Here is a 57,671-nt window from a genome sequence, read left to right on the forward strand (position 1 = left end):
GGAATAGCGGATTCCTTCCGTGAGCTTGACACATTCCGTATTCTGTGTTGTCATGTCAATCAAAATGTAAGCCGGTATTCCGTTTTTCTGGTTAGTTAACCACTTTATCGGGCTTGCATAGGTCAGCGGCGTCACACGGACCGGCTTTCCCTGATAGTTAATCTGCGCGTAGTCGCCGGATACCTCAAACTGGGAAACCATATCCACCATACTTCCCATTTTCCTGTTGCCAAGCAATGATGCGGAATCTTTATCAAGCAATGGGATTGTCTTATAGTCAACCTGTTTAATATCATCCGTAAATGCTCTTTCTTCTATGGAAAGCAGTCTTTGATATTTCGCCGCATTGAAAAAAGGCGAGGATAAAAGCGCACCCACAAAATACACAACGCCAAGTAAAACCAAAAGTCCTCCTAATACTTTAACCATCAGGCTGCTTTCTTTTAATTGAAAGCGAAATAAATTCTCGCCCTCTACGCCGATTTGTTTATCCTTCTTAAGCTGCTTTAAAATACAAACCGCCAGCAAAAGCAATACCAGCAAAAACAATGCGCCCCATGTTCCTGATGAATGAATATTAATTGCAGGTATGGTCACATAATAATAAATAAACAGCCCTGTAAATCCTATCAAAGCAATCACTATTTTGCTCACTATCTTCTTTTCTTTCATAATTATCCCCCTGCATATCACAAGCTATGTCTGTGATACTGACGCCAGCATTCTTCCATTGGATAGATTATACAATTTCTTAACCCAAAATACAATAGGATACTGTATACCCCCATATACAGCACCCTATCATACGAATTCTTCGATTTTAATAACCCGCAAATTTGACATCAAGTCAAATTTGCCGATTGAAAAATCTATGCCGCAGTCTCTGATTTTTCAATCTACCTTCCTCTAAAAAGAGCTTTCGTCATTTTTATTTTAATCATCCGACCCTTCTGCAATCTTAGCAGCTCTTGCAGCAACCTCCTTCTCCTGTACATCTGAAGGCGCCTGCTCATAGCGTGAGAACTCATATTCATACTCGCCCCGGCCGCCGGTCATAGAGCGAAGATCCGTACAATACCCAAACAGTCCCATCATAGGAACATCTGCCTCAATTACCTGTTTTCCGCCGACCGTAGGATTCATGCCAAGCACACGTCCCCTTCTCTTATTCAAATCCCCCATAACATCACCTGTATAAGAATCCGGCACTGTTACCTTCAAGGATACAATAGGTTCAAGCAAAACAGGATGCGCCTCCATGAAGCCTTTCTTGAAAGCCTGAATGGTTGCCATCTTAAACGCCATTTCAGAGGAATCTACCGGATGGTAGGAACCATCGTAGAGAATCGCTTTCACGCCTACAACAGGATAAGCCGCCATTGGTCCTTTCTGCACAGATTCCTGAATTCCCTTTTCAACTGCCGGGAAGTAGTTCTTCGGGACTGCACCGCCCACTACAATCTGCTCAAAAACATACGCTTCCTCTAAATTGCCTGAAGGCTCAAATTTCATCTTTACATGACCGTACTGCCCATGGCCGCCTGATTGTTTCTTATATTTGTATTCCACATCGGATGTCTTACGAATGGTCTCTCTAAAGGCAACCTTAGGCACTGATAATTCAATTTCCACCTTATATTCGTTTAACAGCTTACTGGAAATCACCTCAAGGTGCAAATCTCCCATTCCGTAAAGAAGCATCTGTCTGTTCTCGGAATCATTCACATACTTCATGGTCTGATCTTCATGTGAAATCTTCTGGAGGGCCTGTGAAATCTTATCCACATCCCCTTTGTTCTTAGGAACATAACGCATATATGTATAAGGCTTGGGCATCTCCCACTTACCGAACTTAATCGTGGTTGCCTTAGTAGATAAGCTGTCGCCTGTCCTTGCAGCAGTCAGCTTGGCAAGAGCGCCGATATCGCCCGCATGCAGCTCTTTTACTTCAATCGGTTTATTCCCCTGCAGAACATACAGCTTGCCTATTTTTTCTTCAATATCTTTATCTACATTATACAAAACATCATCCGATTTCAGTACACCCGAATTTACCTTGATCAAAGAATACTTGCCCATGAAAGGATCTACGATTGTCTTCCAGATGTAAGCTGATTTAGCCTTTGCAAAATCATAATCCGCATGGTAGATATCATTTGTCTTCATGTTGATACCTGCCACTACCCTGTTTTCAGGGCTGGGGAAGTATTTGATGATGTCGTCTAACAGCGTGTACATCCCCTGGCAAAGCACATTAGATCCCATACACATAGGCACAATGCTTCCATCACATACGTTTGTCCGAAGGGCTGCTCTTATTTCCGCCTCGGAGAAGGTTTCTCCGCCAAAGTAACGCTCCATCATTTCTTCACTGGTCTCTGCAACTGACTCCATCAGGGTGTCACGGCACAGCTGCAGATTTGCTTTGTTGTACTCGGGAACCTCACATTCCACAACATCCTTGCCCTGCCACCTGTTACCTGTCTCAGTGATAACATTTACATATCCTACAAATTTTTCCTTTTCACGAATTGGCAAGTGGAAAGGCGCCATCTTCTTGCCAAACATCTGGGTCATGTCCTCCACTACTTGTCTGAAAGAAGCGTTGTCCACATCCATGTTGCTGACATAAATCATACGGGGCAGCTTATATTTCTCACACAATTCCCACGCCTTCTGGGTTCCAACCTCCACACCTGATTTACCATTTACAACGATAATAGCAGCGCCTGCTGCGCTGATTGCTTCCTCAACTTCACCTGCAAAATCAAAAAAACCTGGGGTATCTAATATATTAATCTTATAGCCTTCCCATTCTACCGGAATCACGGAAGTACTGATAGATATCTTTCTCTTTTGTTCTTCCTTGCCAAAATCACTAACGGTATTGCCATCTGTCACTTTCCCCAGTCTGGATGTAATACCTGATAAATATGCCATAGCTTCCGCCAGACTGGTCTTACCACATCCGCCATGGCCAAGCAAAGCTACGTTTCGAATCTTGTCCGTTGTGTAAATATTCATATAAGTCCTCCATTCTCGCCTGCCAGCAAATTCGTTATGCTTAAAGCATAATAACAGGCACAAATTTTTTGTGTGAATAATTTATTTTTCACACTATTTTCTCAGATTTTCCTGATTTCAAATTTCCCATATGGATATTTTACTAAATTTTTGTCTTTTACACAAGTAAAATCATGCGATTTTACACAATTATATCAATCTTAATGAAATAGTTCGAATCGTTGGACAGATACGTGCCAAAAAACGTTCAAAAAACTTTATACGGTTAATTCATATTGACTTTCACACGTTGAAGTGTTATATTGTGTGGGCAGAAAGCGATTACAGACCATTGCTTAGAGAGGAGAAAAACAAAATGATTGTTGTAATGAAACCAAGGGCAGCCCAGCAGAGCATTCAGGCTGTCACCAAATATATTGAAGATCATGGGCTTCAAGTTCATCTTTCTCAGGGCGAGGAGGTTACCATTATTGGTATTGTGGGCGATAAGTCCAGAATTTCCACTGAAAACCTGACTATTTTTAAGGATGTAGACCATATTCTTCCTGTAACAGAAAGCTATAAACTTGCCAATAAAAAATTCCATCCGGAGCCTACCACTGTCAAGGTGGGGAATACCACCATTGGCCCCGGTAATTTTACCATTATGGCAGGCCCCTGTGCCGTGGAAACAAAGGAGCAGCTTTTTACCATCGCCAAGGCAGTAAAAGCAGCTGGCGCTACCATTCTGCGAGGAGGCGCTTATAAGCCCCGTACCTCCCCCTACTCTTTTCAGGGACTTGAGGAGGAAGGCCTTAAATATATGCAGGAAGCCAAGGCGGCAACAGGTCTTTCTACGATATGTGAGGTTGTGAGCTTAGATGCCATTGAGGCCGCTGTTAAATATGTGGATATGATTCAGATAGGCGCCCGGAATATGCAGAATTTTATCCTTTTAAAGGAAGCAGGACAATCCGGCCTTCCCGTGCTTTTAAAAAGAGGTCTGTGCGCTACCATTGATGAGTGGTTAAACGCAGCCGAATATATCATTGCCGAGGGTAATCCTAATGTTGTGCTTTGTGAGCGGGGTATTCGTACCTTTGAGACCTCCACACGCAACACACTTGACTTAAGCGCCGTTCCTGTGCTTCAGCAAAGGACACACCTTCCTATTATTGTGGATCCGTCCCACTCCACCGGTTCCTACAAATATGTAGCGCCCATGGCAAAGGCTGCAACTGCCTGCAACGCGGACGGCCTTATGATCGAAGTGCATAATGACCCTGCCCACGCCTTATCAGACGGCCCTCAGTCCCTTACCTTTGCAAAATTTGCTGCTCTTGCCAGCGAGCTTTCTCCTTACTGCCAGCTGGTAAACAGAGAATTTCATATTCAGGGAGGCTCCCATGAAAACTGATTTTACCTGCGGCTTTGTTGGATTGGGACTTATTGGCGGCTCTATTGCCAGGGCAATCCGCGATTTTTATCCGGACAGCTATATTCTCGCATATGATATCAATCAGGAAGCCCTTAAGGCCGCCCTTGCGGATGGCGTTATCAATCTGTCCCTTTCCTCCATTGGCAAAGAATTTTCAGGCTGTGATTACATTTTTTTATGTGCTCCCGTATCGGAAAATGATAATTATTTAAGCCAAATAAAAAAATATATGTCTCCCACCTGCCTGCTCACGGATGTAGGCAGTGTAAAAACGGATATTCACAGGCATATTGAACAAGCCGGCCTTTCATCACAATTTATCGGCGGACATCCTATGGCAGGCAGCGAACGGACCGGTTACATCAACTCAAAAACCCTGCTTCTTCAAAATGCTTATTATATTTTGACGCCCTGTGAGGGTATATCTCAAGAAACGATCCGCGAATTCAAAGAATTGATTGCTTCTTTAGGCGCTATTCCCTTACTTCTTTCCTATACGGAGCACGATTATGTTACCGCTGCAATCAGCCATCTTCCCCATGTGGCAGCCGCATCTCTTGTCAATTTAATCAGACAGTCTGATTCTCCTAACGGTATCATGAAGCTGATTGCCGCTGGCGGTTTTAAGGATATCACAAGAATTGCCTCCTCCTCGCCGGTGATGTGGCAGCAGATCTGTCTAACAAATGGTGAAAATATTTCCCGTCTGCTGGATGACTATATTCATTCCCTGATACAGATTAAAAAGGAAATTGATCGGTCAGGAGCCGAATCACTGTACCAGTTTTTTGATCAGGCGCGGATTTACAGGGATTCATTTATTGACGCTTCCAGCGGCCCCATCAAAAAATCCTTCACCGTCCGCATTGACATTGCAGATGAGCCAGGCGCCTTAGCCGCCATTGCCACTATACTAGCCTTGTATCAAATCAGTATCAAAAACATTGGCATTACCCATAACCGGGAGCAGGCGGACGGCGTATTGCAGGTAGAATTTTACGAAGAATCCAGTATCAAAAAAGCGGCAGAAATTCTGGCTTCCAAAGGGTATACCATTTATCCAAAATAAATATCCATACGCTTCCATGCTGCTTTGATGGACCAATCCCTTGCCCGTTTACAGGACAGGCCAAATAAGCCAAACGCTGTTTCATTTCATAAGCCAATTTATATGTAAAAGAGCTCTCCGGTAGTGGTACAGGATTTACCCTGACCAATTACTTTGGGCTCTTTCCATTTTTCCCATTGTATTTCTTTTCACTTTCTTCTTACTTTTCTTCCTGATTTTATCAAATATAATCATCAGCAAAATTCCCACTGCACCGCCTGCAGTATCGATTACAACATCTTTTATAGATGCCCATCTTCCAGGCACAAAATATTGGTGAAGTTCATCTAACCCGGCAGAAATCAAAAGCTGCAAAAATACAAGAATACGTCCTTTCCACAAGGGCTTATACCACAAAACCACAACACTATATGACAAAAACCCCATGCACATATATTCTGTAAAATGAGCAGTTTTTCTGATCACGTTCTCCAACGCGTAATCCCATATTTCCACAGCTCCACTGTCTCCTGCACCGCCCCGTGTACTTCCAATTAACCGGTAATAAACCTGCAAAATTATTTCCGTTACTTTTCTACTGAGATTAGACGATTCTTCCGCATCCTGGGCAGAAAAGCGAAATATGGCAATATATAAGCCGATCAGCAATATCATTACTACTACCGTGTAAATCTTTTTAACCTTCAAACTATTTTTAACTCCCTAAAAATCCAGTTTTCCAAAATCCGAGGCTGCATAACCTAAAGAAATCATCAGAATATACAATCCCAAAATGGATTATTGGTATAAAAAACACTAGGTACAGAATTGTCCTTCTTATACCTAGTGCTTTTTGCTATCTCAATTACAATTTATGCCCGTGGTATCAATAGTTCACAATCTTGCCAAAGTCAGCCTTCAAAGAAGCGCCGCCAACCAAACCACCGTCAATGTCAGGCTGTGCAAATAATTCCGCCGCATTGCCGGCATTTACGGAACCACCGTACTGAATGCGAACCGCATCTGCCGTAGCCGCATCATAAATCTCCGCTACACAGTCACGGACTGCCTTACAAACTTCCTGCGCCTGCTCGGTGGTAGCTGTCTTGCCTGTTCCGATTGCCCAGATAGGCTCATAAGCGATAACCATAGATGCAACCTGATCTGCGCTGATGCCAACAAGGTCAGATTTGATCTGCATACGGATCCAGTCAAGGGTAATCCCCATCTCTCTCTGTTCTAAGGTCTCGCCGCAGCAAAGGATTGGCGTAAGGCCAGCTTCAAATGCTTTCTTTACTTTCTTGTTTAATAAAGCATCATCCTCTTTAAAGTAATCACGTCTCTCGGAATGCCCGATAATCACATACTTTGCGCCTGCATCCTTGATCATAGCTGCCGAAATCTCGCCTGTGTATGCGCCTTTTTCTTCAAAGTACATATTTTCAGCGCCAACCTCAACGTTGGTTCCCTTAACAGCTTCCACAACGGGTACAATATCAATTGCCGGAACGCAGTAAACCACATCTACATCATCAGATTTAACCAAATCCTTTAATTCACCACATAATTTTACTGCCTCACTGGGAGTCATATTCATCTTCCAGTTGCCGGCTACAATTTTTCTTCTTGCCATTTTCTTATTTCCTTCCTTTTCAAATTCATAATATATCCTGACACAAACAGGATAAATGCTATTACACCTAAAATCAGCATGTATTTTTTCAAAAAACCTACCACAAAGCAAGAGCCGATTCCCATTCCCAGGCAATAAGTAACAGGGACTTTGGTATTTACAGCGTAATCTGCATTCGCAAATGCCGAAACCCACATATAAACAGCGCCATCCCATTCATAATAGTATTCGACCGCCACACATTCATCATCAGAACATACAACATTTCCCATTGTCACCGCTACTATTCCGGCAACCGTCATTGTTTTTTCTCCTGATGCCTCTACTTTTAAAGCCGCCCATTTTACAATGGTCACATAAAACAAATACATAAGGCACAGAAGGCCTAAACCAATACCGGCAGACATCAAACACAGATATGCTTTAAAAGGTTTTAAAGTTTGCGGGATTTTATTTATCATCCGCTGCAGCTACGCCGGGAAGCTCCTTACCTTCTAAGAACTCAAGAGAAGCGCCGCCGCCTGTGGAAATGTGACTCATCTTGTCAGCAAAGCCTAACTGGTTAACTGCCGCTGCGGAATCGCCGCCACCAATGATCGTTGTTGCGTCTGTCTCTGCAAGGGATTTTGCAACTGCAATGGTGCCTTTCGCAAGAACAGGGTTCTCAAATACACCCATAGGTCCATTCCAGACAACGGTTTTAGCAGACTTAACGGCATCTGCATATAATTCCGCTGTCTTAGGTCCAATATCAAGTCCTTCCATATCAGCAGGAATCTTGTCAGCGTCAACAACGGACACTTCAATTTCAGCGTCAATCGGGTTCGGGAAAGAAGCTGCAATTGTGGTATCTACAGGAAGCAGCAATTTCTTTCCAAGCTTCTGCGCCTTATCCATCATTTCCTTACAGTAATCAAGCTTCTCATCATCTACCAGAGATTTTCCAATCTCATAGCCCTGTGCTTTTAAGAAGGTGAAAGCCATACCGCCGCCAATAATCAGGGTATCGCATTTTTCGAGCAGGTTGTTGATAACGTTAAGCTTATCCGCCACTTTAGCTCCGCCAAGGATTGCAACGAAAGGCCTTACAGGATTTTCCACTGCATTTCCAAGGAAATCAATTTCCTTCTGCATCAAATATCCAACTGCACACTCGCCGCCCTTTGCACGAATGCACTCTGTTACGCCTGCAACAGATGCATGTGCCCTATGGGAAGAACCAAAAGCATCGCAAACATAGACATCAGCTAAGTCAGCTAACTCTTTGCTGAATTCTTCGCCGTTCTTTGTCTCTTCTTTGCCACGGAAACGTGTATTCTGAAGCAGAACCACATCTCCTTCCTTCATAGCAGCAACCGCTGCCGTAGCAGCCTCGCCAGTTACATTATAATCTGCAACGAAATTAACGTCCTTGCCAAGTTTTTCGGAAAGCCTCTTAGCAACAGACGCCAATGATTCGCCTTCGTTAGGGCCGTTTTTCACTTTGCCAAGATGAGAGCAGAGAATTACTTTTCCGCCGTCTTTTAATAACTTGTTGATTGTAGGAAGGGCTGCAACGATACGTGTTTCGTCTGTAATCTCACCGTTTTTAAGAGGTACGTTGAAATCGCATCTTACAAGTACGCGCTTTCCTGCTACGTTGATATCATCAACTGATTTCTTATTTAATCCCATGATTCATTCCTCCACAATTCATTTTATAAATCAAACTCTGTCCCGTTTCCCAGAACAGCTTTCTATCAACAACAGCTGCCAGGATCCGCCAAACATCTTTCATATGAAACAGGCACTACCTTGCTTCGCCCGATGGCTTATTGTAATAAAGGTCCGGTCCATAAGACCGGACCCTTAAGGTCTTTGCCAAGCATCACTGCATGTGAGCTTTATATTATGCTAACTCAGAGAAGTATTTGATTGTTCTTACCATCTGGCTTGTGTAAGAATTCTCATTGTCATACCAGGAAACAACCTGTACCTGAGTATTTCCATCTTCCATAGGAGCTACCATTGTCTGTGTAGCATCAAAGATAGAACCGAATGTGCTTCCGATAACATCAGAAGAAACGATTTCGTCTGTGTTATAACCGAAGGACTCTGTGGATGCTGCTTTCATAGCATCGTTGATCTGCTCTTTGGTAACTGCGCCCTTAACAACTGCAACTAAGATGGTTGTAGAACCTGTAGGGGTAGGAACACGCTGAGCGGAACCAATCAGTTTGCCGTTCAATTCAGGGATAACAAGGCCGATTGCCTTAGCAGCACCTGTTGAGTTAGGAACGATATTCTGAGCGCCTGCACGGCTTCTTCTCTTGTCGCCTTTTCTCTGAGGGCCGTCAAGAATCATCTGATCGCCTGTGTAAGCATGAACGGTTGTCATGATACCACTCATGATAGGGCATAAATCATTTAATGCCTTAGCCATAGGAGCCAGGCAGTTTGTTGTACAGGATGCAGCGGAAATGACTGTATCTTCTGCCTTTAATGTTGTATGGTTTACATTGTAAACGATAGTAGGAAGATCATTTCCTGCAGGTGCGGAAATAACTACCTTACGTGCGCCAGCTTCGATATGTGCGCTTGCTTTTGCTTTGGATGTATAGAAACCTGTACATTCCAGAACAACGTCAACTTTTAATTCTCCCCAAGGAAGGTTCTTAGCATCAGCTTCTTTGTAGATTGTGATGGTCTTTCCATTCACTGTGATGGAATCCTCTCCGTAGGATACGCTGTCTGCGTATTTGTATTTACCCTGTGCGGTGTCATACTTTAATAAATGAGCAAGCATCTCAGGACTTGTCAAGTCGTTGATTGCTACTACTTCATAACCTTCTGCATCAAACATCTGTCTGAATGCAAGACGACCAATACGGCCAAAACCATTAATCGCTACTCTTACTGCCATTTTTAGTTCCCTCCTGAATTTGATTAATTATTCCTCTTTTATTTTGCAATCTGTTTCGATTGTCAAAATTTTATCAGCAGGATTATTTTACCTAATTTGTCCAAAAAGTTCAAGATGTAAATGAAAAATAATTGTCATTTCCTAATATTTTTAATATAATTTTTATAAATTTGAAGAACAATATCCACCCATATTCATTTTTTATATTTTTCATTTAAGGAGAATCATATTATGGCTATTAAAGCGGATTTACATTTGCACACCTCTTTTTCCGGTGATTCCACCGCCCCCATGGAAGAAACGATTTTAAAAGGCATTGCCCTTGGACTTAAGACCATGTGTATTACGGAGCACATGGATCCGGATTATGTATACGAAAATCCTGAAGAAGAAGGTATGTTTGAATTAAACACCGATTCCTATCTGTACGAACTGATTCGGTGCAAAGAAAAATATGCCGGGAAAATCAGGCTGCTTTTTGGTGTGGAATTAGGTGTCCAGCCCCATATCCGCCGGACATTGGCCTTATATGCCAAAAGCTACGATTTCGATTTCATCATAGCCTCCTCCCACCTGTGCAACCGAAGGGACCCTTATTTCCCGGATTTTTATAAAGGGCGCAGCCAGGAAGAAGCCTACAGAGAATACTTTACTTCTATTTTGGATAATTTGAAGGCTTTTGATAATTTTGATGTTTACGGCCATTTGGATTATGTGGTCCGTTATGGGAAAACCAAGGATGAAAACTATAGTTACGATAAATATAAAGATATCTTTGACAGGATTCTGGAAACCTTAATCGAAAAGGGGAAGGGGCTCGAAGTCAACACAGGAGCCATAGGCTACCAGCTGAAAGAGTTAAATCCCTGCACAAGCGTTTTAAAACGCTATAAAGAGCTTGGCGGCGAAATCATCACAATAGGCTCCGATGCCCATGCGCCTAAGGACATTGCCAGAGGCTTTGACCGCGCCGCCGAAATTCTTACCCAGTGCGGTTTTAAATATTACACTGTTTTTGAAAAAAGAATGCCGGAATTTCACCGTTTTTAATATATATCTGCTGTTATTTTAAATCGGACGGCTTTTGGGTCATGATAAATCTTGTATTTTAAAACCGGTTTTTCATCGATAACATACGTTTTCAAAAACAGTGTCCGTATTGTCATGCATTAGCTCATTCTGTATACTGTTTTGTGGAGCAAATGTGGTGGTTCCTTCTTGCAAAGCCTACATTCAAAAAGGCATATTTTGACATCTTAGAGCTTTTCTCCACGCCAGAGCTATTCTCTCTTAGTCTGTAAAATTGTTCCGCCTCCCATCACATATTCTCCATCATAAAAAACCACAGCCTGTCCCGGTGTAACAGCCCGGACAGGCTGTTCAAAGGACACATATATTTCATCCTCCTTCATTTGGCGGGCCGTGCACCACTGGCCCTGATGGGCATACCGCACCTTTGCCCACAGTCTGCGGGGTTTTTCCAAATTTTCCATTCCCATAAAGTTGATTTGATTACAGGTAAGTTCTGTGGCGAAAACATCCCTGTCACTAATTACCACTTCGTTGGTATCTGGACGTAGTTCAGATACGAAAACCGGATGCCCCATGGAAAGACCCAGGCCTTTGCGCTGCCCCACTGTGTAGTGGATCACGCCTTTATGAGTTCCCAGTATGGCCCCTTCCTTTGATACGAAATTTCCCGGCCCCGGTATTTTATCCGGTACAACATCTGTGATAAAACCTGCATAATCACCGTCCGGCACAAAGCAGATATCTTGGCTGTCAGGTTTCCCCGCCACCGGCAATCCCTTTTCTTTCGCAAGGTTCCGTATTTCATCCTTTGTATAGTCTCCCACCGGCATTAAAGTATGTGACAGCTGAAATTGGTTTAAATTATAAAGCGCATAGGTCTGGTCCTTTTTGGCCGTGATGGAATTGCGCACCGCATACCTTCTGTTTGTCAACCTTTCCACTCTGGCATAATGTCCCGTAGCAATGTAATCCGCCCCTATTTCCATACTCCGTTTAAGAAGGGATTCCCACTTCACATACCGGTTGCAGGCAATGCAGGGGTTCGGCGTCCTTCCCAAAAGATACTCGGAGATGAAATAATTTACCACTTTGTTCTGAAATTCTCTTTTAAAGTTCATGACATAATGGGGTATGTTAAGGGCATCTGCAACCCGCCTTGCATCCTCCACAGCAGACAGTCCGCAGCAGCCCCCGTTTTCCTCTGCATGAGATGCATCCTCATTCCAAATCTGCATGGTGACCCCAATCACTTCGTATCCTTGTTCTTTTAATAGATAAGCTGCCACGGCAGAGTCAACTCCGCCGGACATGCCCACCACTACTTTTTCTTTCATATTCATATCATCCTATTTATGGGAGTCAATATTCTTCTTCCTCAAGTTTTTCCTCATGTTCTTCCTCGCTGATATCCTGCTTCGGTTCTTTTAGTCCTTCTATTACAATATTATTTTTCTTAGCATAATCCCAAAGCGCCGCATGGATCGCCTCCTCCGCAAGCAAAGAACAGTGTACCTTCACAGGCGGCAGACCGTCAAGGGCCTCCATAACCGCCTTGTTGGTTACGGTAAGGGCCTCCTCGATGGTTTTACCCTTCACCAGTTCTGTTGCCATGCTGCTGGTGGCAACTGCCGCCCCGCACCCGAAGGTCTTGAATTTACAATCCTGAATGACATGATTTTCGTCAATGTCCAAATAAATTCTCATAATATCCCCACATTTGGCGTTTCCAACAGTGCCCACTCCACTGGGGTTCTCAAGCTCCCCCATATTGCGGGGATTTGTAAAATGGTCCATTACCTTTTCACTATACATATTCTTTCCTCTCTTTCATTTTCCTAAAACATGTTTCAGAATTGCCCTTAGCATAGGCAAATAACGCCTTCCAATGCGATCATTTTCCAGGGTATCTTCTAATTCTTTATAAAGTCTTCATACAAAGGAGACATCTGCCGCAATTTGCCCACTGCCTCTTTAACAGCCACAACCGTCTCATCTATTTCTTCCATAGTATTATCTTCGCTCAAAGTAAGCCGCAATGATCCATGTGCGATTTCATGTGGCAGTCCGATTGCCAGAAGCACATGGGAAGGCTCCAGGGAACCGGACGTACATGCCGAACCGCTGGACGCACAAATTCCTTTCATATCCAGCATAATCAGCAAAGATTCACCCTCAATAAACCGGAAACTGAAATTGACATTGTTTGGAAGTCTCTTTTCTCTGTCTCCATTTAGCTGGCAGTATGGAATCTCTTTTTCAATCTGCTCAATTAGATAATCCCGAAGCTTCTGCACCTTCGCTGCACGCTGCTCTAGCTGGGAAAAGGCAAGCTTTGCCGCTACGCCAAGACCTACGATTCCCGGTACATTTTCCGTTCCGGCCCGCCTGCTTCTCTCCTGGGCACCGCCATGGATAAAGGAACGAATCTTTACTCCTTTCCTTATATATAAAAACCCAATTCCCTTAGGGCCGTTCAGTTTGTGGCCGCTGGCGCTTAAAAGGTCAATATTAAGCTCCTTTACGTCAATCGCCAGATGTCCATAGGCCTGCACCGCATCTGTGTGGAACAAGATACCATTTTCTTTTGCAAGCTCCCCGATTTCTTTGATGGGCTGAATGGTACCGATTTCATTGTTGGCAAACATCACGGAAATTAAAATCGTGTCCTTGCGAATCGCTTTCTTTAAGTCCGCCAGATTGATAATTCCCTTTTCATCCACATCAACATAAGTTACATCATATCCTCTTTTTTCCAGATATTCACAGGTGTGAAGCACCCCATGATGTTCAATCTTTGAAGTGATGATGTGCCCGCCCTTTGCCTCGCTTAATTCCGCTGCCGCTACTAAGGCCCAATTGTCAGACTCGGTTCCGCCTGCGGTAAAATAGATTTCGGCCGGATCCCCATTCAAGCTTTTGGCTATGATTTCCCGGGACTGCATAATCGCTCTTTTGCTTTCTGTCCCCAACCGGTAAATGCTGCTGGCATTTCCATAATTTTCAGAAAAAAAAGGAATCATAGCGTTTACTACTTCCGGCGCCGTTTTTGTGGTAGCTGCATTATCCAAATATATAAACTTATTAAATTTATCCATTGATAACCCCTTTCACTATTCCTATCGTTTTACTAGGTTTTTCTTTCCCATGATAACATTCAATGCCTGTTCTGTCAATGAAGGCAGCGGCATATATTTTTATCAACAACTAGATTGGCCGGCCTGAAAAGCTGCGCCTTTGGATGGTAATATATGTTCATCTCCCGAAAAAGCAATCCTCTGATAACAGGAACTCTTATTCTAACAATCACCGGCTTTGCCAGCCGTTTTATCGGCTTCTTCTACCGAATCTTTTTATCCCGGTTATTTGGTCCTGAAGGTATGGGCATTTATCAGCTGATTTCTCCGGTTCTTGCGCTCTCCTTTTCCCTGACCGTAGCGGGAATGCAGACAGCAATCTCGAAATATGTGGCCGGGGAAACCATCTCTAAGGATTACCGGTCGTCTGTTTTGCATTTATCCGCAGGATTTATCCTTTCCATGCTTCTTTCTTTTATGTGCACGGTTGGGATTTATTGTTATGCAGACGAAATCGCCCTTTATTTTTTAATGGAAAGCCGTACCGCGCCTTTGTTGCGGATTATCGCCTTATCTATCCCCATGGCCACTGTCCATTCCTGTATCAACGGCTATTTTTATGGCATAAGACAGACTGCCGTGCCCGCTCTATGCCAGCTTTCCGAGCAGGTAGTACGCGTAGGCAGCGTTTACGCTATCTATTATTTCTGCCTGAAACACAACCTGACGCCCACCATCAGCTTTGCCGTGGTAGGACTTGTAATCGGCGAAAGCGCTTCTATGCTGGTTTCCCTCATTGCTGTGCGGGCTCATTTTGCCAATGTGGTTCCTAAAAACTACGGACCTCTTTTTTCCCTTGACCTTCCCGCCTTCTTAACGGCATCTAAGGGACTTCTCATGCTTGCCATACCTCTGTCCTTAAACCGGGTCATCATCAACTTTTTACAAAGTGTAGAAGCCATTTTTATCCCCAACCGGCTAATCCATTACGGTTATGATAACGCCACCGCCTTAAGCATTTACGGTGTCCTTACCGGAATGGCTATGCCTCTGATCTTTTTTCCCGGGGCAATCACCAATTCTATCTGCGTATTACTATTGCCCATTGTCTCTGAAGCTGAGGCTTCCAACAATAGAAATACCATCAAAAAAGCCGTAAACAAATGTATACGTTATGGATTTCTTTTAGGTATTTTATGTACCTCCGTTTTCCTGTGCACAGGAAAATTCCTTGGAAATCTGCTCTATCAAAACACCCTTGCGGGAAGTTTTATCATTATCCTGAGCTTTCTGTGCCCTCTTATGTATATTGCCAGCACACTGAACAGCATTCTAAACGGCCTTGGCAAAACAGGCCTTACCTTTGTCTACAGTATGCTCAGTCTGCTGGTAAGGCTTGCTTTTGTCTTTTGGGGAATTCCCATTTTGGGCATTCACGGGTACCTTTGGGGGATTTTGGCCAGCCAGGCGGTCCAGACACTTTTGTGTATGTTTGCTGTGCGTAAATATCGTTAAGGCATCATATATGTGCCATTTATCTTTTACTAATTCCCCAAGGAACTGTTAGAGGATTAGCCTTTACAGTTCCTAAGTATAAATTTCATAAGCCGTATATTCATGGTCAAAATGATATCCCAGTTTTTCTGCCAGGGCTACCGACCACTTATTCTGTGCATCCCAGCTGGGGTACCAGTTCCGGGATAGGCATTCTAAAATCAACTTTGCTCCACAAATATAAGCAAGGCCTTTTCTCCGGTAATCTTCTCTGGTATCGATCTCAATTTCTATACCGCCCAAAAAACCGGAATAAGAGGCGGCGCCTGAAACAGGCTCTCCACCCTTTAATACCACGGCCCCCAATCCATACTTTTGATACATAGCATAATTTTCATAGTTTGATACCCAGTCCCTGCACCACTGTATTTTTCCGCAGCGGTGAAATAATTCCTCATCTATCATTTTCAGCTCATAACCCTCAGGCAGTCCATCCACCACCTTCTGCAGTTTATCTCTGTCAAAAATACCCGGCTCTTTCTTTATGGCGTACCGGGTTACTTTCTTTGCCTTTTCTCCGTAGTTTTCTTCTATCAAATCCGCCCAGGCTTTATTTTGCGGAACGATAATTCCCTCCATCCTGTTTTCTTCGCCCGTCACATGGCCCTTTGCACCGTCAACTGTGTTCGCCCACTGTCCGTACATTTTCGGTCCCTCTAAAATCAGCTCCTGACTGGGCTTTCCTGCCGGAAAACCAAAATCGCCCAGCAAAATCATAGCAGATACGGGATTTTCCTTTGCATCTCCATAAAGCTTTCCCATCACGTTTTGTAAACACGACCATATCACGCTTTCCTGCCAGCCTTCAAATAAAGGCGCCGCTGTTTGTGTTTGGTCTATTTCAAAAATCATCCTGCCCCTCCCCTCTTTCCCACATGCAAACTGTACATGCAGGAAACACATTCCCTATTTCAATTTACATCATCCTACTATATAAAGCCATTTCATTTATCTTAGTAAACGTGCAAAGATGTGTCAAGTTATTTGGCCGAAGGCTCCAGATTAAACTTATAAACTGTTATGCAAAGCAACACCATTTGGTGTTCGTTAAAAATATAAAGAAATACAGCATTTTTTCTATTTCATTCTCATAATCCAATGACAGTACATAACGAATCTTTTTCATGCTCAACTTATAGCTGCTTTTCACCAGCGACAGAATTGACAGAACTATCTTCTTCATAATCTGGCGTTTTTTTGCTCCTGTCTTTGCCATGCTTGTATTTTTGTCGTCCCGGAATGTGAAATCCAGCTGCCAGTGCAGCTTGTTCTCCACTCCCCAGTGCCTTCTGGCTGCCCTTTCAAATTCTTCTGCATTTTCTTCTATGCTGCATATGTAACAGCGTAACTCATCTTCCTGCGTCCCGTCACGTATCTTCTGCTTTTTACGTACCATTCCGAAACTCTTCAGCCCTTTCCACTTCTTCTTTTCGCTGAACCAGTCCGTGTCTTCTGTGATATAGTATTCCCTGACAGCAACTCCTCCGTGCTCCGCTTCCACAGTCTTTTTGTAACACCCTGGCTTCCCTTTCAGGGTTTCCCTGCAGTCCCCGTCAAAATAAGCCCGCACTTCTTCATGTAAAAGACCCTGGTTCCCCTTCAGGACAAGGACATAATCCCCCTTCCCTTCTATAATTACCTCCGCAGTCCCTTTCTGACAGTTCATGGCATCAGCGGTCACTATGGTTCCTTTCAGGTCCATAACTCCCAGCAGTTCCTAGGCTGCAGGTATCTCGTTGGTTTTTTCCTTTATAAATTTCTGGGCAAGGCACATGCCATAGTCGTCTGAATAAACGTTCAGGGGCTGCAGGGCCCTCACCTTTCCTTCCACCGTTTCTTTCCTGCCCGAGCCACAGCTTACTTTCCCGTCTATGGAAACCACGCTTTTTTCATATATATTATCCTGCTTCCCGGCCAGCTCGATAATTCCGTCAATGGTGCCCAGCAGAATTCCTGTGGTGACCTGGAAGAAATGGTCTGTGCAGATATTACTGAACACGACACGGTAAGTGTCGTCAGTAGGTACCCCGTTGGGAAGGTCCAGGTACTTTCTAAGCCACTTTCCTTCACCTTTGCAAATGCTTCGATCTCTGCGCCCATTCATCTGCATTCCCCAGCACCGCAAAGAAGACAATCATGATGATATCCCCCAGCCGATGCCGGACATAAGATGGATGGCGGTAATCCCGCACTTCATCTGCATGCTTTTTGATTTCCCTGATCAGACTGTCGTTTTGCATGACCGTTTCCGGAGATATTCCATTTTCTTGGAATGTGTTATGGAGTTCTTCCAGTCTCGTTGATTTCTTTACCATAAGCCCTCCTGATATAAGTATTATAAAACAAATATACCAATATGAGACAAAAAAGGGAACAGAAAGTTTTGATTTTATGTTCCGTAACATTTTTGTAACTTTAAAAGTTTATCCTGCCGAAGGCTCACGGAAATCACTTTTCAAGGACGCTGTGTGCCGGCAAAGTAAAACACCAGCTCAGACGGGGAAATATTACTTGAACTGACCTGATAAAAACGCCACCCGTTTATGTGTGTGTGCTCAGCAAGGTTCTGTACAAGCTTAGGAGCTTAGCTTCTATTGCGTATTGCGTTTTAATAGAGAGAAAACGTGTCGGTGATCGGTAAAATTACCATTTGAGCACGGCTTTATTCAATCTTGCATACAGCAGGCTTAAAAATTGATTTCTTTGGGTACAAAGCGTTATAGAAAACAGAAAATATGAATTCGGAGATATCAAAATGCTCCTCAAGGAGCTGAAAAAGGAAGATGTATCGTCAAAGAAAGAATCCTGACAGTCAGAAAAGGGGGCCTTTAAAGAGAGCTGATGGTATGTATTTTACAGACATAACTTCTCTTTTCCGTTTGTGTGAAAATGATTGTTTGGCAGCTTTATTTTACCAGGAACAGAGAGAACGTTTCTATAAAAAAGATAATAAAAATCAGTAAAATCAAACGGTTTGGCGGTTTAAGAAGTTTTCATAAACCAAGTTGCGGCAAATCTGCTACGAATTTGCCGCAACTATTAAACGAATAACAGACGGACAAAATTGAACGAACTATCATTCTACCTGATAACCGCGAGGAACAGGATATTCCCTACTAATAGCATGTTTTTTCAATCATTTTCAGGAAGGCCTCACATCCTTCCACAATATCCTCATAGGTTATATCAAAATTTCCGGTATACCATGGGTCTGCGATGTCTCTTGAGCTGCCTGCAAATTCAAGCAACTTGTATATTTTCCGGTCAGGATCGCCGCCTGTGATTTTCTGCATATTTTGAATGTTCCAATCATCCATCCCAATGAGATAATCGTACGCTTTGTAATCCTGCTTTTTCATGCGGATTGCGATTTTTCCGGCTGTACTGATGCCATAGGAAGCCAGCTTATTTCTGGTTCCATAATGAACCGGGTTGCCGATTTCCTCGGTGCTGGTGGCTGCAGAGGCAATGTGAAAATTGTCTGTAAGTCCTTTCTTATTTACCATATCCTTTAGTACAAACTCGGCCATGGGAGAGCGGCAAATATTGCCGTGGCAAACGAATAATATTTTTATCATGTTGCTAAAACCTCCGTAAATGCTTGATTTTGCTGTATTTTCAAGGATTTCAGTTATGTTTACGTTTTGCTTGTGGCAGATACATTTTTACTTATTTCGGTATAATTGGGTATAACTCGGCATAGATTGTCAATCGTTTGGTCTATAAATTGGTCTAAATTCAACATTTGTAGACCACGCTATCCTTCGCATACCTTTTCCATCTCTTCACCCAGATCTTCAAACTGCAAATGAGTATATGTATTGAGCGTTACACCGATATCTGAATGTCCCATAATGTACTGCAATTTTTTAGGATTAACACCCGACTTTGCCATATTACTACAAAACGTATGCCTTGCTACATGAGGGGTAATCACTGGAAGCTCTTTCTTGTAAATCTTATTATACTTCTCACGGATATGTTGAAAGTATTTCTCCCAATGTAAAGCAACCATAGGCATATTGTTTTTGTCCAGATACAGAAATTCGCACTTGCCATCAATCATAGGTTCAATCTTTGGTTTCTTGCGGTTCTCCAAAATACGTTTAAAACATTCCCTCACTTCATCAGACATAGGCACATATCTCACGCCTTTTTCTGTCTTAGGCGTTTCTATGACATATTCCATATCCCTTTTCCTCTGTAATTGATGATCGACTCTGATTTTATTATCCACAAAATCAATATCATCTTTTGTCAATCCACAAAATTCAGAGATACGAAGTCCAGTTTTGAATAAGATAAAGATGCCCTCATAATATTTGGAAAAGTGCTTATCAACTTTGACAAAGTTCAAAAATGCCCTTTCCTGTTCTCTGGTGATTGCTTCTCTCGTAACTGAATCATTCACCACTACTGTAGCAAGTTGAAACTCAAACGGATTCTTGCGGATCAAATCATCCTCTACTGCCATTTGAAAAGCTGGTCTGACTACTCCCCTTATGGTATGAATAGAACTATAACCTCTGCCATCTTCAGACTGTAGCTTGATTAGCCATTCCTTAGCATCTGATATTCTGACAGTATCAATTCGTTTCTTGCCGAAATCCTCTTTCTTTATGACGTTGATTACAAAGTTATAACCTGCCTTAGTATTATGCTTTACACCACGCTTCTGAGAAATATACTTTTCTACTAATTCAAGTACCGTAGTATTCCCACCATTCGGCATAATGTAATCATCTAAAGCCTTTTGAATCTGTTTTTCTTTTTCTCTCAGGGAAATATCTTTACGCCTACCTTTGGGTATTACGTCTGATTCAGTCAGTTTCCAACTATATACTGATTTTCTTTCACCTGACTTATCAATATATCTGTACTTATATCTCCCATCTTTTTCCTGACTCTCTCCTGCCCATAGTTTTCGACCTTTACTATCTCGTCTAATAACATCTGACAATGTTCACTCGCTCCTTTCATATAACAAGAGCCATCTGTATGATACTTCCCATAATACCACACATCCGGCTCAAAATCCATCATCCGTTTTTCTATTTCCATCCATCTAAGTATTAAATAGCGTCCATATGTTCATTAACATATTGTTCAAACATGACACGCTTAATTTGCGCCCTTGTTCCATTCCATAAAATGAACTTCTCATCCTTGTGTTCATCTACGAATTTTGCCAACTTCTTATATCCAATTCCGAAATACTCTGCTGATTCTGTAAGACTAAGCGTATATTTCTGCCACCAAGGAAGCTGTAATCTATTTTCTGTACTTATAACCGGTTCCTCCGTTTTGTCTTAAAATTCTACAATATAAAGAAGATGCTATATCATTTCAGCACCATAATATTCACTTTTCAAAATTCATCATACAATAAATATATAGGTAGGACACGATTAAGTAACCATGTCCTTACCTCGACTAATCAACAAGTTACTTTACAAATATTTACTTCTCCATAATTTCTATCTTGCGATAGTGTTTTAACACTTCTTCCAGTTTATATGAGGGGCTACTGTTTACATCAAACACTCGCTTGACATATACCACACTTCCCAACACACAAAATACTGAAAATAGATTTTCACCATCTTTGATTATTTCTTCTTTATTCAGTTCCATTACTTCACTACTTCCAAATTGTTATCTTTCTTTGGTCTTCCACGTTTAGCTTTTGGCTTCTCTTCAACATTTTCAGTCGGTGTATTCTGGTGAAATTCTTCTACAATCGCTTTTGCTACTTCTTTACTTCCCAATTCTTTCATTACAGGAAGAACATCAACCAGTTTATTGACAACATCCATATCAATATCACCTTTATCAGCAAAGGAATTTACTGCATTTGTAAGGGCAATCAGAAGTTCATTCAGATAATCAGGCTTTACGACAAACTCTCTTACCAACTGTAAAAGATCTGAAATTTCTTCCTTATAATCAGAAAAATGTGCTTTTCTAAACTCGATAGCTTCATCACAAGCCTTTGAAAGTTCATTAAACGCATCTTCTCCCATTGCTTTTGTTATAGTGTCAATAACTGTTTCTCTATTGCCTTTCATAAATGCGTCAATCATATCAAGACTAAAATCTTCGTCATTCTCAAATAAGACAATATCCGTAAAATATTTCACAAGACAGTAATTGAAAATTGCTTCCTTTAAGATATACGCATATCCAATAGTGCCTGATACAATCATTCCTGCTACTTCCATGACAAAATTTGCTTTCTGGCTCAAAGATAGTTCACTTTCATAGTTAAATTCTACTGTTTCACCATTAAAATTCTTGTATGTACCTTTATTCATTATTTCTGTTCCTCCATAGCTTTCTTAATTAGTTTTGACATCTCTGTATCTATATTCTTCTTTTTTTCTTTCATATCTACAGGCGTTATATCTGCTTTTGGTCTTTGTTCGTATCTTTCCTGGCTCTTAGCGTCTTCTTCTGCCTTGATTTCTGCAATCCTATCATTAGCATAGAATACAAAAGTCTTTTTCTTATGCTGATCTACTAAAGTCCTTTTCAACATATTCCCATATCCTTCAGATACAGCACGTTTTACTACTCGCAAATTTCTTGTAACAATCGTATCTGGTTTAGATTCTGCATTAACCACCAACTTTTCAAAATCTTCCCATGAATCATCAACCGTTCTGTCACATTTCATATTGTGATTGACAATAAATTCACTGACTATATCCATTACCTTCCTAGTTGCAAGAAAACAATATGACGGATACGGATTTGATTTTACACTTCTTAGATTTTTTAATTGATTACCTTCTACCAACTCCTTAAATAAACTTACTGATTCAAAATAAATCTTCTTCACTTCTTTATTCTGTTTTTCCACTTTGATTTTTCCTCCATTTTTTATTATTGTCTGTTTACTTTTGATAAATTTTGACTACCCATCCCTAATGTTCCTAATCAATAAAAATCCCATTGTTTACACCTCAAATTTAATTTTCTGAATTTTAAAAAATAGCAAATATTTTTTTATCAGAAAAATCTATGCTTGAAATTTTCAAACACACATTTTCCTAATAAACACGATAAGTACAAAACAAGTTACTTCAAGCACCACCAATCAATAGCTTATCTTGTACTTATCTGATACGATCCACAACGCATCTGTCTACTATCTATATGCTAAATGCAATTAGCATCTACACATCAGAAATTCCTACCACACTCTAATGTGAATATATTTATTTTCAAACGAATTTGTTTCTCCAAAAAACAATCGTTCATTCATTCCGTGTCAAATTATGCAAAAGCATAGAATGAATTTGCAGAATATAAATTAACATTCTGATAAAATCATTATGTGCAAGCTAGTCTTTAAACTTTGCCTTATTCATCTATTAACAAATGATAAATATAGATGAACGTGTACGGACTGTATATCAAAGCAACATACAATTACGCCTGTATACTGCTCAACCTTGTCAGTTCACTGAGGGTATTTCCAGCTATATATTTTAAGTCTATTACGCCTTTTATCTATTCTGTTTTTGGAAGTCAGCAATAGACAGTAATACAACTTCTGCACATCCAATAGCCATATTTTTATCGTATATACGACTTAGGAACTCCCCTGCGTTCAGCTATTCAAATATCCAACAGCTTACCTATAGACTGATACCATAATTTATCCATTGATCAAAATCTAGGCATTATCTATTACAAAATCAACGGCAGGCATTTAGGCTCTCACCATGTACCAAACAATACGTTTTTTCTGGGCTTTCCCCACACATTACGTCTACCGTTTCCAGTTCCGCTTTGGTGTATTGTTTTTAGTATCTTCCCCGCATATTCGGTTTTTATAATTTATTTCAATTAAAGGTTTCCGCTTATTTATAGTGGCTGCGCTCCCGTCCGTTAATCATATGGCATTATTATATGATCTTAGAGGGGTGGGTCTCACTAAATCGCCACTCTGTTTCGTTTTAAGATACATTACGAAACAAGTAATAACACTTGTTTACCAAAACCTGAAGATGTCTTATTATTAAATATCTGTCTTTCAGCTTCTCCAATCTGTAAAAAGCCATCCTTCACTTGCATTGTTCCATTTAATGCACTCTGGAAAAATGCGTCCATAGCTCTTTTACTATCAGATTTTCCTTTGAAGAAGTTGAATATATCAATCCCTTTTGTTACTGTCTTATATGTCAGGAATCCTTTTATTAGAGAACCCATGAAGTCATTGCCTGAAATATCTTTGATAATGCTCGCTAAACCTTTTATTCCATCTGTAATGATACCTATTGTTCCACTTATTAAATCATCCTGCTTGACAATATTCGCTAATACTTCCAGAAGATCAGTACCAGCACTGATTAAATCTTTAATCCAATCGGATGAAATCACTTCTGTTGCAAGCATCTGAAACTGATTGTCAAATTCATTTTTCAATCCCTGTATGCTCTGACGATAAATCTCATTTTCCCTTTCGGCTGCGCCAACACTGTCAATAGATTGTTCTACCGCTTTATCTACATCAGCCATTTGCTGAATAATCGCATTGAAAACATTAACTTGTCTTTTCCCCGAAGCTAATTCTGCAAAATACTGTTTCTGCTCACTTGTAAGTTCTGGGAATACTTTCGCATAGTCTGACATAATGGCATAAGTGCTTCTCAATTCTCCATTTGTATCTTCAATAGCCACACCTATTGAACCAAATGCTTCCTCTAATTCTGCACTGAATCCATCTATTTCTTCTCCATCCTCATCAACGGCTCTTAACCTTTGTGAGATGGTGATAAGTCCAGTAGATACCTTCTCCATATTCCGAAGTTGGGCAAAACCACCTGTAAGCAAACCGATTGTTTCATCTATGCTGTTTCCAGCCTGTGACATTGTTCCTGAAACACGTTCCAAACCATCAGCCAAATTATCAAATCCCACTGGTGACTGGTTCGATACACTGTTCATTTTGTCAACAATGCTCATAATATCTGCATCCGAAATATTGAATCCTTTTAGCACACTGATAAGCGTACCTGCTGCATCGCTTGTCTGGTTAATTCCATCTGCAACATTCGTCATTACCAACGCTGCATTGCCCATTTCCAAACTCTGCTCAAGATCATATCCGGCACGTTTAAATTCTGTAGCGGCTTCTATCATGTCTTTTCCAGTACGTCCAATTTTATCAGCCACTTCAAACGCTTTATCCGCAAATTCTTCTAATTGCTCTGTTGACAAATCAGCAACCTTGTTAAATTCTGTTAAAGTTGCATCCAATTCACAAACCGCTTTAGTCATTGATTTAATGGCTTGAATCGTTTTCTGAATAATCATATATGCCAACTGATATTTAAGCATTGTAGCAATGGAACTTTTCACTTGTGATTTTAAATTGCCGAAAAATCCTTGTGAAGCTGAATTTGTTGCTTGTGTCTGCACTTGAATCTGCTTGAATTGCTGTTGTAGCTTAGTTAAATCCGTCTTATTATTACAATTCTGCAAATCTATAATGATTTTCTTCAACTCTGCATCATACTGTGCGGCGGCATCTCTATTACCATTCATCCATGTAATAATTCTATTTGTTAATATGCCTGCACCTTGCATTGCCTGTTGGTCAGCATTAAGATTCTTCTGTTCCTGTGAAGTAATCTGATACTGCTTCTGTAAATTCTGTAAAGAAGATACCATTTCATTATATTTTGCAATCTTCTCATTTGGATCAGCAATACTATTGATTGCCTGTAAATCCGCTTTTAACTGTTCAATCTGTATGCTTACATTTTCCGGCATTTTGATAGAGTTAAAACGTGCTTCTAATAATGCAATATCATTAGGCATACTCTGTAATGCGTTCTTCATCGTTTCCAAAGAACTTGCATGAGTACCTTTAGAAATTTCAGCATTAAAAGTCTGATACTCTGTTCTCGCCAAGCGTAAATAACTCTCTAACTGTTTAATATCTTCTAATGTGGAAGCATTGACAGATAAATCTTTGAAAGCGTTTTGATTATCAGAATTAAGAGATAGACCAGCTTTTTCAGCTTGCGTATTTAATAACTTCATTTGTGCAATCAGTTCTTCTTTCTTGCGGATCACCTGATTGTCACTTTCAATTTGTCTCTGATTGGCTTTTACTGTAGCCTCGATATTTTGTGATAATGTTTTCTGACCTTCAGCCCATTTTACAATATGATGTTCAACACCATTTGAATCATACCACTTACCTACATTTTGTAATTTTAATGTGGCATTTGTAACCTCATTCAATTCATTTCTGTATGTAAGCAACGCTCTTGTAGCTTGTCCGTTGTCATCAACATTAATCTTGAATTTCACTAATTTACCTTGATTATTAGTGATTTCTGCAACAATTTTATTGATTTCCTGCTTTACAGCGTTTGCATCCGACAAATCAAATTTAAACGGAATCTTCACACCCGTTGCATTGATCCCAGAAGATAACTGCCTGTTAATAGCATCTGTCTGTTGCTTAATTGTAGTAGCGTCAATCTGCACCCCTACCTTCAAATTCTTTGCAATAATATTTAATTGCGACTGAATTTGTTTCTGTGACTGCTCTAAATTTAAACCGCCTGTCACTTGTACAGATTTGCCGTCAGATAATGCTTTGGCAATCTGTTTTAATTGTTTATCCATCTGCGCCTGTGTAGCAGATATGTCTAAACCTAATGTAAATAGATTATTAGATGTATCCATATTTAAGTAGTTCTCCTTTTAATAGTCGAAATAAATTTTAATATTGAAGTAGTTTTCCTGTTCAAAGCGTTCAACGGCTCTTTCCAGAAAATGACCACCTTCACGGTAGCCAAAATAGGGAATGTCTTTATGCCATCCGCTTTTAACCTGATACCCTTCATTCATTAAAAGAAGTGCGTTTACTTCACTATCTCCCCATAGGGATTTGTGCATGGCTGCATCTGTTTGTTTTATTTTTATTGTAAGTTGCATACCAGAAGTATCTATGTCAACAACATCTTCCGCATATATGGAATCCCTCATTGCATAAGTCCTTTGATACACTACGGATGAATATGACATATACCAATCGTCAATCTCTTCCTGTAAGATTTTCAGGAATCTTTTGGCTTCATATTTCATCTGTTGCTCAAAAGTCCGTCCATTCGGCAACCGCAACTTTCTAATATCAATCTTAATCAAACCATGCGTCACACTCCTTTCTCTGTATTTGTCAATTTTGTCTGATTTTTATTGATGATATTTGGTAATATTGCACATTGCTCTCATAGTTGTTTTTATGGTATTGTTATAAGGGTTTTTATACCATAAAATTAGAAAAACAATAAATACAAAGTATAACATCATCGAGATTTACCACTCAAAAAATCTTCAACTCTTTTTATCTGGATATTTGTTAGTGTATAATGTCCAGACAGCCATTGCGATAATTGAGTTGGATAAATACCAATCAAAGATGCAAGATACTTTTTCTTTATACCATTTTCGGCTAGATGTTCTTTTACCTTTGCTTGTAAATCCATCTCAAATACCTCCTTTTCTTAATGGTAAGTGGGGAAAATTGATTTTTCTAAAGATTTTACTTTATCTCTTTCCCTATATAAATTTTGTAAAAATAAAATACAAGCGTCTCAAACACCGCATTTATAGGCATTTCAGACGCTTTCCATAAATTTTAAAAATATTAAATTACCTTTTGCTCTTTTATCTCCGTTTTTCTATTCTTTTCATTTCTCTTCGCTACATTAAGACGTTGCAATAAGTCACTACATGCTTTTCCACAAGTTTTTTGATTGTTGGATGTTTTTATGAAATCCTTACCACACACTTTACATACACAAATATCTTTATTCTGTTGATATGCCTGTAAATAAATCAGGGGATTAAATATATTCCTTACTGTAAACAAGCATTGTTCCTCAACATTGGGAATATCAATTTTAAATTTATATTGCTCTTTTTCTTCATCTTCTATTATCTCTATTCCATTTGTATCTCTAAATCTATCAAAACTTCCTGCATAAGACTTTGCTCCAGCTATTTCCATAATCTTATTCATATTGAACTTGATTTTTCGCTTTTTCTTCTTTTTGCTTTTATCGTCATAGTTTGTAATATGCTTTCTCTTTGTTATTACAAAATATCCATCCTTCAACTTATTGCTTGCTTTTGCTTCTTTATACATACAAAACAGTACATATAATAGTTCCATATCATTACTATGTGGATTACCATTTTTATATAGTTCTAAAGAATTTGTAATAAATGATAAATCACTTTGAGTAATGTCAATATGCCGACACTCCATCTTTTCCGCAATTTTCTTGTCCAATATTGCATCGCCTTTTACAGCTTTTTTATATGCCTTGCGTGGTCTGAATTTGATAACAATATTTCCAGTGACATTTTTCTGTAAGTTATCAAGTATAATATGTCCAAAACATTTCCATAGAATATCTTTGCTGCTTGTGATAAATTCGTGTTGCATATATTCCATATCAATCAAATAATTTACTGCAAAATTTTCATTAAAAAATCCGTTTTTATCAGTGAAAATTTCTTTAATTTCTTGTATGCAATGATAATGAAATGTCTCAAAACGTCCCGCTCTTTCGGTAGCATCCATATTTTTCATATGCTCTTCTTTGTCAATAACACTACATATATATTTTTTAGACGCTTTTCTTCTTTTCAAAGTAAGATATAATCTCTGATACTGATTATCATATCTGTTTACTTCATATTTAGCGGTTTCATTCTCTTTTTTCTCATTATTCATAAGCATACGATAGTCAAATTCATTACGTTTAGAATCATCAAAGTAAGTATAATCAAGCCGCCCTGTACCTTCACCAATATATTTTTTTATCCGATCCATTACGCTTTTTGTTGGCTTCTCAACATTTTTACTCTTTTTTCCTTTTGCTTCTATAAAGAAGTTAGGATGCTTAATTTCAGATTTTACAAGTCTTTCTTTACCTTCTTTGGGTGGAACTAATTTATTATATAGTTCTTCATATTCCCCTAACGCAAGATTTTTTCCTGTCTTTGGATAATCAATAGCATAATTTGAATAGGCACAATATACATTGATTGCATCATCATAGAGTAACGGGTTATCCTCTGAAATATCTGGAGCGTTCCATAATTTTGTCATTGCATTACTGGAATCACCAATCACATTATTATTAAAACCCTTTACAAGTGTATCAAATATCGCCTCATTTGTAATCTGTTGTGGTTCTGCCTGTTGCATTACATAATATAATGGATACTCTGGTAAATCTTTTGCTAATTCCCATAATTCCGCATCATCACTTACAAGGATTTCATCACCATCCCAATCCATTTGCAGAGTTTTTGATAATAAATCGTGGCACGAAACAACGGTATCAGATTCCATGTATTTAAACCACTCTCTACATTCATCCGATTTGGTCAGATTCCTTTTTCCATATTCATATCTTGATAAGTGTGGGCTTCTCAAACAGATAAGATGCTCCACATTCCCTTTTTCGTCATAATACTTATTATAAATATGGTTCTTTGGTACAAGACCTTCTGGATTGCTTTCACCACAAAACAGGTATTCACAGAAAGCATACATATCTGGTGCTGCATAACTGTAATATCCGCTTAATGGAATTTTACCAGCACGATAACTTCTCCTTCTTGATTTTACCAACTGCCTGATTTTCTTTTCTATGTATGGATCATAAATAAGTTGCGGATATACATTTAATGCTTCAGCTATTATCGAATTACAGCTTTGCTTCTCTGTAGTTTCAATGCTATTTGTCTGTATATCATCTGTAACTGCTATTACATCATCTATACTTTCACTGTCTTCTATATCTTCATTATCAGTATCATCATTTATTTCTGTCTCACTATCATCTGCATATCCCATCTCACTTTTTACATACTCAATATCTGTGTGAAGTCTCTTTAAATCATTCTTTGCAGGCGTACATAGCCTTTTTATATCACATCCATATGGTAATGTCTGTAGATACTGGTATGCAAATGTAACAGTTTCTTTGGCAGGATTGGCATAACTATTAATTGAAATTTTTATCTTATTTTCACGAAATGCCTTTTTATATTCTTCCCATGATGAATACATTTTCCACATTTTCAACTGACTTGTAGTAAAAATGTATCTTATATCCTGTTCCTCAACGTCAATTTCATCTTCCCAAGCATCAGGAATTTTTGTATTATGTGCTACTTCATTTGCAAATAATCTAAAATCAAAAGGAAACATTGCACCTTTAAAAAATCCACTCCTAATCTGACAGCTTGACGGTAATTCTCCAGGAAGAAACATTCCGGCTCCGTCTGTGTGTTCAATAGGTATATCTTTCTCGATAAATCCGTCTGGAGTATCAGCCACATAATGTTGTCCGTTTTGATCTGGCTGAATATCAATATATTTAACCATTCCTCTTACGCTTGTTTCCAATCCTTTTACAAGCATACAACGGTCAATATCAATCTCTTTTTCTGGCAATACGCTTGATGATAATGGTAAAGCTGTATATGCTAGATATTTGCCAACATTCATGCCGCCTTGCTCATTAATATACTCTACCGATAATCCCACCATTAAAGCATCTTTATTGTTATCAAAAAAATCTTTTCTTAATAATGTTACTGTAGTATTCCTAACTTGTCCTGTGGTAGCAGAATACAGTATATATCTTTTGTCAGCTATCAAAATTCCATCTCTAATAATTTGCCACATTATATCATTGTGAAAAACCTCCATATAGACAATTTCATCCAATAACTGATAATCTGCTTTTGCTTCTTTTCGCTCTTTTAAGGCAAGTCTGACTATATCCCCTTCAAATACAGCTATTTGATACCGCTCATTTTCCTTTTCTTTACCCTCTTTATCTTTATAGTAAAGATATTTTCTATCAATACTTCTAATATCTTTATTTTTTGCTATTTCTTCTAGCAGATAGTCATTGCCCTTATCCTTATCATTACGAATATCATTTTCTTTTTTGGTAAGTGCCTTAAAGGAATTGAATTTATATATTCTTACTCTTCCTGCTTTTACGTTTCCTATTTTAATCGACCTCCACATTATAGATATTTATTGTTATTTTCACCGCTTATTGAAATACGCATTTCATAGCCATATAAGCGTGAAATATATGTGCCTCATCCTTATAGATAATAAAAATCATGCACAATATTCCACACTGTTCAAAAATTATTTCACAATCTGAATATGGCTCACCTTTTTAGGTTTCATAATATCACCTGTCTGATTATTTATCATGATCCCTGTTTCTTTATCCTCTGTATATGTAGGAATACCCAAATCATCAAGCCATGTTTCCGCTATGCCTTTACCAGTCTGCGCCCTATATAATGCACTCATGGCAGTAGTAAATTCAATATAAGCATGTCTCAACTCTTCATTGTCATAATCCCATAACAATTCTGATAGTTCATCTCTGCCTATTGGCTTGTCCCAATCCATCTTAGACAGAACATCCATTGTTGAAAAATAATCTTTACATTCCCACTTTGCACCATCGTAAGTTTTATCTATAGGAAATGTGATTACGAAATTTCTCAATGTCAGACATCCCAAAACACCAAATATACTGTCTATCATCTGAAAACGATACTGATTCTGCTTCAATGTCTTAGGTTCGTCTATGCCTAATTTAAAATTCTCTCTTGAAACATCACGGCATGAACAGATATATTTTATGCCAGCAAATCCGACTTTTGCCAGTTTGTCTTGTGGTAGTTTATATAAAGTTCCATACTCTTCTGTGTATCTCATGACCATATCAAAGAAATACCGTTCCCATATCTCATTTAACTTTGCAATTTTATTGATACGATCCATTTCTTGAAGTTTATCTTCATCCGTTGATTCAATCACTGTAAATTTATTGTTCATATAATTATTTCTCCATTTGAAAATTTAACATTTTGTAATTTCTGCCTAACAAGTTCTACTCGATTAAGAAATGTTAAGTTTTTGTGCTATTTCTCTCTCATATTTTTCAATCAAGCGTTCTTCAATATCTGGAATTTCTTCTTTCGCCATATCAACCGTATATTTACCTTTATAAGCAGATAAATCAATAGGAACATGAATCTTATCCAGTTGTTCCCTATATTTTTCTGCCATAATACGCATAAACGCCGTTTCCCTGATCGCTTTATGGTCTACATTCAATGATTCTTCTAAATTGATAGTAGGAAGATTATTTATTGCTGATAACTTATTCTCTAAAATTTCAAGAATTTCTGCTGTTGTAAAAGCATTTAACTCTACACGCCGATAAGATGTACCAGCATCAAAAAATCTTCTGTATTCATATGACAGATTTTTCAGTTTTTTCTTGTCCTCTTGCTTTATATCCACTTTTTCAGGCTCAATATGGTATTTCTCCACATCTTCCAATGTAACACCCAGATTCTCCATATTGATACATTCTTTAAACTTCTTATTGGGAGTGCCAAAAGAATCTAAAATATAAATGCCTGATATATCCAGATCATGTAGACAATACAGCTTTAATCCCATCTGTTGAAATTTATATAACAATGTTTTAGCTGCTCTTGTAGAGAATCCTTGTCCAGATACAATAATCATATTGTATTTTTCTCCGACCTTTTCAGCTTTAAAGATTGCGTCAAATCCTGTTTTTTCAATATATAAAACCTTGTCATACTTATATATCAAGTCAAAATCAGGTTCAATATGGATATTACTGCTAATCCCACCGTAACACTTGAAAATATTCTGTGACGTTCCTATTGTATTTATAAAGTTTCTTACATTTGCTGTTCCTAACCCATTCTGTGAACCGTCAACAAAGAAATTACCCCTATCGCTAAAATTAACCTTGTCTTCATACTCTGGATTATCGTCAATCCATTCTGTTAAAATCTCTTGCGTAAAATCTGCATAGGTATGTTTCTTTTCTTCAATTCCCGAAATTTCACGCATTTTATACCATATCTGACGGGCTGTAATCGCATACCTTCCATTATCACTTGCCATATTAAAAGCATCCGTCACATAATCCCTCATAACTGCCCTGTTATTTGTTCGTTTATTATCAGAACTAAATAGACGGTTTTCTTTCGCTATGGCTTTATTCAATTTTTCAAGCAATTCATTGAAAAAACTTGTAATATCTATGCGTGTCTTTCCTGCGTCTGTAAATTTCAAATATGGCGATACAATATGAAATACAAAGGAAAAATTAGACATATCCTTTAACAGATCATCTAAATCCCTTGCATATACAGTCTTATTTCCAATTTTATACCACCCGCCATCAAACCCAATACTCCAACTATTATTGTAAGTAATGGAATTATTGATATAGCACTCAATGTCTGCTTCTTTTCTGTTGGTATCCCCTTTAAATGTGTCTTTCTTTACAGAAAATTCTACAATACATGGGATAACCATATCACTTTTGCTTATAAGAGAATTACTATCCTCCATCTCAATAGATGTATTCAATACATTTTCTAATCCTATAAGCTGCTTTTTGAGCAATGTATATTTTTTAGTCTGCTGATCCTCTTTCAGCATAAGAAAATCATTGATAAATTCCTGGCTATTAAAATCTATATCTTTTATTTTTGACTTGATTCCACTCTTATTTTTTATCCTTGTACCGAAATATTCCTCCAAAAATTTCTTATATGTGGAATTTCCGTCCTGGGTATCCGTGATAAACTGCTTGAATGTATCATAGTCATAATATGCCAGTGAAATGTTTTGTGATTTATCAACGCATTCTGCTGTTGCTGGATTGTGAAATTCTATACCCAAATAATCAAGATGGAATGTTACATCAGGATTGCATACAGTATAGAAATATACATAATTCTTATAATATGCTGATTGATGTAATTCGTATCCGCAAATCTCTATCCCCTTTTTTTCTGTAGTACCTATCTGCTTAAAATCAACACATATTTTCCCATTTTTCGCTTTTTCTGCATCAATAATTCCTTCAAGTATAATTCCCTCATTGGTATGCCATAATAAACGATACTTTTTCAAGAAACAAATGCTTATGATTGTTTTCAATCCGTTACCTTGTTTCCCTCTTGATGCAGTTACATATATACGATTCTGACTTACATAAAAATTAAAATCATAAATGCTTTTTATAATTTCACAGCTAATACCATTCCCATTATCATATATTCCAAGAGAAGAATCGCTTTGTATAATATGGACTTCTTTATTATTTAGTGGCTCAATAGCATCAAGCGCATTGTCAACAATCTCTTTTATAATAACTCTATTCCAATATTCTTTTGTCAATCCGATCTGTTTTATAAGTCCATCCTCAGTAAAATAATCTACCAGTTTTGAAGTTTTACATATTATCCTGTTTATACTATCCACCATCCTCACGCAATTTTTTTATTCTTATTACCATAAACAACTGCTTCTTCTGTACCCTCAATAACACCAGAAGTCACAATTACCTTTTTTGCATCTGCTCTATCAGGAATAGAGAACATCACATTCTGCATTGCCTTTTCAATGATGCTTCTCAATCCTCTTGCACCGATTTCTTTCTTAATTGCTAATTCAGCAATCCTTTTCAGTGCATCGTCTTCAAATTCCAACTTCACGCCATCTATAGAAAGTAATTCCTGATACTGTTTTGTCAGTGCGTTTTTCGGCTCTGTAAGGATTCTAACAAGATCATCTTCAGATAGCGGATTCAATGTTGTAATGACAGGTAATCTACCAATTAATTCAGGCATAAGACCATATTTCACTAAATCTTTTTGCTGTACATCATTCAAGTGGAAAATTTGACCACTTGATTTTTCAATATCAGCATTAAATCCAATAGATTTACCTTTATTATTTCTCTGTTCTATAATTTTCTCCAAACCATCAAAAGCACCACCACAAATGAACAGAATATTGCTTGTATCAATATCTACGCATTCAGCTTGCGGATGCTTTCTACCACCAGACAACGGAACTCTTGATATAGTACCCTCTATAATCTTCAGCAATGCCTGTTGAACTCCTTCGCCGCCTACATCACGAGTAGTTGATACATTATCACTTTTTCGTGATAGCTTATCTATTTCGTCAATGTAGACAATTCCTTTTTCAGCTAACTTGTTGTCAAAATCTGCGTTTTGTAGTAATGTCAAAAGAATATTTTCAACGTCCTCTCCAACATAACCAGCTTCCGTGAGTGTGGTGGCATCCGCAATAGCAAAGGGAACTCCAAGAAATTTAGCCAAACTCTGTGCTAAATATGTCTTTCCACTACCAGTAGAACCAATCATTAGGATATTGGATTTCTGAATCTCTACATCTGATTTTTTGTTCTGTCTTAACCTCTTATAGTGATTATAAACTGCAACTGATAGTGTTCTCTTTGCTTCGTCTTGACCAATCACATACTGATCCAAATGTGCTTTAATCTGTGATGGAGTTGCTAATTGCATATTTTCAGAGATTTCATCCTCTTCATCTTCATCTAATACTTTATAGGCTTCTTTCACACATTCGTTACAAATACATCCTCCAAATTGACCTTTTAATAGTCTATCTACTTCTGATTTTGTCTTACCACATATAAAACAAAATTCCTGTTTTTTATTTGCCATACATTCATTTCTCCTTATCCAAAAATTCTACACTTGTGAGCAATCTCTGATTGCGAACAATGGCATGAGCTGCTTGCAGCGATTGCCAGACTGTCAGTAGACTATAACCTTCCTATCAAATTAAATACCATCAAACGTATAATTTATAAACGCATCATTCCTTTGTTGCCTATATTCGCAATTTTCAATATTACCTGGGCAATCCCCTACATATTTGATATATGGGCAATCACCATTTGTACAACGGTCATTTCCTGTTATAACAACAAAATCATCGCCATGCCTAATAAAGTTTTGTTCCATTTATATCTTCTCCTTCTCCATATGTGGGGAATCCCCACACCCCCTTGACAGCGCATCTTTGCCTACGGCAAATCTGCTTGTCCGTACAGATATAAAAGTTATGTCTTTCATCCGTTTCGCCTACGGCTTCACTACTGAAAGCCAAACTTTTAATCCGTCCGTCATTTAATTTTTTAAAAGGGATTTTAATGGAATGAATATTAATTTTGGGTGGGATTCTCTAATATATTATATTAGGTACCCCCCTAAAATCTGATTAACTGATTTTACAAATCATATATCTCTATATTTTTCTCCCCTATTCTCTAATATAATATATTAGGAAAAAGGGGGGATTTTTTAATTCAATGACTACAGTGATCGGGGTGAAAATCAGCTTACCTTATAATATCCTTTTCTATCGGTCTTGTCTGATTCCAAAATTTTGGCAAGCACTTCATTATTACTCTTTGCTTTTTGTAATTGTTTATCAGTTAAACCAGTTTCCTTTAACAACGTCTGTATTTTATACTCTGTTCCTTTTGTCAACTGCTCTCTCCATTTAATTATTTTTTGTGCATTAGTCATTTTCTTACCATTTGGAGGTTTTCTGTCTTTAACTTTTTCTATCTTCAATTCTTCTGGTGTATCTTCATATTCAAACAATGCTCCATATGGTTTATATCTATCTTCTATCATAGCCGATAACTCACTGTATAAGTAATCATCTGTATTATAGAAAGTCCATATATGTACATTATCTGTACTCTCATAGTTCCTTATCGCTAACCTGAATATATTCTGTTCAAAATCAGCAAGCATACATCTAAGCATTATTTTGTTGATAATATACTCATATTCTTTATTGTGGTTTTTACTAAGCAACGTGAAAAAATCTAATGATTCATCTTCTCCCATCTCTGATAACCTATGGTATTCTTCCATATGACACCCACAATAGGTAAAATAATATGCCATATTCGGAAATCTGTTCATTCCAACGTGTGCCATCCTATATAAATCCTTAAAATCATTGAATCCTTTCAAATTCCCAAAATACCCTACATTCTTAAATTCTTTTTGGAATCTATTTATCAAATCACTGTATACAACAATCAATATTTCTCTTTGTTTGCCGATACCATATTTCAATTTATTCTTCAGATATGTAATGATTACATTGGTTGAGATATTAGATTTTTTACCTCCCTTGCATAAAACATTTTTGCTTGTAGACATTTTCACATTTGTTATCAGCATATTTAACGGCTTATTATATTTTTCTCCACTTATAATTTCTACATAATCTAAATCATAACGTGGATCAATGTCTGCCGTTGCATCAAACACAAAAAATTTCTTATCTTTTCCTAAATAGAAATATTCCTTATTATCTCTTACCATTACAAAAGAACGCTCATAATTACCATGCTTCTTTTTAACTGAATTAAAAATTGCTCCATTTTTCGCAATTTCCTGTAAACACAGCATATCTTTTAATATGCAGTTATATTGTTTTGTCAATGGCTCCATATTTTCAGCCAAAACTTTGAACAATAGCGTATCATTCGGTGTAATACTGGAATATCTTTCATCCTTCCAGTAGATAGTTACATTGGAATCTTTAAGCAACTTCTCTTTTTCGTCCATCTGATCAAGTAATCTGTCCTTAAAAGCTTTAAATTCTCTTATGACAAATTCTTTATCACCAACTTCATCTGACAAACCTTTATATAAAGCTGATTCTATTCTGGTTAGATTATCGCTATCTATCGTGATAGTTTCGGAAAATTGAGGGCATTCATCAAAAATGACTATATCCCTTTTCATCGGCTTTCCTTTATATGTAAATGAAAATAACTGATCCCTTACACTGTCCGTCAACATAAAGTATCTTTGCGTTGATAATAAAACGATTGGTCTGTAATGTTGCTTAATCAACTGCTCTTTGAATGGTTCATCAGACTTTAGAACAATTACACTATTTTCAAATTCTCTATAATGTTCCTTTATTCCCCATGATTCAAAAATCTCACCCCAAAACTTTTTGGCTTCTAAAGTGTCCTTGCTACTATTAGACAGCTCCTCCAATCGCTTTATTGAATCAGTAATGACTACTAATCCTTGAGGTTCGTGCCGTCCTCCATATAGATAATCGCCTATGCAGCAGTGCATAAATGTATGAATAAATGTAGATTTTCCTATGCCGCATCTTTGGCTAAAGCAAGTCACCTTATTTGTATCTCTGTTATGGGTAATAATTTCAAAAGTATCTTTGAAAAATTGTATCTGCTTTTCATCAAATTTATATTGTGGTAAATATGTTTCAAAATCGTCATACTTTATTTCGATTCTCTTCATTGGCACACCCTCCCTATTATCGGCTCATATATTCGTCTATTGCCGACTTTAATTGTGGCGTGTCTTTGAAAAAGAATACATTTCTACCAGTCTTTTTCAAATCTGGTTGCATATCAATAAGGACAAATCCTTTTTGCATTAAATAGCCTGCCATACGTTGATTGTATACAATAAAATTCTTCTTATTTTCTCTATCTATTACTATAATTTATTCCTCCTCCAAAAATAATAATGTTCTATCTATATCTTCTCCATTCATACCATCAGCAACACGCAAATATACAGTCACAACATTTTCTGAATATGGATTCATTGCACCTGAATCAAGTATGTATTCATCTTTTGCAGATATATTTCTTTCATAGTGCCAATCCACAAAATCAGCGAATACATCAGATTCACAAAGAAAATCCAAACTGTCTTTGAATTTATCAGTATCTATGGTTTCTGTTTTTCTGGAAGTTTTATAATAAACCTCCGCTTTTACGATATGTAACAGGTTATTTGTGATTGCCTGTTGTAATTTCTGTGTTGTAGTTCTTCGTCTCATAATCTTATCTTCTCCTTTTACAGACGATATATCCGAGGATATACCGCCCATATAATTTCTCACAGCCTATGCAATACTTTATTTCTGTTTGAATATCTTTTTCGTAACATAGTCCAAATATCCAGATTTAAAATCTTCCCATAATATTTTCATATGTCCTAAATGCTCTTCCTTTATATTTTCACCTTTAAACAACTCAATATGAGCTTTTAATTTGCCATTCTCCATAGAAATCTGCATTGCATCATTCGCCATCTGTATAAATTCTGTTTCTGATACAATTTCTTTTATATCAGAATTGTTGTTATACCACTTATGGCAATATTCTTTCGTTGCATTAGGTAATTCTTTCTTCATCCGATCTAACACCATTTTTTCAAGTTCTTTCATATTCCTTGCTACCGGCATATTTTTTCTCCACTCTCTTCTATATTTATTTCCTCTAAACTCATATATTGTAGGCAATACCATTTTAATGATACCGCCTACATTTATTACTTCTACATTTACTATGCTGATTTTTCCACAATTTCAAAATTTGCGTAGGTTGCCAGATCAAGAAATGTCATGCCGTTCTCACCAGCCACAATTACATCATTTTCATCTACGACCATATAACCTTTATCAAGTCCTAAAGTGTTCATAACCGCCGTGTCTTTGGAACTTCTATATTCCTTTACATGAAGATTATCTTCTTTCAAAGAATCCTCAATCATTTTCATTGTAAGAATCGGCTTGACGTTCACCGCCTGTTCTCTACTGTCCTTACCGGCTCCCGTTCCAAGTTCGTATTCAACCATATCATCTTCATGTAATGACTTGAAGCCATCCATCTGAAGCTGTGAGCAGTGACAGAATACATCTTCCTTTGTCTCAGAATCCGTAAGAAAACCATAGCCTTTTTGTGCGTTGAACCATTTTACTGTTGCATTTCTCATAATTAAATTTCTCCTTTTCGTTTGATATATTTCTTTAGGCAGACGGCATTACACCGCCCACCTATTATTTATTCTCTTTTTACATCGTTTCTCTTACTTCAAATCATGCTTTCTGTTTTTCGTCATGCTCTTTCTGTAGTTCTTCCAACGATTTATACTCTGAAATATCAATATCAGCCATGCCAACGCTGAAACTGATTGTGTATGTACCGTTAGATTCTTCGATAGCTTCAATGACATCTTCATCAAAGGTAACTGATCCAGTGACATTGTTTTCAGAATCCCTTGATACAAGCCACAATTCAGGCTTCAAATCGTCTTCATACTCGATTGTGCCTCTGGTCATCTCAATAGCGATGCCATAATGGTCTACAGACGATACATTGACATACTTACCATCAAATGCCTGTGCCATTTCCTTCATTGATACTTTTCTTACTTCTGTTGCGTTCATACTTGTCTACCTCCGTTGTTTGAAATTGTTTACATTGTATAAATAATAAACTTCTCCCTAATCTCTCTATAATTTCAGAAGAATTTATATTATTTTTCTCTGTTTATTATTTGTTTCTTCTTTATATCTTGTCTGTATTCTATCTGTAACTACTAATTACTTCTCTATATCTTATCTGTAACATTTATTCTTTCTTTGGAAGTGGTTTATGCTTCAATTTTCTGCAATAACTGAGCAACCATTTGAATCCAAAGCCATTTTTACCACCAGCGACAACATTTCCACGCTTATCAAGTACCCAAAAGAAATAATTATGCTCATTCTTATAATGTAATCCATACATTCCTAATGTTTTATAACACATAGCAAGCTGCCTTTTCTTTCGTATTGACATTGGCACTTGATATAAATTCGTGTAATGCTTTTCCTTTTCTGTTGGAAGATAATTCTCTACAAATCTGATAGCATCTTCCATAGAAAGTTCATATTTTCCACCAGCTACAACAATACCTCCCCTATCCCTTACAATAAATCCACATGGATATAACGCCTGAATCGCAAGTTTTTCATTCATATTCGTTGGATGTTTGGGATTACCACAATAATCATCAGAACGCTCAATAAAAAGCCGTTTTGATATAGCAATCCTTTTTATATCATCTGGAATAACCTGCCCATCATATGTACTTCTATTATCCCGGACAATTTTTCTATGATTTAATGAGGTGTATATATCCAATGCCGTATTATGGATTTTTTTCTTATTGAGAAAATTATCTTTTTGCGGATCACATTCACTTTCAGCCAACTCTTTAAGAATTTGCATAGCACTCTCTGATTCCGCTAACATATTTCTTTTGAAAAGTTTCAATTCGTTTAGCTTGATATTCACGCTACAATTACTACTCATGACCTTTATAAAATGCTGTTCAGCCGTGATATTTGCATCATACATAGGTACATAGGCATACTCAGGATTACTCTCTATATGAATGATTTCATCCTTTTTCATGCCTTTATCATGCCGATTTTTAGTAATCTGCATATAAATAGTTCCCACATCTTCATCAACTCTTATAGGCTTGTAAAACTGATTATATTTTTCAGAAAAGATAAGTTTGATTCTATTTTTATCCATAATTTCACCTTCCTTAACTCTGTAATTCTTTCAGTCTATCTCTTCTTGACGGTTTCTTATTAGCCTTCTTATCGGTTTCAATATTCTTTGATACTTTTTCTCCAAAATCAATATCATCTAATGTCATTGTAGGAGCCGCCTTGATAGCATTTTCTCTTTCATCATGTTTCTGTTTTGCAATATCCTTAATGCTGTTGATATGGTCAAACGGATAGGATAAGCCAGCAATTACAGTAATTGCGTTTGTGCTTCCAAATCCTTCAAAAGTCCTTATTGGAGTACCTACAATGTTAATGATTTCCGCTTTGTTGATTTTCTTGCCAGTCGCATTAATGATACCGATATATTCACATCGGTTATCTTTCTGCAATGGTGCAAAGATATTTTTCGTTGTAAGTCTCTCAATAACGCTTGCGTCACTTACTTTGTCCGCTTTAAGCACCGACAACACAAAATTGCCAGATGTCGCAATCATGGTACGCTTCTCCTGTTCGTCCACATTACCATATTCTGATACGGAATTATTTGTCAGAAACGCATGAAGCATATTTGCACAATAGAAATTGATGTTCTGCTTATTGTCAGCATTGTTATCAAGAAACATTACTGATCCCAAACCTTCTATATTAAGAAGTTCCTGACAACACTTATAACTGTTCACATGAAAATCATAGTCTTCTGACTTGTCCGGCAATACTACAATACAGCAGATTGTTTTATCAGTTTCCTCCGCAAGCATTTCAGCCAATGCAGGAGCCACACCCGATCCAGTACCACCAGCCGAACTAAAAATAATGTAGATAATGGATTCCTTCAGTGCGCTAATCTCGTCAATAATATCCATATTTTTAGCAATCGCCTGTTCTGCCAACTGACGATTACCAGCGCATCCGTTAAAGCCTTTTAAATGCCTGATGGTTTTTGCACCACTGATAGCGGATTCATCCTGTGTACTAGAATTGATATGGATAGTGGTATATCCTAACTTTTCAAAATTGAAAGCTATGTTTGTACCAGCACCGCCGACACCAACAACCGCAACATCATTTACCAAACTCTTGTTAATCGTACTATTCATCCTTTTTTCCTCCATTCCATTTGATTCTCTTTAGACCGCTTTCTGTGATAAAATATGTGTTGCTGATTACATCTTTAATTCCTTCTTCAATATACTTCAAAGAACATAACCCTCTGATCCGCTTACACAAATTAGGTCTTGCCGATAAAGGCGGCTTGTCTTCTCCATAATAGGAATTTATTTCATTTACAGTCATTCCATTAAGTTCATCCGTTGCCTCTTCTTTGGCAAGTATCATTAAAATATTTAGGTCTAAACGGTTTATATCTGAATTACCCATCCTTTTTACTCTCCTTCCTTGCCAAAATTTCCTGAATGCCCTGTTTAGAAAATCTTTTTGATAGTTCACCATAGGTAAGATTTTCATACTCAATTTCTTTTGTCTTCTTATTTATGACATTATATCTTCCGCAATCATTTTTCTTGATCTTATAGCCATATTTACCAGCTTTTACTTGAATCAGATTCACGGATCGCTCTTTTGATTTTTTGATGCCTGGATTTTTTATCAGTTTGAAGTAATAATTCCGATACATATTACTCAAAATCTTATCTGGTCTGATTGGGTGTGGTTTTGGCTGCCCTTTTCGGTTTTTCTTGAACTCATGCACCTTAAATTCCCATTCATATACCAGAGACGCATAATCTTGTGGATATTTCCGTTTAAATGCTTCTATAAAATTATCTTCACCCAATCGGTTATCTGCCCTAAGGTCATCAAATAGGGCAGTAACCTTTTTTCGCAGATTATCAATATAAATTCTTCCGTATGCCAATTTTATTTATTCCCCTTTCCCTTTTACCTCGATTTCAATATCATGTTTTTTACAAAAACTAATCAACTGTTTTCTAGGGATATAGTCAATCACTCCCTTGACATAATTATTAATTTTCTTTCTATCATTTGACTTTATTGCGATTTGTACCTTGTTCTTTTGCTTTCGATTTTTATATGTGTCTGAAACTGTAAAGTGTCCATCTAACAAATCATACACTTTAGGGTAATTCAGTTTGAATTGTTCATATACTCTATCCCACTCTTTACCACTTATTTTTCTATTCCTTGGAAAGAATGGTATTTCTGCCTTTAAAAATACATCCAAAACAATGTCAGTCATATTAATTTTTTCTGCAATCAACGTATTATTCAATGTTCTCATCTTACGTAAAGTAACCTTCTGCCCCTTATACAATATTTTTAATAAGTTGCATGTCTTAACCGCTTCACTACGTACAATATGACACGGATCAAAATGTGCAATTGATATAATCTTTGATTTCACCTTAGATTCATCCAAGATATCCATCTCGACAACCTTATCTTTCGTAATATAGGAATATCTTGTTCTCCAATCACTATCCATTGCCGCTAAAAATTCTTTTACATTCTCTTTGTTCATTAAAAATCCTCCTAAATTTGTGCTTTACAAAATGATTTACCTGAATCTGTAATAAAGTATGTACTGGCTAAACCATCAACCAATCCACATTTAACATATCCAAGATGTTCCATGTTACATAGATGGCGATATACGGTACTGTACGATTTCCGTTGCTTCTCTTCCATGAGCGATAGAATCTGACTAACGCATAATGCTTTTGATGGAGTTTCTACATCGTTATCATTCAGCACATTCAATATTGCTAAACTAAACTTTGTCATCAATATTCATTTCTCCTTTCCTCTCGTCATTTGATGATAAAAAAATTTTGTTGCTATTTTATTCTCTTTTTAGGGTGAACTTAATACTCCTTACAATTTATAAATAATAAGGTTTTTCAATATTTTCTATGAAATTGAAAAAATAATTACAAAATCACCGTATTTCGGCAGACTTATAGCCCGTCCTTTTAATAGTTTCTTTTATATATAGTGTTTGGGAATATCAACGGCTGAATTGCCGGTTGACAGTAAGAGAATCTCCGTGGTATGATAATTTTGCATATAATTATGTGTGTTGATTTACCAGATCGACATACAATACATACCATTGGAGCCTTTAGCTTTTAAGTGTTACCAGCACTTTCATTGGCTAGAGGTTTCTTTTTATTCTCATTCACTTATATATCATTTTCAAAAATGTAGAACATTTGTTCGTTTCTTATTGTACCCTCTACTCATTTTTCTGTCAAGTAGATATAACTACTTGTTTACTTTTCAACTGTCTATGTATTATATTTTCTTGACTTGAATACATCTTAGCACATACATTTTAGGTTGTCAATAACCTATTTTGCAAAAAGTTATCAATAACCTATTTTGTCACTGTATCAAAAATCTTAGTCGAATAATCAATTGCTTCATTATACCTATCAAGCAAATCTTCAATAATATTTAAGTTTTTCATGTATTCCTCTGCAATTTCAACTTGTAATGACATATCTAATAAGGAAATTTTCATCTCCTTTAGGCTGTTTGGATTCAATGTAATAATTGATGTTCCAGTCTGGATACTCTTTATTACGCTTTCCCCCTGTTGACTATCAAGAAAAGCCTTTAGATAATATGGATTAAGTTTTGTTTCATTTACACGAATCGCAATCAAATTTCCTGTAAGAATTGCTTTATAGTTTCCATGACTTCTATATATTGCGGATTTAATTGTAGTATTCTTTGCAGTGATTATTATATCTCCATCTTTTACACAATACTTATTAAATTTTCGTGTGTCTTCAATTCTAACTGCTTTCAATACTCTACTTACAAATCCTTCAGCCCGTATATCTGAAATATTAATTATTCTATACTCTGAATCTTCTTCCTCATTTTCAATAGATATTTGATCTAACTCTTTCGCATTAATTTGATACCCACGGAAAATATTTCTTGATACATTACCTAATGTGCAAGGATTAATCAACGAATATGTGTAATACCTTCCAATTCCCAGATAAAAATCATTTTTTACAATTTCATCAAGAGTTACATCAAATGATTTTTCTGTATGCCCTTCGCTTTTGTAAAGGTCTACAATATATGCAATATCCTCTTGAGTAAAAATTTTCCCTCTTCTTTGAATACAGGATATTTCTGTAGCATCAATCATTTTAATACTATGATGATGATTATTATTCTTTTTCAATATTATTAGAGACGATGCTACGCCTGTAAATGGCAATATTCCAGTAGGTAAAGATATAATTGTGTTAATATAATTGTTTTCAACCAAATATTTTCGTATATCTGTGTCTATACTGTTAAACAATACTCCATTTGGAATAAGAGCTATAACTATGCCATCTAGTTTTATAGATTGCAATGAATTTAATATCCATAATAAATTTGCAGAATATTTTTTTTCAAAATCAAAAGGAAAACTAATTGGGAAATCCCAACTATCGATCATAGAGGCGATTTCTTCTCTTTCGTATTTAAGCATTAAAGGGTATGAATTATAAATCATATCAACCTTTTCATTATTCTCTAATGCTGGTGTAAAAAAATTACTTTTCACAACATCAAATTTATTTACAGAAAAAAATGCCTTAATCTTTGAAATTATAAAATTTTCTTCACTGTATGTATGACCTATTGCTCTTTCAAGATTAGAATTATTGAACACTTCTAAAATAAAATCACCTGTTCCGCAATCAACATTATATAATGTCTTTCCTCCATGTATTTTTAATATTTCTATTACAAGTTCGTTGATCCAAGATACACTAGACAATGGGCAATCTTTTCCCATAGTATAATCACATATATTTAAGTCCAATATAATATGTTTTAAATCAAATTCCAGAATAATATCTGTAATGCGTGTAATTATTTCACCACTCCAGGTATTAGGAATGAGCATAAAAGCTAATCTTGCAATATTATTATCTTCTTCTTTTGAAATATCAGAAAAGACTTCCTGTATAAAACATGTTCGTTCTTCCATTATAAGTGTATCATGTATAAAAGTATCTAATTTCTCCTTACCAATAAGCAGCCCGATAGTTGCAATTCCAAAGATTGCTTTATTAATTTCTAACGAGTTACCAATCCCCTTAGAACGAAGCATATCTTGTATTTCAAATCTAAAATTCATATATTTACCGCTCCTTTTTCAATAGGTTATCCAAAACCTTTTATAGATACAAATATACCTTATACCAAAAGATATGTCAAGGTTATTAAAAACCTTTCAATTTTCACCATGAAATCATGTTTTCAAGTCCTTATACAAAAACTGTATTTCTTCTATAAAAATAGAGTCAATCCAAAATTAAAAGGATTGGCTCTTAATAATTTAATCTACCTTTTATAATATTCCGATTGACTCTGCACATCGTACAAAATCACACATCATTATCTCGCTGGTCTTAACAATGTCTATCTTTTGCAAAGTCGTTATATCATTATTGCAATATAAATCTATGACTTTATCAATCTCAACATGCCAGCAAGCATTAACATTACTCAAATCCATTAATTCATCATTTTTATAATTGCAATATCTTATATAAATACTCAATGCTCCAATATAATATAGTAATTGATCCACCATATTTCCTATTATAGCTTTTGAAATTTTCTTGTGCCGATGTTTTATCTTATCAACGCCTTTTACAAATACATTATCTATTCTATCTTTGGAATCTTTAAGATAGTCATAAAATGCTAACGATCTACTATTTATATCCCAAACAACCGCATTATGATTTATTCCTTTGGGATTATCATTTATATTCTTGCATCCTAACATATAAAGAAACCTTACTTGCTCTGCATGAATTTCTGTAAAAGGATGTGTGTTTATATCTGCCAACTTCCCTTCTTTGCCAAAACGATATTTATTATATAAAAACTCTCTATCATATATGTGGGTAAATTCATGATATAAAACTTCTTTTCTTATGTTACTATCATAAGCAACATCAGAGACATATAAATTATATGTTCCCTGTTCATATTCTTCTGCTGCCATATCTAATGAATGTAAAAGACAGCCTTTCCCCTTACTTTTAAAATATATTTTATATTTGGGCATATCAGTAATACACATAAAATCTTGATATTCTTTATATATTTCATATACCATCTTTTTCATATCATCCTCTTGTAATGCTGTCAAAATCATATCAGGTAACTCTTTAAGACTTTTAGATTGTGTAAATTTTTCTATTATATTTAATATATTCAGCAACATATATATCCTTCTTTCTGTGCATGATAATTGCATTATAGCAAAAGTTGTGTATATTATCTATCTCTCATCTATATTCTATCTGTAACATCACCGAACATAAAAATACTTTATCTATAACTTATCTGTAACGCCTTAAAATTCCTATCATTTCAGCATTTTAAATAATTCCACCCCTTAATCCTATCTCTCACAACTCCCTTTATAAAAATCCCCTGTTTTCCCAACATTCACACCGAAAAACCCGCCGAACACAATATATACTACATTATTCCTATCGCATTAGTAGGTTATATATCAAAATAAAATCTGCCATTTCCTCAATATTCCCACAAGAAAATAGCAGATTCCTTATTACTGGAACGATATTAAATTTACTGCTCTACCGAACTTCACGAATATTTATGTATCTATTTCAAATAAATTATCTTTCCCAAATGCTAATTTTATAAAAAGCCTTGATTTCCCGTCATTTTAAGCATCCTTATAGTTTTACATATAGCAATCACCGAACATACTATTAATTATAAGAATGGCTGAATCAAAGGAATATACAGTTCAGCGGATTTAATAGCCGCTTTTTCATCAAAATTTATCGTAATAGAATCTAGTAAAACATCCTTTAATTGCTCTGCGCTCTTGCCTAATTTCTTTACAAATTCTGAAATATCAATGATTTCATTAATATTATAACCACAAAAAAGCCTATATACGCTTGCCGCTCCTAAATAATAACTTAACATATCATAATATGATATAAAAGAGTCTCTGTCACTCATTTTATTAACATCAATATCTTTGATATATCCAGTTTTTAATTTTATGAGATAATCATATACACTTACATTATTATACTGCGAATCAATTTTATCCATATATGATATTTTTGTTTTATTATATGGAAACGGATATATACCAAGCATATACAGTGTTTTAATAAATTCAGCATGATACTCAATATATGATCTATAAATATATTTTTTGCTTAGAGGTACGGCATTTCTTTCTAAAATCATATCATCTGCAATATGTGTAAATTCATGATATAAGATTCCTATCTTCCAACGTTCTATTATCTTACTTACCAATAAATCAGCAGCAAACCCCTCATTCAAAAACAAATAACGTATACTGTCTTTTTTTATGGTTTCTGCCATTACATATTTCATTTCGTTCATTGGTTTAATATCCAACACATAACTTTCCATATTTTTTATTGGCATATACTTCTGAAAATCATTATAATAATTGTTTACTATATTCTCTAATTTCTCCATATAAATACCCCTATCTTCATAACAGAAAAGCCATGCCATCACTGACACAGCTTTTCCCAACAACAAAATCAATCAATAGGCAATCACTCCTATGATCTACATAAATTATATCATGGAACACTCAATATTGCTACTGAATTTTCCTAATTGGCGTTTTATTCAATATACAGATCATCCACACTCACACCGCAACTTGCAGATATTCCCCTTTATCGGTCTTCTCATACACACATTCTGCTTCCCTACCGAAAAAGAATAATTCATCCATCATTGTACGATCCCATACACGAATATTACCGTCCATATCCTGAATTATCCATGTATCACAATCACACCAGTTACTATCCAATATGTAAAACTCATACTTTTCCGATTCATCAGATATAAAGGCTTTATCCCCAAACTGGAACAACACACCTTCATTCTTTTCTATGTCCATTTCTTCCCTATATAATACTGGCAATGGTTCATCACACTTTACTTTCATTTCTACACGCACACCGTTTACAATAGCATATTGCTTTTCATCAGCATCTATAAAACTTTGTGCATTATCCTTTGTAGGAAAGAATTTAACTCCAAAATGACTTGACTTCCCTTTATTAGATGGATTACCTTCAAAATATACCATCCAACTGTTTTCAAGCCCAGGCTGATATTTCATAGCCTTTACTGGTCTTGTAACATATTCCTTTGCGTTCTGCTGAAATACGCTACTTAACTGAAAATTATGTACGTCCATTTCCTTATACTCCTTCCTTTCCATAACAACAAATCTTCTCATGCATCCGTTTCATATCATTTTCAATCTCTCTTGATAAATTCTGATATGATTCATATACCTTCTCCAATTTAACAGCTTCATCTTCCGTTATCGGAATACTGATGCTCATAGTTATATTAAGTAAACTCTCTAACAGTTTCCCCATCCAATGATTCCGTTTCTTTATACTATTGGTAATTCGCCACATGAACAGTTTATCTTTGATTCCAAAGAAATCATTTCTGAATAAACTTCGTTTCTTTCGTTTTAACATGGCTATTAATACCTCTCTTCTTTCCGCATTTTCTCTAACTTTTCTTTTTTCTGGTTCCTATATCTTACCCTTGATCTCGGTTTATATTTATTACAATGCTGGCAATAATGAGCATGATCCGCCTTTCTGCCTTTCTTGCATAGTCCAGCACACACATAATACAAGCATGGTGTCTGTCTATCTGTTGCCATTAGCTGAATCCTCCGTAATCTCTTCACAACCACATACCATAAAGAAATGATAACCTTTTTCTTTGATTACTTTTTCTTTCGCTATTATTCTCGCTTTTCTTTCTGAATTTGCTTTTACTATCACATCAAAAAACTCACATCCATTAAGCCAGTTAATTCTGCATCTATATTTCTTTATTGCCATTACGCTGAATCCCCCTTTATATCAACTACTTTATCAGGAAATAATTCATTCTTGAAATATTCCTCCATAGCATTTTCCTGTTCCTTTTCACAATCACAAAGGCAAAAATGTGCTTTATGTAATTGCTTTCTGTTTTCGCCAATCATAATTATCTCTACCCTATAGTTCCTATATAATGTACCAATTACTTTAAATTCTATTTCAGCATGAAGCAAAAACCGAACATCTTTTATATCTATCAAATATTCTTCTAACATAGTATTTGTCCAGTATATTATTTCTTCTTTTATGCAATCAGGAACATTTTGTTTCCGTCTATCCGAAATCATATCTAATATAATAGTTGATCCAAAAGGCGTACTACCCATTTTCACATCCCCTGGGTTGGCATTAGGATTTAATTTTTTTGCTATAAAATGAAAATCATCATATTTATGCCACTTGCTGAAATCTGACTTTAATTCGCGTTCAGCTTCATGGAACTCATTGAACTTTATTTCTCTTTTATATCCACATTCCATAAGCACAATTCGCAAATCGTCTATTGTTTCCAAACTAATTTTTTTATCACGTTTCAGTAAATGTGAAATATTTGTTTTTGTAATAAATCTTTTTACCTTTTCAATAGAACAGCAATAATAAACCTCAAGACTATCTTCCAATGTCATTAATTCTTTTTTTCTATAAGACAGATTTTCAAAATAGAAGTTTCCATTTAGAATAAAGATATAAAAATATCTTCTATTTTCCTTACTAATTTCTAATGTAATCCTATAAAAAATATGTGGTTTTATATTTTCTAACGGATAATCCGCCTGTATATCCAACACAATAAATCTACGATTTCCCATTATGCCGATTCCTCCATCTTCACGAACTGAAAACCAATCACCTTTATTGCTCTGGTAGATTTCTTTTTCATTTCAATTTTTCCTTCATCTTCCAGTTTCAGTAAATGAGCATATACGCTTGATGTAGAACTAAGATCAGTTCCAACACAAATTTCTCTGACACTCGGCGCATATCCGTTCTTCTTGATAAACTCTACAATGAAGTTATACACTCGTTCCCGTCCTGTTCCTTTTATATGCTTGTTTCCACTCTCCATAGCTTTCACCTATCCTTTAAACTGTTTATAGTTCTCATAATCCGTATCTACAATCCAACCGTCACGCTGAAAATCTCCAATAGCGATTAGCATAGCGGTCTTTGCTTTTTCTGCCTCAACAATTACTTCTCTACATCTTTTACTGGTATTGTAAGTAATACTGATAGGAACAATGAACTTTTTCACTCCATGCTCTTCATTCCATGTGGATTCAATATCATCCATAATATCCATTAGATTCTGCTTCGCATCCTTTAACCAGTACAATTTCCCATTGATTTCTACCGGCTTACCAATCTCGAATTGATGAACAATGTGATCCGCTAACTGTTTCCGTCCTACTTCCATACCCAAGCGAAAAATCTCATTGTTTGTCATATCCACGTTGTTATTGTTCATTCTGTTTATCCTCCATCTATCTATTTAAAGTCTGTTTTTGTTTCTGTTCCTTCTATATATAATAAGTTTCCAACCGATTACTCTAAAGAAAATTAAAATAATTTTATTTCTCTCTCAATATCCCCACATATTTATAGAAGGTACTCACAGCTATACCTTGTAGCTTTGCAAACTGTACAACTGAAATACTTCCATACTCGCCTGATTGAAGTTTGTTATATTCTTTGATAAATTCCTTTGGTACTCCTGTAGCTGGTCTTCCTAACTTCTTTCCCTTTTTCTTTGCCACATCCAAACCTTGCATAACTCTGTCATGTATTTTCTCTTTTTCCTGCTGTGCTATATGCGCCTTTAGAGTAACAAAAATATCAATAATCATCTTTGATAGACTATCATCATTCATCTTTTCCCAATCATTCAGGAATGGAACATCTAAAGCAACTACCCTAATTCCTTTTAACTGTAAATCTTTTATTTCCACTATCACATCATCTGCATTTCTCCCTAATCGGTCTATATCAGATATGATCAGCGTATCGCCATTCCTAAGTTGTTTCTTCATATTATGATAATTTGGTCTGTTATCCGCCTTTGTTCCACCAGTGATAATATCAGAAACAAATTCATCTATATTGAATCCATTGCATATAGAATACTCAATGATAGCTTGTCTCTGTCTATCTGTCTTCTGTGTTTTATGATTAGTCGATATCCTCATATAAGCAAATATTTTATTTTCCATCTCAATCACTCCACAAAATCCATAACTATTTTCATATAAGATTTTCCACTCCCTTCTCAAAGAAAATGATTCCCTAACCGCCTTACATGAAATCAACTGTTTTCATATAAGGTCAAAGCATCAAAATCCATTGTCTTTTTATCCACTCTGACCTATACTATAAATAATAAGAAAGTTCTGAAATTTCCAAAATACACAAAAAATTTTTTAAGGGAGTGATAATAATAGACATAGAAATTAAAGACCGTAACCGATTAAAAGAATTCTTTCAGAATTTCCATAATAAAGCTGAGGACATAGCATTTTCCATTATCCAAAGGATTCCAGAAAAGTTACTTCCTCATTGGCTTATGAATTGGCTCGACCACTATTTAGATAAACGGATCAGCGAACTAAAACAAGAATCCACCAAAATGACCTGGCACAATATGTATTTACAATCTGCTACTAATGAAATTCATAATAGGCAGCAGGACACAAAGAAAGCACCTTCAGATGATTAATCCGTTGGTGCTTCCCACATTTTTAACATTTTGATTTTCCGGCTAAACAAGTTTGACTGATTTCAAAATGTTAAGTTTTTACATACTCGCTACAGCTTTCCGCTTTAATGCTCTTCTCCGTTCAATTTCTTTTTCCGCTTCTTTGCCGGAATTGTTGTAATACGCAACCTTTTCCGCTACTGTCATATCTTTTATCCGTTCATAATTCTGTTCCCTGATCTTGTGAATATCCTCAATGGTAAAATCAGGACTAATAACCAATGCTTCCATAACAATTACACCTTCTGCAATCTTCCAGCTTCAATTTCCTTCAGAAACGCTCTACCACGCTCATTATAATAATTGCGTCTTTCTGATGGTGTCATATCTTTTGTCCGTTCATAGTTGTATTCTCTTAGTTTGTGAATGTCTTCGATTGTAAAATTAGGACTTAAAATAGGTTTTTCCATTATCATCCCTCACTTTCTAATAAAACTGTAGGACTAAGAATGTCAATCGGTTTATATCCTGTCAAATTAGTAATTGCCCTTACCCCATGAATCGTTTTAATGTTTACAATATGCTTAAAATTCCAAGATATGATACAATTACACTCTGTAACAACTGCCGCCGCAATGTGCTGACAATCATCATAGCTTTTATTAGTTAATATTCCCATATCAATAATTTTATGTGCAACTGATTCCATTTCATCCGATATATCTAATGTAACAAAATCAATCTGCTGTAAAAGTTTCCTCAACTCGCTTCTTTTCGGTTCTGGACAGTCTGCAATTTCCTCTAAAGCCACTGTAGACAGATAAACCTCATACTTCCCATCCTTAAACATTTCCCACAACTGCCTTGTATCTGCCATCTTCTCAGGCACATCCTCTTGTAACAAGTGGCTTATAACCGATGTATCTAAGTATACCTTTAATTTCCGCATAGAGCATCACTCCTTAAATCTGGTTTCATATGCCAACTCTGGTTTTAGATCAACTTTCCATTCAATCAAATCTTCTGGCTGGCATTGTAACAACTGGCATATATCCTCAATAGTTTTTGTTGACACATCACACATAAAATCTTTTCCGTTATGAGTATCTTTGTATTCCTGTAGCTTTTGCTCAATCTCTTCCATTGTTGCACCGCTACACATTTTTAGTTTTGTCAATGTGCTTTGCGGTATCAATGCCTTTTGTCTAATAGTGTATGTTGTAATTCCTTTTTCCTTCAATTTATTCCATAGTTTATTATAATTTACCATCATATTCTCCATTCAGTTATGATATACATTTGTATTCGTGTATATTATAACACTCCTTTCCCATTTTTTCAATCAGCACTGACAGAAAATTTCCACCAGTGCCGACTAAATCATATCATCTTATTCAACATTTTATGTACGATTTTCCATTTAACTCTATCTTTATGCCGTCTCTCCATTTGATACAGAAATATATCTGTTATTCTTTCCATAAAGTCCGATGGTAAAATGTTTCCTTTAAACAAATTGCATGGATAGCAGGTACAAGATAAATTTTCCACATCATCCTCACCGCCCATTGCTAATGGCGTGATATGATCTATTGTCATATCTTCAAGCAATATTTTCCTTCCGCATAACTCACAACGTCCACCAGCATTAAGATATATGAGCTTTCTTGTATCCTCTGAATAAGATTTTCTTTTGATTTTTCCTTTGCTATCACGTCTTACCATTGACAGAGACATTTTATTTTTCCGCATTTTCTTTATTTCTTCCTCTGTCATCCACTTCCATAAAATATGCTGTGTAAGCGTATCAAACACAAAATAGCTTTTAGTTTTTTCTTCCGCTTTCTTCATTCCCTTTATTGCTTCCGCTACGGTTGAGAATTGAAAAGCACTGTTTATATCCGTGGTTTTCTTTATTGCCCCACTGTCCGTATATGTAATATAATGATTTCCATTTGTAATCACAATCGCCATAATATCCACCTTCCTAATGATGTAGACTGCCTATATATCAGACAGTCCACAAAATCCGCTATTATCTTTCACTTGGAAAACATACCGTTGTAGCATTGTCTCCGGCATTTTCTGATATGCGGTTAGTAATGATCCAGATTTTCCCCTTGCAAGTCTCATATGCTGCCAATAAGTACAGATCATCAGGATATTTTAACGCTTCCTCATTCACCTGTTTGTCTTCATCATCCAGACATCCCCAATCTTTGACCGTATATCGCTGTAATGATAAATTGACCTCTGTTGCAAATCGGCTGTCTTCCGTCATGACTTCATTGATTCCGTGTGTAACAACTACTTTTCCCATATTGAAAAATTTTGATGTAATCATATTCATTTCCACCTTTCCGATTAAACTAATCCGCACAAGCAAGCAATTTTATATATTGGATTCCTTGCAATTTTCCGTCTACGCTCTGCCTCTGCCCTTGCTTTCCGTTCCATCCTGTCCATATAAGCAAGCCTGTTATCCATTTCCAAATATTCCACCATCTGAAGCGGAGTAAGTGCTTTATATGGCGTTTTAAGGTTCCTATCTATAATCTGGTTTCCATCCACTGTATCTATGATTCTAAAATCAAACATAATATTTTCCGTCCTTTCCGTTGTCTGCTGACTGATTAGGGTATATCCCTAACCAATCATTTCCGCTAAAACTTTCTTAATTCGATTCACTTCTACATAATAGGTTGATGGCTTTATTTCCAATGCTGAATAAATTTCCTTGCTGCTATATCCATCAACTTTTAATTCCGCAATTTTCCGCTGTGTGTCTGATAAACTGCTTAACATTTCCGCCATTCGTTCCATTGCCATTATTTCAGATTCAGGCGATTTTCCACCAACAACACCGATACAGTTATATAAATTTTCCGTTTCCGCATATTCCGCATCCAGACTAACCAATGTTCCAGATGGTTTCCGTTTCTTTGCATCTTCCATTCTGCAATGGTTTCCAATCTCTGACCTTATATATTGCTGACTGATAAAGGGGAAAGCGTATTTTTTCCGTAAGTCTTCCCTACGGTTATATATCTGCACCGCTTTCAAAAATCCGAAAATTGAAATATCATAATAATTTTCCAAACTGTAACCGTGTCTATGAAGAAAGTCATATACAAGATTATGGTTTTCCGTTGCAAATTTCCGTTCAAAGTCCGTTAATGGTTCCAATTTATAATTATCCATTGTGACTACCTCCCTACTCAGAAAGGTAGTCAATTACTACATGCTTAATTTCTCTCATCCGATTACAAAATGTACCCTTTTTTATTCCAAGATACCTTTTAATTTCTTCACGATTGTATTCTTCCATTGTCATTTTGAAAATTTCAGCCTGAACATCATTCAAGTTTGAAAGTATTTCCGATATCATTTCATGATACATAACCGTTTTTTCTACAGACTGTTTTAAATCAATCCATGTCATAGGTGCAGTGCGTTTCCCATTCATAGAATCTTCTTCCCAATCAAGGGATACTATACCGCCCGATGGCATTCTTTTTTCTCTGTTCATATCTCTAAAGTAGTTTATCCTCGCATTATCCAGCGTTCTAAAAAGGATTGTTGAAAATTCATATTGTTGTAAATGCGGGATATTAAGATACTTCTTAACTGCCCTTAAATAGTGCAGAATCAAAATATCATACCATTCTTCCTGATCCAACTTGTTTATACTCATATACTTAAAAAGCCAATCATAATTTTCTAAGTTAGCACTAAATACCCTTTCTTCTTCCGTCAATGGTCTATCATAATTAACTTCATTTGCTTTCATAGTGTTCTACCTCCGATTTTTTAATTGTTGGGGGAGTTGTTTCGCTCCCCCGTGTTAGTTGCTACCGCTGACTGATTAAAAGAACTTGTCAAGCAATACTTTAATGATTGCTTTTTTCAATTCGTTTGTATGCTCTGACAAGTCAACCGTAATACTGTTATCCCAACATTCCATTTGCGAATCAACCGTATCTGTAAAGCCAAAACAAATACTATAATCAATCGGCTTTCCAGCTTCCAGAACTACACGCAAGTATGTAAAATCCATGTTTACAGGCTTGTCACTCCATACCGTGTGAAGACTGTAACCATATTCAGCATTTAACGCTTCATGCTCTTTGGTGTACTGCACCTTTGCAATCTCTACAGCCTTTTTGATTTCAGCTTTCAGACAGTCGGACATATCGCAAATATCAATAGATACCTCCATGTAGTCCTCATTGAATGTCAGATTGCCCAGCTCCAAAATGCCGATGTTAGTTGTTTCTGTTCTTGCTTTCCACTTCATCATAGTTAAATACCTACCTTTCATTTTGATTGATTAATGTTGTTGTTACGGTATTTCTACCGATAGGGTATGTGGGGAATCGAACCCCACACAAGAACCGTTTACCCTTTTACTGCTGGACTATTTCACTCTTAACACGTTGTAAGAAGTTGTTTTCTCAAACGGTTTCAAATCATCCCCTAAAATTTCTGTCAACTTCTCTTTGTCTAATGTCGTGCGGCTCTGTGGTTTGTAAGTGATTTTTGCCGTGTCGGTGATCTCCGTGTCAAGTTCGTTTTCTGTCATGTACTCAATGATGGAATGCTCAACCGCTTTCAATTCGTTTTCAAGCTCTTCTTTCATTGCTTTCAGACTTCTAAACTCCTGTACCTTGCTTTCAAGTTCTTTTTTAGTCATACACATAATGGCTACCTCCTGATTTGATTTTGTTTGTTGTGGTCTTGCTTGACCTTGTAATAACTATACACCTTTATTCGTGAATAGTCTATTGGCGATATGCACGAATAATCGGGAATATTTTTGTTTATTTTGTACACTTATTTTCGTGTATTTCATTATTGACGGTACACCTTTATTCGTGTATAATTGACTTAACAACAAAACAATCAATCATTTATTTTTAAGGAGGTAGCACCCTATGAGTAAATACTTTAAAGATGTGAATACATTAGAAGAATTAAGAAGACAGTACAGAGA

General features: G+C 36.7%; 65 protein-coding genes (2 of these 65 running past the window's edge). 5 read left to right on the forward strand and 60 right to left on the reverse strand.

The genetic code is table 11. From position 1 onward, the window contains the following. Together D5281_RS06090 and D5281_RS06095 are read right to left on the reverse strand one after the other, a co-directional pair. Positions 1-672, reverse strand: partial view of a CvpA family protein gene (locus D5281_RS06090; protein WP_160559250.1) — the 5' portion only. Its footprint begins 975 nt before the window's first position; only the first 672 of its 1,647 coding nucleotides appear in the window; the start codon lies at positions 670-672; the stop codon falls past the left edge of the window. 261 nt (positions 673-933) lie between these two features. Continuing rightward, positions 934-3,024, reverse strand: a complete 2,091-nt coding sequence (locus tag D5281_RS06095; protein WP_160559252.1) for an elongation factor G — start codon at positions 3,022-3,024, stop codon at positions 934-936. A 355-nt stretch (positions 3,025-3,379) separates the two neighbouring features. On the opposite strand from D5281_RS06095, the gene aroF reads away from it, so the two are divergent. Both aroF and D5281_RS06105 read left to right on the forward strand, forming a co-directional pair. Continuing rightward, positions 3,380-4,420: a 3-deoxy-7-phosphoheptulonate synthase gene (aroF, locus tag D5281_RS06100; RefSeq protein ID WP_160559253.1), complete on the forward strand. Its 1,041-nt coding sequence runs from the start codon at positions 3,380-3,382 to the stop codon at positions 4,418-4,420. After that, positions 4,410-5,510 (forward strand): prephenate dehydrogenase/arogenate dehydrogenase family protein, encoded by a 1,101-nt coding sequence (locus D5281_RS06105; protein ID WP_160559254.1) that lies wholly within the window; start codon positions 4,410-4,412, stop codon positions 5,508-5,510. The genes aroF and D5281_RS06105 overlap by 11 nt, the downstream gene beginning before the upstream one ends. Before the next feature lie 135 nt (positions 5,511-5,645). Here the strand turns inward: D5281_RS06105 and D5281_RS06110 are convergent, their stop codons facing one another. From D5281_RS06110 to gap, 5 genes are all read right to left on the reverse strand, one after another. After that, complete coding sequence (locus tag D5281_RS06110) at positions 5,646-6,197, reverse strand: VanZ family protein (protein WP_160559256.1); 552 nt, start codon at positions 6,195-6,197, stop codon at positions 5,646-5,648. 178 nt (positions 6,198-6,375) lie between these two features. Next, positions 6,376-7,122 (reverse strand): triose-phosphate isomerase, encoded by a 747-nt coding sequence (gene tpiA, locus D5281_RS06115; protein WP_160559257.1) that lies wholly within the window; start codon positions 7,120-7,122, stop codon positions 6,376-6,378. Continuing rightward, the gene (locus D5281_RS06120) at positions 7,101-7,583 is read right to left on the reverse strand and encodes a hypothetical protein (RefSeq protein ID WP_160559259.1); all 483 of its coding nucleotides are present in this window, start codon (positions 7,581-7,583) and stop codon (positions 7,101-7,103) included. Before D5281_RS06120 ends, tpiA begins: the two co-directional genes overlap by 22 nt. Further along, a complete protein-coding gene (locus D5281_RS06125; RefSeq protein WP_160559261.1) occupies positions 7,573-8,796 on the reverse strand; it encodes a phosphoglycerate kinase in 1,224 nt (407 codons plus the stop codon). Before D5281_RS06125 ends, D5281_RS06120 begins: the two co-directional genes overlap by 11 nt. Before the next feature lie 214 nt (positions 8,797-9,010). Further along, a complete protein-coding gene (gap, locus tag D5281_RS06130; protein ID WP_120471211.1) occupies positions 9,011-10,024 on the reverse strand; it encodes a type I glyceraldehyde-3-phosphate dehydrogenase in 1,014 nt (337 codons plus the stop codon). Between the two features lie 231 nt (positions 10,025-10,255). Between gap and D5281_RS06135 the strand changes: the two genes are divergently transcribed. Next, complete coding sequence (locus D5281_RS06135) at positions 10,256-11,074, forward strand: histidinol-phosphatase HisJ family protein (RefSeq protein WP_160559262.1); 819 nt, start codon at positions 10,256-10,258, stop codon at positions 11,072-11,074. A gap of 230 nt (positions 11,075-11,304) precedes the next feature. Here D5281_RS06135 and mnmA read toward each other — a convergent pair whose 3' ends face one another. The 3 genes from mnmA to nifS form a co-directional block, all read right to left on the reverse strand. Then, positions 11,305-12,390, reverse strand: coding sequence for a tRNA 2-thiouridine(34) synthase MnmA (gene mnmA / locus D5281_RS06140; protein WP_160559264.1), 1,086 nt, complete (start codon positions 12,388-12,390; stop codon positions 11,305-11,307). 25 nt (positions 12,391-12,415) lie between these two features. Further along, positions 12,416-12,868: a Fe-S cluster assembly scaffold protein NifU gene (gene nifU / locus D5281_RS06145; protein WP_160559266.1), complete on the reverse strand. Its 453-nt coding sequence runs from the start codon at positions 12,866-12,868 to the stop codon at positions 12,416-12,418. 98 nt (positions 12,869-12,966) lie between these two features. Continuing rightward, on the reverse strand, positions 12,967-14,151 hold the full coding sequence (gene nifS / locus D5281_RS06150) for a cysteine desulfurase NifS (RefSeq protein ID WP_160559268.1): 1,185 nt from the start codon (positions 14,149-14,151) through the stop codon (positions 12,967-12,969). Positions 14,152-14,304: 153 nt separating this feature from the next. Here nifS and D5281_RS06155 point away from each other — a divergent pair, with 153 nt between their 5' ends. Further along, a complete protein-coding gene (locus tag D5281_RS06155; protein WP_160559269.1) occupies positions 14,305-15,645 on the forward strand; it encodes a putative polysaccharide biosynthesis protein in 1,341 nt (446 codons plus the stop codon). Between the two features lie 72 nt (positions 15,646-15,717). Here the strand turns inward: D5281_RS06155 and D5281_RS06160 are convergent, their stop codons facing one another. The 50 genes from D5281_RS06160 to D5281_RS06395 form a co-directional block, all read right to left on the reverse strand. Next, positions 15,718-16,536 (reverse strand): GNAT family N-acetyltransferase, encoded by an 819-nt coding sequence (locus D5281_RS06160; protein WP_160559270.1) that lies wholly within the window; start codon positions 16,534-16,536, stop codon positions 15,718-15,720. 166 nt (positions 16,537-16,702) lie between these two features. Then, positions 16,703-17,398: an ISAs1 family transposase gene (locus D5281_RS06165; protein ID WP_330584866.1), complete on the reverse strand. Its 696-nt coding sequence runs from the start codon at positions 17,396-17,398 to the stop codon at positions 16,703-16,705. A 3-nt stretch (positions 17,399-17,401) separates the two neighbouring features. Beyond that, positions 17,402-17,788: a transposase family protein gene (locus tag D5281_RS06170; protein ID WP_160559272.1), complete on the reverse strand. Its 387-nt coding sequence runs from the start codon at positions 17,786-17,788 to the stop codon at positions 17,402-17,404. Next, positions 17,751-17,999, reverse strand: coding sequence for a transposase family protein (locus D5281_RS06175; RefSeq protein ID WP_160559274.1), 249 nt, complete (start codon positions 17,997-17,999; stop codon positions 17,751-17,753). The genes D5281_RS06170 and D5281_RS06175 overlap by 38 nt, the downstream gene beginning before the upstream one ends. An 801-nt stretch (positions 18,000-18,800) precedes the next feature. Next, complete coding sequence (locus tag D5281_RS06180; RefSeq protein WP_160559275.1) at positions 18,801-19,262, reverse strand: low molecular weight protein-tyrosine-phosphatase; 462 nt, start codon at positions 19,260-19,262, stop codon at positions 18,801-18,803. 179 nt (positions 19,263-19,441) lie between these two features. After that, the gene (locus D5281_RS06185) at positions 19,442-20,644 is read right to left on the reverse strand and encodes a tyrosine-type recombinase/integrase (RefSeq protein ID WP_160559277.1); all 1,203 of its coding nucleotides are present in this window, start codon (positions 20,642-20,644) and stop codon (positions 19,442-19,444) included. 112 nt (positions 20,645-20,756) lie between these two features. Continuing rightward, positions 20,757-20,972: an excisionase gene (locus tag D5281_RS26890; protein WP_162226742.1), complete on the reverse strand. Its 216-nt coding sequence runs from the start codon at positions 20,970-20,972 to the stop codon at positions 20,757-20,759. A gap of 172 nt (positions 20,973-21,144) precedes the next feature. Continuing rightward, the gene (locus tag D5281_RS06195) at positions 21,145-21,318 is read right to left on the reverse strand and encodes a hypothetical protein (RefSeq protein WP_160559279.1); all 174 of its coding nucleotides are present in this window, start codon (positions 21,316-21,318) and stop codon (positions 21,145-21,147) included. Beyond that, positions 21,318-21,998, reverse strand: coding sequence for a hypothetical protein (locus tag D5281_RS06200; RefSeq protein WP_160559281.1), 681 nt, complete (start codon positions 21,996-21,998; stop codon positions 21,318-21,320). The genes D5281_RS06195 and D5281_RS06200 overlap by 1 nt, the downstream gene beginning before the upstream one ends. Further along, positions 21,998-22,546, reverse strand: coding sequence for a hypothetical protein (locus D5281_RS06205; protein WP_160559283.1), 549 nt, complete (start codon positions 22,544-22,546; stop codon positions 21,998-22,000). Before D5281_RS06205 ends, D5281_RS06200 begins: the two co-directional genes overlap by 1 nt. A 1,112-nt stretch (positions 22,547-23,658) precedes the next feature. After that, positions 23,659-26,394, reverse strand: a complete 2,736-nt coding sequence (locus D5281_RS06210) for a phage tail tape measure protein (protein ID WP_160559285.1) — start codon at positions 26,392-26,394, stop codon at positions 23,659-23,661. An 18-nt stretch (positions 26,395-26,412) separates the two neighbouring features. Continuing rightward, a complete protein-coding gene (locus D5281_RS06215; protein ID WP_160559286.1) occupies positions 26,413-26,856 on the reverse strand; it encodes a hypothetical protein in 444 nt (147 codons plus the stop codon). A gap of 161 nt (positions 26,857-27,017) precedes the next feature. Next, on the reverse strand, positions 27,018-27,197 hold the full coding sequence (locus tag D5281_RS06220) for a helix-turn-helix domain-containing protein (protein WP_160559287.1): 180 nt from the start codon (positions 27,195-27,197) through the stop codon (positions 27,018-27,020). 161 nt (positions 27,198-27,358) lie between these two features. Further along, a complete protein-coding gene (locus D5281_RS06225; protein ID WP_160559288.1) occupies positions 27,359-30,772 on the reverse strand; it encodes a hypothetical protein in 3,414 nt (1,137 codons plus the stop codon). 129 nt (positions 30,773-30,901) lie between these two features. Next, positions 30,902-31,606 (reverse strand): hypothetical protein, encoded by a 705-nt coding sequence (locus D5281_RS06230; protein WP_160559289.1) that lies wholly within the window; start codon positions 31,604-31,606, stop codon positions 30,902-30,904. 63 nt (positions 31,607-31,669) lie between these two features. Then, positions 31,670-34,093, reverse strand: coding sequence for a hypothetical protein (locus tag D5281_RS06235; RefSeq protein ID WP_160559290.1), 2,424 nt, complete (start codon positions 34,091-34,093; stop codon positions 31,670-31,672). A 2-nt stretch (positions 34,094-34,095) separates the two neighbouring features. After that, positions 34,096-35,325 carry an ATP-dependent Clp protease ATP-binding subunit ClpX gene (gene clpX, locus D5281_RS06240; protein ID WP_160559291.1) on the reverse strand — a complete coding sequence of 410 codons (1,230 nt, stop codon included), beginning with the start codon at positions 35,323-35,325 and terminating at the stop codon, positions 34,096-34,098. 120 nt (positions 35,326-35,445) lie between these two features. Continuing rightward, positions 35,446-35,628: a hypothetical protein gene (locus tag D5281_RS06245; protein WP_160559293.1), complete on the reverse strand. Its 183-nt coding sequence runs from the start codon at positions 35,626-35,628 to the stop codon at positions 35,446-35,448. 372 nt (positions 35,629-36,000) lie between these two features. Next, a complete protein-coding gene (locus D5281_RS06250) occupies positions 36,001-37,968 on the reverse strand; it encodes a hypothetical protein (RefSeq protein ID WP_160559295.1) in 1,968 nt (655 codons plus the stop codon). Positions 37,969-37,984: 16 nt separating this feature from the next. Then, positions 37,985-38,176, reverse strand: a complete 192-nt coding sequence (locus D5281_RS26895; RefSeq protein ID WP_334296608.1) for a DUF5659 domain-containing protein — start codon at positions 38,174-38,176, stop codon at positions 37,985-37,987. Further along, the gene (locus tag D5281_RS06255) at positions 38,177-38,518 is read right to left on the reverse strand and encodes a hypothetical protein (RefSeq protein WP_160559297.1); all 342 of its coding nucleotides are present in this window, start codon (positions 38,516-38,518) and stop codon (positions 38,177-38,179) included. A gap of 78 nt (positions 38,519-38,596) precedes the next feature. Then, the gene (locus D5281_RS06260; protein WP_160559299.1) at positions 38,597-38,989 is read right to left on the reverse strand and encodes a hypothetical protein; all 393 of its coding nucleotides are present in this window, start codon (positions 38,987-38,989) and stop codon (positions 38,597-38,599) included. A 38-nt stretch (positions 38,990-39,027) separates the two neighbouring features. Next, positions 39,028-39,456, reverse strand: coding sequence for a cold-shock protein (locus D5281_RS27155; RefSeq protein ID WP_160559301.1), 429 nt, complete (start codon positions 39,454-39,456; stop codon positions 39,028-39,030). A 103-nt stretch (positions 39,457-39,559) separates the two neighbouring features. Then, entirely contained in the window at positions 39,560-39,910 is a 351-nt protein-coding gene (locus D5281_RS06270) for a hypothetical protein (RefSeq protein ID WP_160559303.1), read from the reverse strand. Positions 39,911-40,094: 184 nt separating this feature from the next. After that, on the reverse strand, positions 40,095-41,048 hold the full coding sequence (locus D5281_RS06275) for a hypothetical protein (protein WP_160559304.1): 954 nt from the start codon (positions 41,046-41,048) through the stop codon (positions 40,095-40,097). Between the two features lie 13 nt (positions 41,049-41,061). Then, the gene (locus D5281_RS06280) at positions 41,062-42,126 is read right to left on the reverse strand and encodes an FtsZ/tubulin family protein (RefSeq protein WP_160559305.1); all 1,065 of its coding nucleotides are present in this window, start codon (positions 42,124-42,126) and stop codon (positions 41,062-41,064) included. Further along, entirely contained in the window at positions 42,119-42,406 is a 288-nt protein-coding gene (locus D5281_RS06285) for a hypothetical protein (RefSeq protein WP_160559307.1), read from the reverse strand. Before D5281_RS06285 ends, D5281_RS06280 begins: the two co-directional genes overlap by 8 nt. Further along, entirely contained in the window at positions 42,399-42,902 is a 504-nt protein-coding gene (locus D5281_RS06290) for a hypothetical protein (RefSeq protein WP_160559308.1), read from the reverse strand. Before D5281_RS06290 ends, D5281_RS06285 begins: the two co-directional genes overlap by 8 nt. Before the next feature lie 6 nt (positions 42,903-42,908). Beyond that, positions 42,909-43,526, reverse strand: coding sequence for a hypothetical protein (locus tag D5281_RS06295; RefSeq protein ID WP_160559309.1), 618 nt, complete (start codon positions 43,524-43,526; stop codon positions 42,909-42,911). Between the two features lie 855 nt (positions 43,527-44,381). Beyond that, positions 44,382-46,160, reverse strand: a complete 1,779-nt coding sequence (locus D5281_RS06300) for an N-6 DNA methylase (protein ID WP_160559310.1) — start codon at positions 46,158-46,160, stop codon at positions 44,382-44,384. Positions 46,161-46,373: 213 nt separating this feature from the next. Beyond that, entirely contained in the window at positions 46,374-47,261 is an 888-nt protein-coding gene (locus tag D5281_RS06305; protein ID WP_160559311.1) for a hypothetical protein, read from the reverse strand. Positions 47,262-47,782: 521 nt separating this feature from the next. Then, positions 47,783-48,535, reverse strand: coding sequence for a hypothetical protein (locus D5281_RS06310; RefSeq protein WP_160559312.1), 753 nt, complete (start codon positions 48,533-48,535; stop codon positions 47,783-47,785). A gap of 181 nt (positions 48,536-48,716) precedes the next feature. Next, positions 48,717-49,301, reverse strand: a complete 585-nt coding sequence (locus tag D5281_RS06315) for a hypothetical protein (RefSeq protein WP_160559313.1) — start codon at positions 49,299-49,301, stop codon at positions 48,717-48,719. Further along, positions 49,282-49,572 carry a hypothetical protein gene (locus tag D5281_RS06320; RefSeq protein WP_160559314.1) on the reverse strand — a complete coding sequence of 97 codons (291 nt, stop codon included), beginning with the start codon at positions 49,570-49,572 and terminating at the stop codon, positions 49,282-49,284. The genes D5281_RS06315 and D5281_RS06320 overlap by 20 nt, the downstream gene beginning before the upstream one ends. A gap of 177 nt (positions 49,573-49,749) precedes the next feature. Next, entirely contained in the window at positions 49,750-49,947 is a 198-nt protein-coding gene (locus D5281_RS06325) for a hypothetical protein (protein ID WP_160559315.1), read from the reverse strand. Then, positions 49,947-50,798, reverse strand: a complete 852-nt coding sequence (locus D5281_RS06330) for a hypothetical protein (RefSeq protein ID WP_160559316.1) — start codon at positions 50,796-50,798, stop codon at positions 49,947-49,949. The genes D5281_RS06325 and D5281_RS06330 overlap by 1 nt, the downstream gene beginning before the upstream one ends. Continuing rightward, positions 50,798-51,055, reverse strand: a complete 258-nt coding sequence (locus D5281_RS06335; protein ID WP_160559317.1) for a LexA family protein — start codon at positions 51,053-51,055, stop codon at positions 50,798-50,800. The genes D5281_RS06330 and D5281_RS06335 overlap by 1 nt, the downstream gene beginning before the upstream one ends. Before the next feature lie 9 nt (positions 51,056-51,064). Then, positions 51,065-51,454: a hypothetical protein gene (locus tag D5281_RS06340; protein WP_160559318.1), complete on the reverse strand. Its 390-nt coding sequence runs from the start codon at positions 51,452-51,454 to the stop codon at positions 51,065-51,067. 103 nt (positions 51,455-51,557) lie between these two features. Next, positions 51,558-52,196 carry a recombinase family protein gene (locus D5281_RS06345; protein ID WP_277935206.1) on the reverse strand — a complete coding sequence of 213 codons (639 nt, stop codon included), beginning with the start codon at positions 52,194-52,196 and terminating at the stop codon, positions 51,558-51,560. A gap of 581 nt (positions 52,197-52,777) precedes the next feature. After that, positions 52,778-52,969 carry a hypothetical protein gene (locus tag D5281_RS06350; RefSeq protein WP_120434842.1) on the reverse strand — a complete coding sequence of 64 codons (192 nt, stop codon included), beginning with the start codon at positions 52,967-52,969 and terminating at the stop codon, positions 52,778-52,780. Positions 52,970-52,974: 5 nt separating this feature from the next. Continuing rightward, positions 52,975-53,148, reverse strand: a complete 174-nt coding sequence (locus D5281_RS25490) for a hypothetical protein (RefSeq protein ID WP_277935207.1) — start codon at positions 53,146-53,148, stop codon at positions 52,975-52,977. A 2-nt stretch (positions 53,149-53,150) separates the two neighbouring features. Further along, a complete protein-coding gene (locus tag D5281_RS06355; protein ID WP_160559319.1) occupies positions 53,151-53,627 on the reverse strand; it encodes a PIN domain-containing protein in 477 nt (158 codons plus the stop codon). A 6-nt stretch (positions 53,628-53,633) separates the two neighbouring features. Next, positions 53,634-53,951: a helix-turn-helix domain-containing protein gene (locus D5281_RS06360; RefSeq protein ID WP_160559320.1), complete on the reverse strand. Its 318-nt coding sequence runs from the start codon at positions 53,949-53,951 to the stop codon at positions 53,634-53,636. A gap of 107 nt (positions 53,952-54,058) precedes the next feature. Continuing rightward, positions 54,059-54,652 (reverse strand): HNH endonuclease, encoded by a 594-nt coding sequence (locus tag D5281_RS06365; protein WP_160559321.1) that lies wholly within the window; start codon positions 54,650-54,652, stop codon positions 54,059-54,061. 61 nt (positions 54,653-54,713) lie between these two features. Continuing rightward, positions 54,714-55,022 (reverse strand): hypothetical protein, encoded by a 309-nt coding sequence (locus D5281_RS06370; RefSeq protein ID WP_277935208.1) that lies wholly within the window; start codon positions 55,020-55,022, stop codon positions 54,714-54,716. Between the two features lie 20 nt (positions 55,023-55,042). Next, entirely contained in the window at positions 55,043-55,276 is a 234-nt protein-coding gene (locus D5281_RS06375; protein WP_160559323.1) for a hypothetical protein, read from the reverse strand. Between the two features lie 48 nt (positions 55,277-55,324). Beyond that, positions 55,325-55,879 carry an ECF-type sigma factor gene (locus tag D5281_RS06380; protein WP_160559324.1) on the reverse strand — a complete coding sequence of 185 codons (555 nt, stop codon included), beginning with the start codon at positions 55,877-55,879 and terminating at the stop codon, positions 55,325-55,327. 13 nt (positions 55,880-55,892) lie between these two features. Continuing rightward, positions 55,893-56,468: a sigma-70 RNA polymerase sigma factor region 4 domain-containing protein gene (locus D5281_RS06385; protein ID WP_160559325.1), complete on the reverse strand. Its 576-nt coding sequence runs from the start codon at positions 56,466-56,468 to the stop codon at positions 55,893-55,895. 75 nt (positions 56,469-56,543) lie between these two features. Then, positions 56,544-56,978 (reverse strand): hypothetical protein, encoded by a 435-nt coding sequence (locus D5281_RS06390; RefSeq protein ID WP_160559326.1) that lies wholly within the window; start codon positions 56,976-56,978, stop codon positions 56,544-56,546. Positions 56,979-57,095: 117 nt separating this feature from the next. Then, positions 57,096-57,377, reverse strand: a complete 282-nt coding sequence (locus D5281_RS06395; RefSeq protein ID WP_160559327.1) for a hypothetical protein — start codon at positions 57,375-57,377, stop codon at positions 57,096-57,098. Between the two features lie 235 nt (positions 57,378-57,612). On the opposite strand from D5281_RS06395, the gene D5281_RS06400 reads away from it, so the two are divergent. Continuing rightward, on the forward strand, positions 57,613-57,671 hold the 5' portion of the coding sequence (locus D5281_RS06400; RefSeq protein WP_160559328.1) for a J domain-containing protein. It continues 463 nt past the right edge of the window; only the first 59 of its 522 coding nucleotides appear in the window; its start codon is at positions 57,613-57,615; the stop codon falls past the right edge of the window.

The organism is Parablautia muri (assembly GCF_009917485.1).
GTDB lineage: Bacteria > Bacillota > Clostridia > Lachnospirales > Lachnospiraceae > Suilimivivens > Suilimivivens muri.

Bases quoted from the DNA above. Each gene is read 5' to 3' on its own strand.
- tpiA (WP_160559257.1), bottom strand. From the start codon at position 7,122: ATGGCAAGAAGAAAAATTGTAGCCGGCAACTGGAAGATGAATATGACT.
- D5281_RS25490 (WP_277935207.1), bottom strand. From the start codon at position 53,148: ATGGAAAAACCTATTTTAAGTCCTAATTTTACAATCGAAGACATTCAC.
- gap (WP_120471211.1), bottom strand. From the start codon at position 10,024: ATGGCAGTAAGAGTAGCGATTAATGGTTTTGGCCGTATTGGTCGTCTT.
- D5281_RS06355 (WP_160559319.1), bottom strand. From the start codon at position 53,627: ATGCGGAAATTAAAGGTATACTTAGATACATCGGTTATAAGCCACTTG.
- D5281_RS06325 (WP_160559315.1), bottom strand. From the start codon at position 49,947: ATGGCAATAAAGAAATATAGATGCAGAATTAACTGGCTTAATGGATGT.
- D5281_RS06365 (WP_160559321.1), bottom strand. From the start codon at position 54,652: ATGGCGATTGTGATTACAAATGGAAATCATTATATTACATATACGGAC.
- D5281_RS06195 (WP_160559279.1), bottom strand. From the start codon at position 21,318: ATGGAACTGAATAAAGAAGAAATAATCAAAGATGGTGAAAATCTATTT.
- D5281_RS06275 (WP_160559304.1), bottom strand. From the start codon at position 41,048: ATGGATAAAAATAGAATCAAACTTATCTTTTCTGAAAAATATAATCAG.
- nifU (WP_160559266.1), bottom strand. From the start codon at position 12,868: ATGTATAGTGAAAAGGTAATGGACCATTTTACAAATCCCCGCAATATG.
- D5281_RS06345 (WP_277935206.1), bottom strand. From the start codon at position 52,196: ATGGAAAATAAAATATTTGCTTATATGAGGATATCGACTAATCATAAA.
- D5281_RS06350 (WP_120434842.1), bottom strand. From the start codon at position 52,969: ATGGAAGCATTGGTTATTAGTCCTGATTTTACCATTGAGGATATTCAC.
- D5281_RS06160 (WP_160559270.1), bottom strand. From the start codon at position 16,536: ATGATTTTTGAAATAGACCAAACACAAACAGCGGCGCCTTTATTTGAA.
- nifS (WP_160559268.1), bottom strand. From the start codon at position 14,151: ATGGATAAATTTAATAAGTTTATATATTTGGATAATGCAGCTACCACA.
- D5281_RS06295 (WP_160559309.1), bottom strand. From the start codon at position 43,526: ATGAACAAAGAGAATGTAAAAGAATTTTTAGCGGCAATGGATAGTGAT.
- D5281_RS06285 (WP_160559307.1), bottom strand. From the start codon at position 42,406: ATGGGTAATTCAGATATAAACCGTTTAGACCTAAATATTTTAATGATA.
- D5281_RS06255 (WP_160559297.1), bottom strand. From the start codon at position 38,518: ATGAGACGAAGAACTACAACACAGAAATTACAACAGGCAATCACAAAT.
- D5281_RS06135 (WP_160559262.1), top strand. From the start codon at position 10,256: ATGGCTATTAAAGCGGATTTACATTTGCACACCTCTTTTTCCGGTGAT.
- D5281_RS06340 (WP_160559318.1), bottom strand. From the start codon at position 51,454: ATGAACAATAACAACGTGGATATGACAAACAATGAGATTTTTCGCTTG.
- D5281_RS06125 (WP_160559261.1), bottom strand. From the start codon at position 8,796: ATGGGATTAAATAAGAAATCAGTTGATGATATCAACGTAGCAGGAAAG.
- D5281_RS06235 (WP_160559290.1), bottom strand. From the start codon at position 34,093: ATGGTGGATAGTATAAACAGGATAATATGTAAAACTTCAAAACTGGTA.
- D5281_RS06395 (WP_160559327.1), bottom strand. From the start codon at position 57,377: ATGTGTATGACTAAAAAAGAACTTGAAAGCAAGGTACAGGAGTTTAGA.
- D5281_RS06385 (WP_160559325.1), bottom strand. From the start codon at position 56,468: ATGAAAGCAAATGAAGTTAATTATGATAGACCATTGACGGAAGAAGAA.
- D5281_RS06175 (WP_160559274.1), bottom strand. From the start codon at position 17,999: ATGGTAAAGAAATCAACGAGACTGGAAGAACTCCATAACACATTCCAA.
- mnmA (WP_160559264.1), bottom strand. From the start codon at position 12,390: ATGAAAGAAAAAGTAGTGGTGGGCATGTCCGGCGGAGTTGACTCTGCC.
- D5281_RS06225 (WP_160559288.1), bottom strand. From the start codon at position 30,772: ATGTGGAGGTCGATTAAAATAGGAAACGTAAAAGCAGGAAGAGTAAGA.
- D5281_RS06250 (WP_160559295.1), bottom strand. From the start codon at position 37,968: ATGAAGAGAATCGAAATAAAGTATGACGATTTTGAAACATATTTACCA.
- D5281_RS06170 (WP_160559272.1), bottom strand. From the start codon at position 17,788: ATGAATGGGCGCAGAGATCGAAGCATTTGCAAAGGTGAAGGAAAGTGG.
- D5281_RS06280 (WP_160559305.1), bottom strand. From the start codon at position 42,126: ATGAATAGTACGATTAACAAGAGTTTGGTAAATGATGTTGCGGTTGTT.
- D5281_RS06330 (WP_160559316.1), bottom strand. From the start codon at position 50,798: ATGGGAAATCGTAGATTTATTGTGTTGGATATACAGGCGGATTATCCG.
- D5281_RS06120 (WP_160559259.1), bottom strand. From the start codon at position 7,583: ATGATAAATAAAATCCCGCAAACTTTAAAACCTTTTAAAGCATATCTG.
- D5281_RS06230 (WP_160559289.1), bottom strand. From the start codon at position 31,606: ATGAACAATAAATTTACAGTGATTGAATCAACGGATGAAGATAAACTT.
- D5281_RS06360 (WP_160559320.1), bottom strand. From the start codon at position 53,951: ATGATGGTAAATTATAATAAACTATGGAATAAATTGAAGGAAAAAGGA.
- D5281_RS06180 (WP_160559275.1), bottom strand. From the start codon at position 19,262: ATGATAAAAATATTATTCGTTTGCCACGGCAATATTTGCCGCTCTCCC.
- D5281_RS06310 (WP_160559312.1), bottom strand. From the start codon at position 48,535: ATGGAGAAATTAGAGAATATAGTAAACAATTATTATAATGATTTTCAG.
- D5281_RS06390 (WP_160559326.1), bottom strand. From the start codon at position 56,978: ATGATGAAGTGGAAAGCAAGAACAGAAACAACTAACATCGGCATTTTG.
- D5281_RS06305 (WP_160559311.1), bottom strand. From the start codon at position 47,261: ATGTTGCTGAATATATTAAATATAATAGAAAAATTTACACAATCTAAA.
- D5281_RS06270 (WP_160559303.1), bottom strand. From the start codon at position 39,910: ATGAACGCAACAGAAGTAAGAAAAGTATCAATGAAGGAAATGGCACAG.
- D5281_RS06210 (WP_160559285.1), bottom strand. From the start codon at position 26,394: ATGGATACATCTAATAATCTATTTACATTAGGTTTAGACATATCTGCT.
- D5281_RS06155 (WP_160559269.1), top strand. From the start codon at position 14,305: ATGTTCATCTCCCGAAAAAGCAATCCTCTGATAACAGGAACTCTTATT.
- D5281_RS06245 (WP_160559293.1), bottom strand. From the start codon at position 35,628: ATGGAACAAAACTTTATTAGGCATGGCGATGATTTTGTTGTTATAACA.
- D5281_RS06260 (WP_160559299.1), bottom strand. From the start codon at position 38,989: ATGGTATTGCCTACAATATATGAGTTTAGAGGAAATAAATATAGAAGA.
- D5281_RS06375 (WP_160559323.1), bottom strand. From the start codon at position 55,276: ATGTTTGATTTTAGAATCATAGATACAGTGGATGGAAACCAGATTATA.
- D5281_RS06300 (WP_160559310.1), bottom strand. From the start codon at position 46,160: ATGAATTTTAGATTTGAAATACAAGATATGCTTCGTTCTAAGGGGATT.
- D5281_RS06200 (WP_160559281.1), bottom strand. From the start codon at position 21,998: ATGAATAAAGGTACATACAAGAATTTTAATGGTGAAACAGTAGAATTT.
- D5281_RS06095 (WP_160559252.1), bottom strand. From the start codon at position 3,024: ATGAATATTTACACAACGGACAAGATTCGAAACGTAGCTTTGCTTGGC.
- D5281_RS06315 (WP_160559313.1), bottom strand. From the start codon at position 49,301: ATGGAAAGGAAGGAGTATAAGGAAATGGACGTACATAATTTTCAGTTA.
- D5281_RS06335 (WP_160559317.1), bottom strand. From the start codon at position 51,055: ATGGAGAGTGGAAACAAGCATATAAAAGGAACAGGACGGGAACGAGTG.
- D5281_RS06320 (WP_160559314.1), bottom strand. From the start codon at position 49,572: ATGTTAAAACGAAAGAAACGAAGTTTATTCAGAAATGATTTCTTTGGA.
- D5281_RS27155 (WP_160559301.1), bottom strand. From the start codon at position 39,456: ATGAGAAATGCAACAGTAAAATGGTTCAACGCACAAAAAGGCTATGGT.
- aroF (WP_160559253.1), top strand. From the start codon at position 3,380: ATGATTGTTGTAATGAAACCAAGGGCAGCCCAGCAGAGCATTCAGGCT.
- D5281_RS06370 (WP_277935208.1), bottom strand. From the start codon at position 55,022: ATGATTACATCAAAATTTTTCAATATGGGAAAAGTAGTTGTTACACAC.
- D5281_RS06380 (WP_160559324.1), bottom strand. From the start codon at position 55,879: ATGGATAATTATAAATTGGAACCATTAACGGACTTTGAACGGAAATTT.
- clpX (WP_160559291.1), bottom strand. From the start codon at position 35,325: ATGGCAAATAAAAAACAGGAATTTTGTTTTATATGTGGTAAGACAAAA.
- D5281_RS06105 (WP_160559254.1), top strand. From the start codon at position 4,410: ATGAAAACTGATTTTACCTGCGGCTTTGTTGGATTGGGACTTATTGGC.
- D5281_RS06220 (WP_160559287.1), bottom strand. From the start codon at position 27,197: ATGGATTTACAAGCAAAGGTAAAAGAACATCTAGCCGAAAATGGTATA.